The sequence below is a fragment of the Ruminococcus sp. RTP21358st1_G6_RTP21358_211008 genome (assembly GCF_040908885.1).
GTDB lineage: Bacteria > Bacillota > Clostridia > Lachnospirales > Lachnospiraceae > Blautia_A > Blautia_A faecis.
This window is the reverse complement of record NZ_JBDGDM010000023.1, coordinates 1-57,671: the sequence shown is the minus strand read 5'-3', so window position 1 is coordinate 57,671 and position 57,671 is coordinate 1. Positions and strand designations below refer to the sequence as shown.

The following is a 57,671-nucleotide window of genomic DNA, read 5'->3' as shown; positions in this document are numbered from 1 at the left end:
TCCATTCCCTCATTGTTTTCCTTTGGAATCTCACTCAGCTTATATTCCTGGATACCAAAGGTTCCCGGCGCAGTATTGTGCACAATTTTTCTTGCTTCCAGATAATCAATGCCATTATGATAGCATTCTACGGTTTTACGGATTGCTCTTGCAACAGCGCAGTCCTCCGGAATATAGGAAAGTCCGATATCAATCAGTTTCTCACGGTCACTTTCTGCAAACGCAGCACTCTGAAGCGCAGCTGTGAAAATTTCACCATACATTCCCTCGTTTGCATGATCGACAATTGCATCCTCAAATGCATATCTGGTTGCAATTTCCGGATGTCCCGGTGCCAGACACGCCCAAAGTTCAGAACGGATCCAGCAGCCATTACTGTTCTTATAAGTATTGTCCACATCACCACACATAGGCGGAACAATTCCGGCTTTCAGATTTGCTTTTCCGGTTCCGTACTCAACCCAGTTTGGGATCACATAGGAAAGCCAGTAATCGCCAAGAATGGAGGCATTCACGTTTCTTCCATAGCGCTCCACAGCTGCCAGCCATACGATCTGAAGATCCAGATCATCATTTGCAGGTGGTCCCATGGAAAGATCCTGGATATAGAAATCCACATCAGGAACCATTCTCTTACACTCAAAAGGTGCACCAAGAACACCGCCTACATTTTTTCCAGCCCAGCATCCTGCCAGCTTGTCACGGAACTCGTTTAATTTTAAAACCATAATCTTACCTCCCATATATTTTATTTTCGGAACTGCGAGGGAGTAACTCCCACAATCCCCTTAAATATTTTCGTAAAAATACGATAATCACTGAACCCCACTAATTCTGCTACAACAGTAATCGGTTCGTTGGTCTGTCTCAGATATTTTTTCGCCTTTTCCACACGAACCTGGTTCAGGTATGCATGATATCCACATCCCAGCTCTTTTTTAAACAACTGGCTGATGTAATTCGGATTCATATTCATATTTTCTGCAAGCAATGTAAGCCGCATATCTTCATCAGAAAGATTTTCATTTACATAGTCCACAATCTTTTTCAGGGTATCTGACAGAACCACCTGACGGTTAGGATTCTCCATTACCTTTTTCACAACACCCTCTATCACTTCACCAAAAACATCGAAATCAATAGGTTTCAGAAGAAAGTCCGAGACACGAAGCCTTAAAGCCTCCTGACAATAGGAAAACTCATCATATCCGGTAACCACGATCATATAAATCGGATGATCCCCCGGAGCCGTATCCTGAATAGCGCGTATTGCCTCCAGGCCATTCAGCTTGGGAAGATTGATATCCATGATCACAATATCCGGCTTCAGTTCACGCGCTTTCTCCACTGCCTCCTGACCATCCATAGCCGTCCCTGCAATCTCACACTGATATTTTTCCCAATCAAAAAGCAATTTATAGCCTTCCAGAATAGCAGCCTCGTCATCCGCTAAAAGTACTCTGCAATGATTCATGTCTTTTCACTCGCTGTCTTAATTTTTATTTTTACAGTAGTTCCTCCGGTTTTATTTCGCATATAAATGACCTCTGCATTTTCCTGATAATAAAGCTTCAGTCTGCTGATCACATTGATCACGCCCAGATGTGTGCGGTCTCCCTGACTTTGGGTCTGCACCCGGTAAAGAGCTTCACTGTCTTTTGCATTATACGCATTTAATTCTTCCATTTTGTCATCCGGAATTCCGATTCCATCATCAGAAAGCCAGATATCCAATTCGCTGTTATCCTGTTCATTTACACAGATTCTCAGCGTAACCGAGCCCTGATACCGTCTGTCCTTCAAACCATGCATCAGACTGTTTTCTAGCAATGGCTGCAAAATAAAATTAGGAATTTCCATATCCATTGCTTCCGGCATAATATCCGAGTGATACCTGATCTCAGGGTACCGATAACACATCAGACTCATATACGCATCCAGCATATCCACTTCTTTTCTGACCGTCACCATAGAATCATGCACCTTGGTGCTCAAGCGGTAAAAGCTGACCAGCTTCATCAGCATCTGTGATACTTCCGTATCCTTATTGATCGCCGCCTTCAACCGGATCATATCCAGCGTGTTGTAAAGAAAATGAGGATTGATCTGCTGTTTCAGATACAGCATAGCCATTTTCTGTTCGGAAATTTCAGCCTTCTGAAGCTGATCCCTTGCCTGATATTCCGAAATAACCAGATCATTGAGACGGCGGATCATTTTGTTAAAGGAATCCTTCAATACGCCAACCTCATCCATATACCCCACATCATACTGCCTGGTAAGATCTCCTGGCTGGAAATTCTGGATATCAAGGGAAAAATCCGTAAGTCTTTTCAGATTTTTCCTGGTAAAACCATATACACAGAACAATACAACAAGTGCACTTATCGCAGTGATTATAATACAGGTTATCACCAGAATATTTAATTCATCATAAATGGATTCATATGTTTTCAGAGTGATCAGAAGCATGTTGCTGTAATCGGAACGCTGATACGCACAGAGATATTTTTCCTGATTTAATGTCAGACTAAAAGATCCTTTTGCGCCATTCATATGATCCAGTAGCTCTGGATAGACATCCTTCAGATTTTGGCTGATGATCCTCTCATTGGAACTGCATGCAATATTGTTATTTTCGTCAGCAACAATATAGGAAATATTATCCTCCAGATAATTGCTGCATATTTTCTGCAAAGTAAGGATAGGGGTTCGCAGTGCAATATAACCGATTACCTCAAAGGGGGAAAAACTGCGGATGGGACGGACCAGATAAATATTATTCTCCTGGAAAATGTTCTTTGTATAAGTCTGTGTGTACTTAAATCCCTCAGGCAGCGTACCCACATACATATGGCATCCCGAAATATTTGTAGAAAGGTCAGAATTTATCTTTACATCCTGAAAAAAAGATTCTACATTCCAGTCAAATCCCAAAAATGGATTCCAGGTATCACTGTAAAACACCATATCCTCATTATTAAAAATATAAATTCCCCGCACATCATCCCTGATTGAAATCATAGAAGAATAGAGTTTTTTAAGATACTCTTCGTTCTCCATTTTCTCATCAAAAGAATAATCAGTACCTTTCAGAATATCCTGCACCGTCTGATCGGAAAACGCGATCAGCGAAACCCTTCCCATATCTTTCAGAGTATTATCAATCGAACTTAGAGTATTGGAAATATAGACCTTCATCATCTGTGCATCCCGGTCAATATGGTACTCCACATTCAGCTTTAAAGTTGCCACAATACTTAAGATACAGGCAATGATAAAGATTCCAATATTCGTAATGCTGATACGTTTCACAATACTAAGCGTTTTGTGCGAAGAATTTTTTTTCATAAAACAGGCCGTCCTTTAGCTTAACCCTTCACAGCTCCTGCAGTAAGTCCTGCCATCAGCTGCCGGGATGCAAAGATATAGAAAACCGCAATCGGCAAAAGACAGATAATACACGCTGCAAACAGGTTATTAATAGTAAAGCCGGAACTGGAAGTTGTCTGTGCAAACCGAAGCGGCACAACAGAAAGCGGCTGTTTCGAAGTATCATTAATGAAAATGATCGCCATCTGAAGTTCATTCCATGCAGATAAAAAGGTCTGGATCAGTACAAAAACAAGACCTGGTTTTGCAATTGGAAGCATGATCTGTATAAATGTAGTCCACTTATTTGCACCATCGATTTTCGCTGCATCGATCAGTTCATCCGGCAATGCATTGTAGTAGTTGGTCAGAACCATAAGATTAAAGCAGGCACTTGCCGTAGCATATGGAAATACCAATGACCATCCGGTATTGTTCAGATGAAGTCCCCTTACGATCTGATAAAGCGGAAAGATTAATGCAGATGTAGGGATCATCATACCTGTAAGAATCAGATAATAAACAGCCTGCTTATGTGGAAATTCCAGTTTGGAAAATGCGTATGCTGCCATGGAAACTACAATTGAGACAACAATAAGCGTTCCTCCTACCACAATAATACTTGTAATAATATTGGGAAGCAAGTTGAAATACTCAAATACTTTTGTATAGTTTCCAAGTCCATTAACTGCCAGGGACTTTTCTACCATCAAATACAGTGGAAAGACTAAGATAACCAGCAGAATCACACAGATAACCTGAGTAACTATTTTATAAGATAGTGAATTTTTCATCGGCTAGTTCATCTCCTTCCTGTCTTTTTTATAATAGATTTTCAACTGAATAACGGTCAGCACCATAGCAATCAAAAACATAAATACAACAATGGTGGAAGCCTGTCCCTGTTGAAACGTACTAAATGATTTCGTATATATATATGTAGAAAAAGTCTCAGTAGCATGTGCCGGTCCACCATCAGTCAATACATAAGAAAGATCGAAAAACTTCAGCGCACCCAGAATGTCCAGAATAATCAGGGTAATGTGAGTACCGCGAAGAAGTGGGAAAGTTATGTAAATAAACTGTTTAAAGCTGCCTGCACCATCAATAGTCGCTGACTCATAAAGATCCTGTGGAATGTTCAGCATGTTGGTGTAATACATCAACATACTATAACCGGTCCACTGCCAGATATTTACAAATAAAAGACATGCAAGTGCGGTCTTCGGTGTTGCAAGCCATTGCTGACAGAGAAAATCCAGATGAAGTGCCCGCAGGATCACATTCAGGTAACCACGGTTTGTTTCGAAAATTTTCGAAAATACAGTACCAACAATTGTGGAGGTACAGATTGCCGGAAGATAAAAAAGGATTTTATAGAACCCGGAAAACTTTATCTTTCTGATGAAAAAGGATGCCAGCATAAGTCCAAGTGCTGACTGAACAACCGTAGTGGTTATTGCAATAATGACAAAATTTCGAAATGTTTTCTGCATTACAGGATCAGCCCAGAGCTTTTTGTAGTTTGCGAAACCTACGAAAACTTTTTCTACGCTGATTCCATTCCAGTCATAGAAGCTGATGACAATGTTATAAATAATAGGATAAGCAAAAAAAACAAGAAACAATGCCAAAAGGGGAAGTACAAACAGAAAGCTGGTAAAGCAATCTTTCCTTTTTCGAGCTGAGGCCATGATTTTCCTCCTTTTTTATAAAAGGCTGCCCAAAGTGAGGGCAGCCTTTTTATACTTAATAAAATTTATCTTTCCTGTGCCTGGGAAGCTGCTTCAATCGTCTCTGCTGCCTCTTCTGGTGTAACATCTCCCAGAGCAAGTTCTGTAAGCTCATTGCTGATTGTCTCTTTCAGCTCTGCATAAGCCATTTCTCTGTATCCGCCTACATTATTTTTACCCTGCTCTACACAGTATTCAAGATTTTCAGTACCATTCTCGTTCAGACCTTCTACATTAAGCTCCATGTCGTTACGTGCCGGCATGTACTGTAACTGTCCGTTTACAAGAGTATCTGCGCCTTCATGAATCATCCAGTCAACAAATGTCCATGCAGCATCTTTAACCTTGGACTGATTGTTGATTGCCAGAGATACATCAACAGCTTCTTCCACTGGTGCAATCTTTCCATCGTTATTCCAATCCATTAAGAATATCTTATGGTTTGCACCTTCACTGTTATAAACTTCCTGGCTCTGCTCATCACTATCCATGTAAGCGCCAAGTGCCCAGGAACCATTGAGAATCATAGGAATGGAACCTTCCTTCTGGTACATATCAGTGGAATCTGTATACATTCCTACGCCAAGTGCTCCATCCTGGAAAACACTGTCTGTAAAGCAGTTCTGCCAGATCTGGAAGGACTGAACCAGGTCCTCATCTGTAAATGGAGTCTCGCCTTCAATTGCGGAATACAGCTTCTCAGTATTAATATCAGCTGCAATATTCATCCAGGTATCAATGTTGATCCAGGAATCTTTTGCTCCAATTACCAGAGGATATTCACCATTGTCACGGAATGTCTGGCATACTTCTTTCAGTTCATCATAGTTGGTCGGAAGCTCCAGATTATATTTATCAAAGTAAGACATGTTTGCCCATACATATCCGGCATAGCTGAGTCCCAGAGGAACTGCGTAATATTCGCCGTCATCACCCTGAAGAAGGGACATTGCATATTCATTGAAATTAGAGGTCCAGTCATCACCGTATTTCTCAGCCATATATGGGGTCAGATCTTCTTCGAAGTCACGGAATTCTTTATACATTGCTCCGGTCTGAACTCCATAAACATCTGCAGCATCTCCTGCTGAAAGATCAACTTTCAGCTTCTCTACATGATCTGTATACGGCATAAAAGTATAATCAATCTGAATGTCCGGATGCTCCTCTTCGAATTTCTCCAGCATTGCATGTGTATATTCCTCATCTCCAGGGTTCCAGGTCTGGAATTTTACAACTGTTTTCTCTCCGCTGTCGCCCTCTGCGAAGACCATCTGTGCCGGTACAAGTGAGGCCATAACGCCTGCCATTAAGATGCATACCATTTTCTTTTTCATGTTTTAATTCTCCTTTCATTTAAGAATCACGGTTGTTTTATTTGACTATAATTTATCATTTCCACCGTTGTTTCGATAGTCATTTTTATTATGAAAATGTGTCAAAAAATTAGTTTCCTATATATTTTGACCAGATCCATTGAGGAACCTCTGCAAAGCATACACATGGTATGATCCCGCAAAGAGCACAAATCATTTTATGAATTTACAGGAATTTCTGAATATTTCTCTTGAGAAAGCAAAAGAAAATGCACTCCCCCCGTGTACTGGCTACCTCCTTCAGAGATATCATTGAAGAATGATTTCCCCTCACTCGCCACTTAGTACTCCGCGCACTTGAAGCGGAGGAATGCTTATCTGCGTTCAATCTGTGTTCACTGTAAAAAAAAGCCGTCCAGGCTTTGTGTATATGTTCACAAAAACCTGGACGGCTTTCCTTTTATTCTATAAATCATCCCGCAGTTTTATGATTTTGTTATCTGCCAAACACTACTTCAGCGCAGTGATCATTTTGTTTCATCCAGGAGCTTCGACAGATGCATATTCATTCCTGCCAGCTTACAGTTGATAATATCTTCTGCAAAAGCATTTGCAGACATGGCAATGATCGGAACAAACTCTGCGTCTTTTCGATCCAGATTTCGGATAGCTGCTACATCCAGACCATTCATAACCGGCATCTGAATATCCATAAGAATCATCTTGTAATAATCAGCGTCTGCCTTTTCAATCATATCAACACATGCAACTCCATCATTTGCATTCTCAACAATACATCCTTCTTCCGCTAATAGTTCTGTTGCGATTCAGAAGCTAATATTCTGTCTTCGTTCCACTTCCATCAATTGCAATATACATACTCTATATTCTCCTTATTTTCCCGCAAAAAAACAACCTTCACAGGTCCGTTTGAACGTCTCCTACTTTCCATTACGGTTATGCAAAATTTGGAGAAAGGAACCTTTTTGTCTATGTTCAGCCCTTTTTTAATTTTTATCATAGCATGAATTTATTTTCAGAACAAGAAAGAGGAAAGGTTTTGCACTATTTACGCAAAAAAAGCCGCCAGCTTCTAAAGCCAACGACTTTTTCTGTAAATAATATTGAAAAAACCATGGTAGGGTAGGAAGATTCCAGCTGTGATCAGCCATGCAGCCAGTGTAAACCAGTAGTGGCCAGTCGTTTCAAGCCCCAGGACAATCTGGCTTTTTCTATTCTGTACTGCAAGCTCCAGCATTCATGCTTTAGCTGCTTCAAAGCCCTCTGCCATGTCACTGAATTCAAATGCTTTTCTGCTTAATTCCCTTCCTCGGATGTCGATTGCCCTTATATAATGAGTTTCACTGCCTGATTTTCTACATTTGCTTGCTTTTTTGTCTTATTTGCTTTAACATTCATTTAAGATACCTCTTGTACTTTAGATTTTTACTAACTGCCCGGTCAGTAATAATCTAAATTTACTTGAGGTATTCTTTTTGGTCAATTCCTTTTACTCTTTAAAGTATACAGGACGCTCCTAGAAATTTATTTTCATATAAAACAACAGAGCTGTATATTACCTGTAATCTCAGAATATACCGCTCTGCTGTTTATACATTTATTCACTTTTGACTGTCAGATCTTTCCCCCATCTATATTTCTTATAATTTAGGTACACAACCGGGATCTTTACAATTTCATCCAGACTGATGATAAAGTAAACTGCAAGCACCGGAAGTTTCAGTACAAATGCAGCAATCACCCTAAGATACAGGGAACCTCTCCAGATCAAGACCAGGTCATTTGTAAAAATTCTCATCAGCATTCCCGAAAGCAGCAGTGCAGATAAGGTAAAGATTAGTGATATCACAGTTGTAACTTTCGTCACAAAGGCGAATATCCTCTCTACTGCCAGAATATCTCCCTTGCCCCAGTACTGGACAGCTATAAGAGAAAGACCAATAGTCATAGCTTCTAGAAGCAGGCTGTGAATAAAAGTAACCTGTCCTGCCAGAGATACCGCTGACAGTGAATCCTAAGAAATTACGCCAAGCATCAGACGCACTGACAAGGGCTAGCATAAACTGTTGGAATGCTATGGGCATTACCAGACTTATAAGCTTTCTGGTAAATACCGGAGCTCTTTTATTTCTCATTTATTTTTGTCCATGCTTCCTCATCGAATTTACAGTCTTTAAAATAATATGGCCTGTCCGCATCAGTAATCTCACGAATCACGCGGCAAGGATTTCCAGCGGCACATACGTTGTCTGGAATATCCTTTGTAACCACGCTTCCCGCACCAATCACAACGTTGTTTCCAATCTTTACTCCTGGAAGGACACAGCAGCTTCCGCCAATCCACACATTATCCCCGATGGCGATAGAAATTCCATACTCAAATGCTGAATTCCGACTCTCCGGATGAATAGGATGTCCAGCTGTGTAAATACCTACATTTGGTCCAAACAATACGTTGTTTCCGATAGTAATTTTTCCCACATCCAGCATTACACAGTGAGTATTGGCATAAAAATTCTCCCCAACTTCAATATGGTTTCCGTATTCGCAGTAAAACGGCGGCTCAAAATATACATTTTCCTTATGTTTGATTCCTGCACGTTCCAGACATTCTATACCTTTTTCCAATTCAAAAGGCATTGTCTCATTATACTCCCTGATGGCTTTTTTGGTTTCTTTCTGCTGTGATGTAACTGCGTCATCGGCAATGTACGGCATTTCATGATCTCTTCTGTAAACGTTGTCCATTTTTTGATTCCCCACATATTTTATTCGAATGAAACAAGCAGCCAGTACCTTATAACTTTACAGACTTCTTACACTTCCCATGATGAAGTAAGAAAATCTATCTGCACATAATCCACTACTGCTTTTTTATACGGTGTGCGGATCCAGCACTCTGTTTGGTTTTCTTCCGGATACACGTTTGTTGTAATGCACTTTTCTCCATGATTTACATACACCTCAACACTGCTGTGATCAACCAAAATGCAAAGTTCCAGATAATTATCATGCAGCTCAAATGGACAGTTCATTCTGCCACCTTCATAGTGGTCTCCGTAGCTCTTATCCAGAGTAATAATCTTAGACAGAAAATCAATCTGAATTGCCGTATAACTGGATTCTTTTCCAAGGACACAAATCTCCAGATTTCTTGATTCAATCTTAGTAATATCTAATTTCAAAATTATACGATTACTTCTGTTTGGATCATCATATAACTTGATTGCTTTTTCACCAATTTCCATGTCTGTATAGGTAACAGTCTGCGAAATCAGAGATTCAACTTCCTTTACCGGATACATACACAAGTTGTTTTCACTATCCAATTGTACTTTACGCGGTACACTCAGACAGCCTCTCCAATTTTCCAGACTGGTTGGACCCCAGTCTATACACCAGGGCATCCACAGCCATCCATTCTGCCATGCAATCAACACTCTGTTTCCTTCTTTGTCTGTAAATGACTGTGGAGCATAATAATCAAATCCCACATCCATATTACCCATTTTTTCAATTGTGTAAATACAATTTTCAAAATCCATTGTTCCTACACAATAAAGAGATTTATTATAATCAGGATGATTCATAGGGGAACATGTAACTACCCATTTTCCATTCAGTTCAAACATATCCGGACATTCCATCATAGTTCCCAGTTTACCATTGGACTCCAGCACATTTCCCTTGTACTTCCAATTATAAAGATCATCCGATTCATACAGGCAAATACGGCCATCTCCATCAAAAGTAGCACTTCCTATGCAGCCACCAACAACCATATACCATTTTCCATTGTGTTTAAACACCTTCGGATCACGAAAATCATTGGAAAATCCCTGCGGTGGTTCTTTGATCACTGGATTATTTGGGTATTTTTCAAAAGTCATGCCGTCCTTCGACGTTGCAATGCACTGTGTCTGATGTACAACTCCGTCAATTTGCGTTGTTGCCGTGTAAAAAAGGAATAAGACACCATCTTTCTCTACAGCGCTTCCAGAGAAGCAGCCACCTTCTGGATGGCAGTCATACTCTTGATCCGGCTTTAATGCAACTGGCATATCCTTCCAGTGAATCATATCCTCACTGACAGCATGTCCCCAATGCATCGAATCCCATTTGCAGCTCTTAGGATTATACTGGTAAAAAAGATGATAAAGTCCTTTATAATATACTAGCCCATTGGGATCATTCATCCAGGAAACCGGCGGCGTAAAATGATATCTTTGCCGCCATTTCCCTTCAGTTTCTGATCTTTTAAGGGCTCTTTCAAGAGCCTGCTCCATAATTATTCTACCTTTACATCATCAATATTTCCATATAATACGGTTACTTCTTTCTTGACTTCTCCCTTATCGTCAATTGTCTGATGATAAGTTCCCCAGCCTTTTCCATTGATCCAGAATGTTGTATAATCCTTTTCATTAATTACAGGTGCAAATGACATTGTCTTATTTACCATATCACAGCTATAGCCTGCCAGTGTTGGAATCAGGGAATAACTGGACATTGGTCTGATATAATGATGACCTGCTTCTGTCTCACTCCATGGGCATCTCTTATAACCGTCATAACGATCTCTGATAGCCTTGATAATTGTAAAAGCCTCTTCAATCATACCTTCTTTAATCATAGTTACAGCAACCTGATATTCAACTCCAGTCCATACCTCATCGCAATATGCAAATGGGAATCTCGGTCTTCCACCTTTCGGCCATGAGCAGAGAACCAGTCCTGCCTCGTCATTCAACGCATATGTTCTCTGTACATTAGGAACATCATCCATGCATTCCTTGAAATTATATTTATAAATAGACTGCAAAGCCTTCTTTACATGAGCCTTTGGAAGCACATAGCCAAGTCCTGCTGCCTGAGCCATGAACTGACCAAGGAGCTGATCTGTAAGACAACCAATACCATACTGATAGCGATATGCGTCTACGTCTTCAAGTTCCTGAATATAATATTCACCGTTAAACAACTTCTCGTCAACTAATACAGAAGCCTTTTCATACAAAGCACGATATTTATCTGCAATATCCTGTTTACCAAGATGTTCTGCCATTTCTACAACACCCTTGATGGCACCCAGATAAATGGTGTTTGTCATTGTATTTGGACCATAGAACTCAATGTCATATGTGACATGCATTTTTCCATCCAGAACACCGTCTCCATCTGTGTCCCACTCTTTAATAGAGAATTCCAGCGCTTTCATCATATTGTCCCAGATGCCTTTAAGGAATTCATCATCACCAGTGTATTTCCACTCTCTGTAAATTCTGAGAATAGAACCAAATTCTCCATCGCAGGCTGGAATCATATCCCATCTGCTTTCTCCCAGACATTTTCTTGCACGGAAAGGCATGCATCCATCATCATCCAGTTCTACGTTAAACTCTACATTACGCATTGTAATTTCAAGTTCTGGGAACAGATTTGCAACAGCAGTTGCATAGTTCCATACATGGTTAACATTTCCCTGTCCGCATCCAACGTAATCGCGAATACCTTCCCATCCAAGGAAATTGCCATTTTCAATACGGAAGCAGCAATGGCTCTTCATTGACATAATATTTGAGGCAACTGCATCAATAACATATGCAGGAAGTGATGTGTTAAATAATGCATTCTCAAAATCTTTGGATTTTCCTTCAAGATAGTCTTTCTTGTCTACTACATATTTACTTACATCCCATGCATCCTTAAATAAAGTAGCATAATAGTTACGGATAATGTCATAACCACCATTTCTGTAGCGCTCTAAATCAGCATCATACTCAATCCAGCCCTTAGGACGATTCGGGAAATACCAGGAAATTAAAAATTCAAATTCTTTTTCCTCGTTTGGCTTGATTGTTTCAGAACAACAGATAGAACTGATTCTCTCCTTCAGATTTAAGAAACTGAAGTCATAATGAGCAAGAAGGTCACATCCTTTTGCTTCAATTTCCTCTTCTTCTGTTAATTTTCCATCTTCAACAAAATCATCCCAGAAATCCTGTGCGTTATCTGTCCACTGACCATGAAGCCATTTCTTTCTGCTGATTCCACTTTCATTTGTAGTTGCAATTGACATGGAACCAAATTTCATATCTTTCTCTGTAAGATTTTTTGCTTTATAATACCAGCCTTTTAATCCAGCTTCTTCACGATATTCATTTTCAACCTGATCTACCAGTTTAACATTATTGAAAACATCATATCCATCAAAGCCAACTACATTCGCCATTGTACCAACAACAGACACATCAATAGGTTTGTTTGTCGGGTTAGACACTTTATATTTTATAATTGCTGTTGGAATACCAGAATTGTCTGCATCCAGCGGAATAAAAGGTGTATACGCTTCCATACGAACCTTTACCGGAACTTTACTGTCTTCCAAATCTACATAAACAAATGGCTGCTTTCCAACCATTTTGGATTTTTCAAATCTTGGAATTCCTGCTAACTCGCCATTCAGAAATCCATGGGATTTATAAAATGGGGGTTTGATTTTTGATTCAAGAATTCTGCTTACAGGTTCTTCTCCCTCTTCCTTTGTACGAATTGCAAAGAAAGAGAATGGTACAAACTGTCCCTTTCCAGGCCAGTTAAAAATTTCCCAATCTAATAACTGTCCTCTTGCACCTACTGCAATGTTTCCTGTTCCGATTCCACCAAGAAGGAATTTTGCCACGTTTGCATCTCCCTGATAAGAAATCTCTCCGCCTGTTTCAAACAGCTCAACCTTGGAATGTAATAAATCTTTGTTCATGTCATTAGCCTCCTGTTATATTATTTATTATCCTTTCACTCCTACATGGGTCATACTCTTGACAATCCATTTCTGTCCAATCAGAAATACAATAAGAACTGGCAGAATAGCAAGAACTACTGCTGCAAATACTACATTGTCTCCTGTTGAGAACGGCTGTTTTATTGACAAAATTCCGACTGGAAGTGTAAGTTTCTCCGTATCATTGATCATAATAAATGTTGTAAAATAATCGTTCCAAGAATATGTAAACACAATAATTGCTAACGATGCCAATGTTGATTTCGCCATTGGCAGCATAATTGAAATAAATGTTCTGATTGGTCCTGCGCCATCAATTGCAGCTGCTTCATTCAATTCTTTAGGAACTCCCATAAAGAACTGTCTCATCATAAAGACTCCAAATGCACCTGCCAGACCGGGACAACTTGCACCGAAAATTGATGGAAGCGTAACTGCCCAGGATGTATTAATCACTCCTAGCATCGTCATGATCTTGTACAGTGCTACAATCGTAACCTGAACTGGAACCATCATTGCAACCATCAGCAATGCAAACATAATATTTTTTCCTGGAAAATCAAACTTTGCATATGCATATCCTGCAATAGCACCATGCAGACTCATGCCAAGTGTAATAATCACACTTATTTTTAAGCTGTTCTTCATAAATACAAAAAACGGAATAGTATTTGAAAATAATTTTTTAAAATATCCTAATCTCATTTCTGTAAAAAATGGAGGCAGCCATTTAGGTGGTAATGAAATTGCTTCACTATATGTTCTGAATGATGCTGAAAGCACCCAAAGAAATGGTGCAATCATCAAAAATGCTATACCAAACATGATAATAGTCAGCAGGATATGGCTTACTTTTATTGTTTTCCCAAATAAATGTATTTTCTTATTCATAATGCACCCACCACCTGCTTCCTACAAATTGAAATACTGTTACAATACCAATAAGAATCAGAAGCATAATTGATAGTGCCGACGCTGTTCCATAATCAAACGATGTAAATCCCTTTTCAGCAATCAACATAACCAAGCTTCTTGATGAATCTCCCGGTCCTCCGTTCGTCAATACATAAATAGATTCATATATTCTCAGTGCGCCTGTTACATTCATAACAAGAACAAAAAATATCTGTGGTGATGCTACTGGAATAATTATCTTAAAAAAGCGCTGTACTACATTCGCGCCATCAATGCTGGCAGCCTCCAAAAGTCCCTGGTCTACATTCTGTAGTCCTGCTAATATCAAAAGCATTGACATGCCAGAGTTTTTCCAGGTATCCAGAATCAAAACAGACAGTTTAGAATAAGCCTGATCATTCAACCATCCAATTTTAGCGATTCCAAGTTGTCCCAGATAATAGTTGATAACCCCTGCGTCCGTCTGAAAAAAGGCTTGCCAGATAATTGCCACAAACGTTAGTGCCACTAATGATGGAAAGAAATAAATAGATCTAAAAAATACCGTTATTTTTTTTGGCAGAATATTATCAACCAGCACAGCCAAAATAAGTCCTATTGCTGTATTTCCCAATGAACAACATATGGTGTACCATAAAGTATTTTTCAGAGCAGTTAAAGATCTGACATCTGTAAATATTTTTTTATAATTTTCCATCCCTACAAAAGTACTGGCACCTGTAAACACGTTGTATTTGTGAAACGAAATTACAATTACCCATATAATTGGAATGAGTACAAAGCACATAAAGCCAATAAATGATGGAAGTGTAAAAAGATACGCTGCTTTTAACTCTTTTTTATCCCATTTATGTCTGTTTTTCTTCTTATTCACCGATTTTTTCCTCCTTTACGGATAAAACGGTCTTACAGTATGCCAGGAGGATAAATCCCTCCTGGCCATATCTTTTACTGAATTGCGCTCTCAATCTGAGCCTGCGCTTCATCCATTGCTGCCTGAGGTTCTTTCGCTCCAGAGACCACCTCCTCCAACTCACGTAAGAAAGTCTGCTCAAGATCTCCGAAATAACTTGGAGCCGCAATTGGATCTGCAATTGTAACTGCTTTCCAGATTCCCATAATATTATCAGGGCATGTTCCCATAATATCTGTAGATGTTGCCAATGCTTCTGTTGGCGGTACCTGCTGGCCACCTGCTGCAACAGCTGTTAATGTTTCATCAGATACCATTTCTTTTAACAGCTCAATTGCAAGATCCTGATGCTCTGTTGTGGAACCAATGCACCATGCAGATCCTCCATATACAGAACCGTCTTTCTCTTTTACCGGCCACTGAACGCAATCAAAATCATCATTTGTTAATCCTGCATCCTGCCAGGTATTTAATACCCAACGACCAGCACCAACCATAGCAACCTGATTATTTGCAAACATGGAGTATCCGTCTGAGCTGATTGGTTCTGGACAAATACCATCTTTATACATACCATTTAAGAAATCTACTGCTTCCACAATACCTTCACTGTTAACAGTAGGTGTCTCGCCATCCTCACCAACTAATGCTGCATTGTTAGTTGACCACCACGGTGTAAGCTGGAAATAAGTGCATGGGAAACAAAATCCGTAAACACCATCCTTGGTAAGCTTCTCAGCAGTTTCTCTGAACTGATCCCATGTCCATCCATCCTGTGGATACTCTAAACCAGCATCATCAAACATATGCTTATTATAATAAACTACCATTGTCTGAGTTCCGTTCGGGAGACCATACAGAGAATCATTTACAGTAAAACCTTCAAGTAAAGATGGTGCATACTGATCTTTCTTAGCCGTAAGTTCTTCATCATCTGTAATAATGTCATCAAGTGGTACCAGTAAATCATTACTTACAGCCATATTAACAGCTTCCAGACCAAGGCTGATTACATCCGGAGCTTCTCCTGAAGTACACATGGTAATCCATTTCTGAATAAAGTCTGACCATGACTCAACCGGTACACAAGTCTGTTCCACCTTTACATTTGGATTTTCCTCATTAAAACGAGCAATGGCATCATTTGCAATCTTTTCCTCATCAGTATTTCCCCAGTTTAATACTCTAAGAGTCACTTCATCTTCTGCATGAACAATAGTAGCTGCTGACATAGACATTGTTGCTATAAGACTTAATGCAATCGCTTTTTTCATCATTTTTCTCATTCTAAAACCTCCATACCTTAACGTGGAAAGGTTTCCACATTTGTGTTTTAAAAAGAATTTCCTTTCAGAAATCCTTAGCTCCAATACATTATTTGATACGAGTTACCTAGATGTGCGCTCATCCTTTATGGTTACGAGTATATACTCTGCTCTTATTTTTGTCAATAGTTTTATATGGAATCCGTTCCATTTTTATATTTTTTATTTATTTTGCACAAATTCAATTAGGATAAATTGTAACACTTTCTTCCACGTTTTATTCTTTATCATCTGTCGTATCTCCCAGAAGTAACGTAGGCTCATAAAACACTTTTTTATTATGATACTTTTTCCCCTGTATCATATTAAGCAAAATATTAACTGCACGTTTTGCCAGCTCCTCAATAGGCTGCTGTACAACAGTCAGGTTCATAACTCCAACTTTCGCTACATAAGTTCCATCATAAGCTACTACCTTTACATCTCTTGGAACTTTTTTCTTGCGTTTTAATAGCTGTCTTATACATGCAATTGCTACCATATCCACTGCAAAAATCCCATCAATATCCGGATACTTATCCATAAGCATATCTGCCATTACATCATACTGTCCATAATCAAAATCATTCCAGTCCATTTCATGGGAATAAACAGTCACACCACGTTTTTTCATGTATCGCTCAAACTCATAATGCCTTTCATGTGACGGAGAATCAACTACTCGAGCGCCTTGAATCTGTAACACACAACGACAATTATTTCTAACCAATTCCTCTGCCGCCAATTTTCCGCCAATCTTATGATTTGTTGAAACAACAGGAATATTTTCACCCAAAAAACGATCCAACGCAACAATGGGTCCCTGCACACCTTGATATTCCTCAAAATCCAGCATATGGCTTCCTGCTATGATCCCATCCACAATATGTCTGTTCAACATATTAATGTATTCTTTTTCGTAGTTCTGCTCACTGTAGGTACTACAGATCATTGTCTTATATCCCTTTTTCATTAGTTCTGCTTCAGCATATAAAACTACCTCTGCAAAAAACGGATGTGATATTTTGGGAATAATAATTGCGACAATTCCACTTTTCTTACTTAACAAATTTCTTGCAAGTTCATTTGGAATATAATTTAATTCTTTCATTGCGGTCTCTACTTTAATTCGTGTCTCATCCGATACATACCCTGTAGAATTTAAAACCCTCGATACCGTACCAACACCAACTCCAGCCTTCTGTGCTACTTCTTTTATACTAGCCAAACAATCGCCTCCTTCACTTTCATACAAACTATTTTTCTTCCTGTTATTATGTTGTATTTCTTATTGTATGTAGCAACAGTATATCATTTGCCATTTTACATTACAATCTTTTTTGGATGTTTTTTACAAAATTAAAGTCTTAAAATTCATTTTATGCAATAATTTACACAGTTTATTTCAATTAATTTTTATCAAAATGAAAATTGGATAAAAAATTGAACATCGAGAAAGTCACAAACAATCGAGGCTGTCCGTTCACACTCCTGACAGCCTCGATCAATATACATTTTTATATCTTATATTTCAAAATTTATACTCTTCAATCATACATTCATGTAATTTTGTTTTCTTATTGTAATTCACTCCAACCAGAAGTGCATTTCCAGCATATTCTTCCAGACTTCTGCAATATTCTTTTCTTTTAATCTGGCTGATTGCCCCATCTGCACTCTTGTCCCATTTCAGCTCTACCACAAGTGCCGGTTTATCCTGAAATTTCTTACGTGGAATAAATACAATATCCGCAAATCCCTTTCCGCCAGCCAATTCCCTGTGCATTGTATAAAAATTCCTTGCAGCATATAAAGCAAGAGAAATCGTATAACTCAAGGCGTTTTCATCATTATACTGAATATGAGACGTTTCAAAATGAGCCAGTTGTATTCCTTCCGCAACCTGTTGTGGCCGTCTCTGCCAGATTGCATTTAACGTGTCAGCAGATTGCTTCAGCGCAATTGATACCTCGCCCCAGTCCGATGCAGCTACACTGTTAACATACTCATTTCGCACTTCATTATTCGGAATCTTCACCACCTTATTCTCCGAATCATAAGCCAGATACCCCAGATGAATCAACAATGTCAATACATCATCCTCTGTTCGGAAGGTTGTCATATCGTTGGTAAAGCTTCCCGTATTAACCGGAATCCTTTCCCCTGCAATCATGCTCAAAACATCATCCTTCAGGCCATCAAAATTCATATCAATATAAACCTGCAGGGCCTCGAATGTTTCCGTCTGATTCCAGTAATTCTCTATTTTTCCGAAGAGCATACTGTTTACAACAGAACGCGGACTATAAACAGATGCCGCCATAGAAAATGAATATCCATCATACCAGGCTTTTACTTCTTCCATATCCATCCTGTATTTATGGCACAGATATTCCACTTCCACCTCAGTAAAACCCACATACGGTGCAAGAGGGCCTGGATTTATCATGGAAAATTCATCAAACATATTTAATGCAGAATGGGTTCCATATTTCTTTATTGGCAAAATACCCGTCATATACGCTAAGTGAATACATGCCTTATCCTTCAGCAAGTCTCTCAGGAAATCCAGGTATTTCTCCTGTGCTTCCTTATTCTGCCTGAACTCCCTGAAAATACAGTCCCACTCATCTATAATAACAACAAATGGACACTTCTCAGTCTCATAAATATCCTGCATGGATTCCACCAGATCCGTATCGTCAAAATAATCCACATCCGGATATTCTCGCTTCAGATCCCGCAAAACAAGTTTTTTTACCCGGTCAACCAATGCTTCAACACTATCGCTTCTACTCAGAAACTCCTGCATATTCAAAAAAATGGTATTATACTTATTTCTGTACTTTTCAAAATCAGGACTCTCGGATATTTCAAATTTGGAAAATATTTCTCTGGAATCACAGCCTCTGCTGTAATATGCCGTAAGCATATTCGCAGCCATGGATTTTCCAAACCTCCGCGGGCGGCTGACGCAGACATATCCCTGCACTGTATTCATTACCCGATTCGTGTATCCGACCAAACCAGTTTTATCTACGTAGATTTCAGAATTTACGCTTTTTTCAAAGCTCTCCATTCCCGGATTCAGATATCTGCCCATGGTTACCTCCTGTGTCCTTATCCGTTTCCATATTCTTATAGCGTAAGTATATAACATTTTTTTGCTTTTGACTACCTTAGAGCCTGTTTGAAAAGGATTTTCGCAAGATGTGCGCCACACTTTGATCTCCATTCTCTTTTTAGAATGTGTTTGAGAAAGGATTCGTCTATAAACTTCATTTCGCAAAGTTTAATTACACCATCTTTTCTGATATCTTGTTGCCGTAAACATTAAAACAATATTACAATTATTCTTTCACACTATTCTTGCCAACCGGCGACAGCACTATTAAAGAAGCCAAAAATACAGGCGGTACTCACCTTTCCTGAATACCAGCCTGCATTTTCCGAGGTTTTTTCAAAATTTTATAGCAATTTCTATCTTCAACTTAATTTATTAACCGCTTCTGCCAGTTTCAGATACTCCTGGTAATGTTTCTTATACCAGTCTTTCTTCTCAGAATCCGGTTTGCAAATCTTAATACATTTCGCTGCCATATGCTCTGCTGCCACTTCCAATGTCTCGTAAATTCCAGCTCCCACAGCGGCATACATAGCGGCTCCCTGTGCACATGTCTGGTCACTGTCCAGAATGTGTATCTCACGTCCGCTTAAGTCAGACAACATCTGCATAACATAAGGTGATTTCTTGGAAATTCCACCTACCGCGATCACCTTTTCAATATCAATTTCCTGTTTCTCGAAACCTTCAATCAGACGGTACAGACCACATACGGCTCCAAACACAAGACTGCGGTAGAGATACGGCGCATCCATTCCCAGCGATAATCCGGAAATGGCAGATCTCTGGAAATCGTCTGTATTTGGATAACGGCGCCCATTAAACCAGTCCAGTGCAATTGGGAATGGCTCTTCCGGAAGTTCTTCCGCCTTCTTCTGCAGCATAATCAAAATCCGATCTTCGACTTTTTTGTATAGTTCATCTGAAATACCAGAATTCTCATCAGCTGCAAGTTCTGCCAGCGGCCACTCCAACAGCCTCTTAAACCATGCAAATATATCTCCAAAAGCCGCCTGTCCGGTCTCCACGCCTACGTATCCAGGCAAAATGGAATTCTCAGCCTGTCCACAGTACGCCTGAATATCTTTTCCCTTCAGGTTCTCCGGCTTCTCCACGAACATATCCACACAAGAAGTTCCCATCGTACATACAAAAGTCTTCTTCTGAATACCAGCACCCACAGCGCCTGCATGAGCATCAAAAGAGCTTCCTGAAATCACAGTACTCTCTTTTAATCCCAGTTTCTTAGCCCATTCCGGACAAAGAGTTCCAACCTTCACAGTAGACGGCTGCGGTGCATTTCCATACCGCTCGCGAACCTGTACCAGATACGGATCTAGCTGTTCCAGAACAGAAGCTGCCGGCAGACCGTTCCACTCGCTGTGCCACAAAGCCTTATGACCAGCTGCACACGCACTGTGGTAAATTTTCTCCGGTCTTGTTTCCCCGCAAAGAATACCAGTCATCCAGTCACAATGCTCCTCCCAGGTATAAGCTGCCTGGCGGATTGCTTCATCATGTCTCACTGCATAAAGGATTTTTGCCCAGTACCATTCCGCACTGTAATCTCCCTGGTATTTGGTATAGTCATTCTCACTGTTGTTTCTGAATAACTTGTTTATCTCGTCCGCCTCAGCAGCTGCAGCGTGATCCTTCCAGAGGAAAAACATGGCGTTTTCATTCTCTGCAAACTCATCAAGCAGCGCCAGCGGAGTTCCATTTTTATCTACCGGAACCGGAGTGGAACCAGTAGTGTCCACTCCAATTCCAATCACATGATCTTTCTGCTCTTCGGTAAGCTCTGCCAGTGCTGTCGTAATGCATTTTTCCAAAGATTCCAGATAATCTAATGGATGCTGGCGGAAAATGCTGTGCTCCGGATGCTGATAGAGTCCAGCTTTCCAACGTGGATAACAGGCAACACCCTGTCCAACATTTTCCCCAGTCTCTGTATTTACAATAAGCACACGAACAGAATCACTTCCGAAGTCAACTCCAATTACATAACTTTCTGCCATTTGCTTAACCGTTTCTTTCCTGTAATTATTTTCTGGAAATTGCTTTCTTTGCTTTCTCAGCAATATTCTCAGGGGTTAATCCGTAATGTTTCAGCAGTTCTGCCGGAGAAGCGGAATGTCCAAATGTATCCTGAACTCCAACAAACTCAGTCGGAATACTCTTGTTCTGAACCAGAACTTCTGCAACAGCTGCTCCAAGTCCGCCGATCACATTGTGCTCTTCTGCTGTAACAATTGCACCGGTCTCTTCTGCTGCTTTGAGAATGATATCACGGTCAATCGGTTTAATTGTATGCATATCAATAACTCTTGCACTGATTCCCTCAGCCTCCAGAAGTTTCTGTGCTTTCAGAGCTTCCTGAACCATAAGGCCACATGCAATGATTGTAACGTCTTTACCATCTTTCAGCTGTACGCCTTTGCCAATCTCGAATGAGTAATTCTCAATTGTATCAGTTACACACTCAACTGCCGGACGCCCTGTACGGAAATAGCATGGTCCCTGGAAATCAAGCATAGCCTTTGTTGCAAGACGAGTCTCATTTGCGTCACATGGAACAATTACAGTCATTCCCGGAATTGTACGCATAAGGCTGATGTCCTCAAGAGCCTGATGGGTTGCACCATCCTCACCAACTGTAAGGCCAGCGTGGCTTCCTACTACCTTTACATTTAATCCTGGATAGCAGACATTGTTTCTTACCTGGTCATAAACACGGCCTGCTGCAAAAATAGCGAATGTATGTACCAGAGCAGTTGCTCCACATGTTGCAAAACCAGCTGCAACATCTACCATGTTTGCCTCAGCAATACCGATGTTGTAAAAACGTTCCGGATATTTCTCTGAAAAATAAAGTGTCATGGTGCATTTCTTTAAGTCTGCGTCAAATACATAGATGTTCTCATCTGCACCAAATTCAGCTAATGCACGTCCATATGCTACTCTTGTTGAAATATTCTCTCCCATTTTATCAGTCCTCCAGTTCCGCAAGTCTAGCATCCAATTCAGCAAAACATGCCGGCCACTGTTCCGGTTTTGGCTGTCCGCCGTGGAAGTCAACATTATTTTCAAATAAGGAAACGCCTTTGCCTTTAATAGTATGTGCTACGATTGCAGTAGGTTTTCCGGTTACTACAGAAGCAAGCTCTACAGCGTCTGCGATCTGCTCTACATCATGTCCGTCGATTTCGATCACATTCCAGCCAAATGCTTTGAATTTGTCACCGATCGGGTATGGAGACATAACTTCTTCCAGAGAGCCATCCAGCTGAAGATTGTTATTATCTACAAATGCGATCAGATTATCAGCTTTATAGAAGCCTGCACACATAGCAGCTTCCCAAACCTGGCCTTCCTGAATTTCACCATCTCCCATGATACAGAATACACGGTTTCCAGTCTTATTTGCTTTTGCATACATAGCCATTCCAAGAGCCGTGGAAAGTCCCTGTCCAAGAGAACCCGCAGACATATCAACACCTGGCACATGAATCTCTACATGTCCGGAAAGATCACTGTCCAGTTTACGGAATGTAGAAAGATGTTCTACCGGGAAAAATCCCTTGAGAGCTAATGTTGCATACATTGCCGGTGAGCAGTGTCCTTTGGAAAGAACAAGTCTGTCACGGTCTGGCTTGTCCGGGTTTGCCGGATCTACATTCATTTTGTCGAAATACAGTACTGACATAATATCACAGATGGAGAAAGATCCTCCAATATGTCCGGAACCTGCAGTCTGGATTGTCTGCAAAGCTGTTTTACGAATTTTTGCAGCCCATAACTCCAACTCTTTTTTCTTCTTGCTGTCCATTTGTTTAGTCTCCTTTTTGAATTTATATGATTATTTTGCTGCGTTCTGTTTTTTCTGTTTCACCATATCAACATAAACTGCTGCGATGATGATAATTCCCTTTAATACAAACTGCCAATAAGAGTTGACATGCATTAAGTTTAATCCATTTGAAATAAGTCCGATGATCAGAACACCGATCAGAAGTCCACCTACAGAACCTGTACCACCGAAGAAAGAGGTTCCACCAAGTACCGCTGCTGCAATCGCATCTGTCTCATAACCTTCGCCTGTGGATGGCTGTCCGGAAGCAAGACGGGAAGCAAGAACTACACCGCAGAAGCCAGCAAGCGCACCACTGATTGTCCATACAAGAATTTTAATCTTCTTTACATTAATACCGGAGAAACGAGCGGATACTTCGTTTCCACCAACTGCATAGATATGACGTCCTGTCTGGGTTTTATTAAGGAAGAAATAGTCCAGGATCAGGAAAATGATCATATATACAACTGGAAGCGGAACTGGTCCAAGAGAACCCTGTCCGATTTTTGCGAAACCATCGTTACCATAAGCTGTTACAGGAGATCCGTTTGCTACCAGATAAGCAGTACCACGACAGAGGGACTGCATTGCCAGTGTTACAACGAATGGATGGATTCCTGTGTAAGCAACAATTACACCATTCAGTAAACCGATTACAACACCAATCAGAATACCCATAAGAACAGCAAGCTGTACCGGGAATCCCCACCACTGGAAAGCTGCAACGGTCATAACACCACTCAACGCTGCAAGTGCACCACCGGTCAGGTCAATACCAGCAAGGATGATTGCCATCTGAACACCGATTGCAAGGAAGCAGTTTGTTGCACATGTTCTTAACAGGTTAAGAATGTTTTTCTGTGTCAAAAAGTTATTTCCAAAGATGGAAAAGATTACGCAAAGAATTGCTAAGCCTAATAAGATTCCCCAGTTCTGGGAAAAATAGTTTTTTACAGCCCGGCCTACGTAGCTCTGTGATTTTTTATTATTCATTGTTGGATACCCCCATAGCGTACTTCAAAATCCGTTCCTGATCATACTCATCGTGACTTAACTCACCCATGATGTGACCTTCTCTCATGATCATCATTCGGTCACTCATGTTCATTACTTCAGGCATCTCTGAAGAAATCAGAATGATTGCCAGTCCCTGTTTCGCCAGGTTGTTGATGATGGTATAAATCTCTGCTTTTGCACCGACATCAATTCCTCGAGTCGGCTCATCCAGGATCAGAATCTTCGGATCAGTAGCCAGCCATTTCGCCAGCAGTACTTTCTGCTGATTTCCACCAGAAAGAGTAGAACAGTTTACAAGAGATGAAGGAGTCTTAATGTGAAGTTTCTCGATTCCGTCCTCTGTGATCTCATCTTCTTTTCGGGTATTTACTACCAGATTCTTAATGAAACGATCCAGTACAGCAAGTGTAGTATTGAACTTGATGGTATTGTTTAACAAAAGACCTTCTGTCTTTCTACTCTCTGGAACAAGGGCAATACCATGTTTCTGCATGTACGCCGGATCATGTTTCTTTGTTTTTTCTCCGTTCAGATAAATCTCTCCGGAATCCATAGGATCAAGTCCCATGATTGCTTTCATAAGCTCAGATCTTCCGGCCCCTACCAGTCCGTAGAAACCAAGTATCTCTCCGCTTCTTACCTGGAAGCTGCAGTCGATTGCTCTTTTTCCTGCATTAATGTTCTTAACTTCCATCATGATGTCGCCTGGTTTATTATAAGTACGAACATAGTAGTTACCCAGGTCCCGACCTACCATCAGGGAAATCAGCTCACTCTCTGAACATTCAGCTGACTGACGTTCTCCCATAAATTCTCCATCTCGCATAATGGTAACTGCATCACAAAGCTGGAATACCTCTGCCATCTTATGTGTGATGAAGATAATGCCCATTCCCTGTTTCTTAAGGTCTCGTACTGTATCAAACAACACATCTACCTCTTTTTCAGAAAGAGAAGATGTCGGTTCATCCAAAATTAAAATCTTCGCATTCAGTGAAAATGATTTTGCAATTTCCACCATCTGCTGCTGTCCAATAGAAAGTCTTCCTACAAATTCATTTGGGTCTACATCAAGACCAACTCTCTCAAGAAATGGTCTTGCGGCTTCTGCCATTTTATCTTTACTTACCATACCAAAAGAGTTCTTCATCTCTCTTCCAAGAAAGATGTTCTCTGCAATTGTAAGATATGGCTCCAGCGCAAGTTCCTGATGGATAAATGCAACTCCCAGAGCCTGAGATTCATGAATTGAATGGATTGCTACTTTTTTTCCTTCAATATAAATGTCTCCTGAATCAGCCGGAAAAACACCGCCCAGAACATTCATCAGTGTGGATTTACCGGCTCCGTTCTCACCCATAAATCCCATAACCTCTCCGGCGTGAACTGTGATTGCTGCATTATTCAACGCTTTAACACCGGGGAAAGTTTTTACTATGTTTTCCATACGTAAAAGTTCTTTTTGCATATTTGTGCTCCTCTGAAAAACTGCCAGAGATTTCACTCTCTGGCAGCCAGTTTTCATTCCTGTCTTCCGATATTTCGAGACAATAACGGATTATGGATTACTGCCAATCTGTTACATCGAAATCAGCAATATTGTCTTTGTTGATCAGAACTACGTCTACAGTCTGGTCATGCTCTACTTCTTTACCTTCCAGAGTATCGATTGCTGCGTCAAGAGCTTTCTGTCCGATTACAGATGGCTGCTGAGCTGCAGAAGCTGTAGCAGAACCGTCAGCAACATATCCCATGAAGTCCGGGTTACCATCAACACCATAGATCAGGATGTCATCTTTGCCTGCTGCCTGAGCGGCCTGTACACATCCAAGAGCGCCCATATCATTGATGCAGAAGAATGCTGCAAGGTCATCATCAGCTGTTAAAACATCTTCTGCTGCTGTCATTGTCTTAGCTGTGTCACCTTCTGTATCTGTTGTAGATACGATTTCGAAGTAATCACCAACTGTATCAAGGAAGCCCTGCTCACGCTGTACACAAGCTGTTCCGGATGGCTGATCCATAACTGCGATCTTGGAACCCTCGTCCAGTTTGCTCATCATATCTTTTGCACACTCAACACCTGCTTTGTAGTTATCGGAAGCGATAATACTAACAACTTTGTCGGATGCATCAACTGCTGTGTCTACGTTGATAACCGGGATTCCAGCATCTTCGCAAGCCTGAAGAGCCTCTGTTACTGCTGTACAATCCATAGGAGCAAGGATGATCGCATCAACTTCCTGAGCGATTAAGTCGTTTACGTAGTTGTTCATGGTTGCCTGATCGCTGTTTGCATCAACTGTTACAAGCTGGGAATCAACGTCCATTCCTTTTGCTTCCATCTCTTCTTTGATACCGCCAAGCATTGCGGTCCAGAATGGGTTGTTCATTGTGGTCGGTACATATGCGATTGTGTAGTCGTTTCCAGCTGCATCATCAGATGCATCGTCTGCAAATACAGTTGCGCTTCCCATTGTTGTCATTGCCATTGCCAGTACCATTGCTAATGCGAGATTTCTTTTTTTCATTTCGATTCTTCTCCTTTTTTTACGTTTCTGCTCATTTATTTTATCTTCTGATTATAACTTTTCGAAAAGATGTTCATGGACTCCGGATTCCATTAGCAGGTTCCCATATTTTGTTATAATCAGATGATCAGTACATGTTTCACTGCCCGATTTCAGGCTGGTTTCCACCGCGCATCCTTAGCGCTTCGGATCAGATCAAATATATTATCTCTTCTGCAGAGATTATCAAATGTATAGTAAAATCCACCCAACAGGAAAGATTCCTGACTGATTTTTGAATATCTTATAGAAGCATTTTCTTCCACAAATGCAGGTACAAAATTTCGAATAGCCTCCCGGATTTTGTTTACAAAATCTTTTGTATCCGGATAATCAGGTCCAATAATGATGCAATCTGGATTGATCAGATAGATAATATTGGCAATTCCATATCCCAGCATCCAGGCTACTTTATGTACTGCCCATGTGGCCAGCGCATCCCCTTTCCGGTATGCATCAAATACATCCAGATATGTACTTTTCTCATTTAAAATAGTGTCTGGAAATTCGAATAACCTTTCTTTCACATATCGCGCCGCGCTTTCTGAACCTGCACAATATTCAAAGGTTCCTTTATTTCCCCTTGCCTGGTTATAATTGATTCCCATGTAACCACCTTCACCGGCAAGCCCCAAATGACCATTCATAATATTCCCATTTACAACACATCCAGTACCAATACCAAATCCTCTGGATCGTACCACTACCAGACTTCCCCGCTCCTGACCTTTGATTTCCTCTGCACATCTCCATTCTGCGTAAGCGGAAAGTTTGGCGTCATGCTTGATCATAACCTTTCTGCCAAGTGCTTTTTCAAGTTCAGCTTTCACATTGATCTGGCTCAGCTCTTCGAATTCGGAAACCATGAAGATTTCTTCGTTCTTCTCCGGTCTGTTGATAAACAGTCCAGGCACTGCCAGACAAATTCCTAGGATACGGTTATTTCCATATTCATTTGCCATTTTCACCGCATCGGCTTTCAGGTTTTCAACAATTTCCCGGAAGCCATTCTCTTTTTGAAAATTGCAGCAGCTGTGTTTGATCATATTGCCGCTAAGATCAAAAATCGCCAACTGGTAATCCTTACGGGTAATTCCTATGGACATTGTATAAATGTCATCCAGTTTCAAATTAAGCTTCTCACCTCTTCGTCCAGCGGCAGTCTCACCATTTACTTCAACAATCCCCATTTCAAAAAACTCATTGATAATGTTGGTGATCGTTGCTTTCTGCAGGTTTAACTCTACGGCTAACTCTGCTCTGGTCATCATGCCTTTCTCCTGAAGAGTTTTAAAAACAAGGATCCGATTGTTCTTCTGCATCTCCATGCTATTCATTCCACGTCTCATTGCTGTCCCTACCTTTTGTGTTTTTTTATTAAACTTAAGACTGATGTGTTCGAATCATTAACACTCTGTAATGTTCATTTCTCGTCTCCTTGTATTAATTATATTAACGCAAATCCCCCTAGTAGTCAATCATTTTGTGTTAAATTAATGAACAAATTTCGTGTATTAAGTTTGTGCATGTTTTATATTTTTCCATTTTTGTCACGTAGAGTTCATTTGTTGAACATTATGCAATTATAAAGGTTCCCATTTCCGTTCATTTGGTTATAAACTTGTGTTCATAGAAAATCTTTTGTGTGTTCATCATTTGAATTCTAATCTGATTAGTTCTATTATACGGCAGAAAGAAAATATGGGCAATGAATAACAAAAATTAAAATAATCCATACCGCACAAAAGGCAATGAACCATTTCTGGTTCATTGCCTTTTATTTTACCTACACTGTAATTGCAAATAATAACAATAAAATTTATCCTCCTTCTCTTCAAAAGAAGCCATAGTGTTCCACCTCAATTTGACCTCTACAACCGTAACCCTTTAATATCCTTAATCCGTGATAAGATTGTATTGCAGCTGCAGCTGATAATACCGGGCAGTGTATCAATGACATTGTGCAGGAAGTGCTCCATTTCATCACTTGATGAAGCAACTGCATGTACATGCAATTTATCTCTTCCTGTGACACGGTAAATCTGTGTAACTGTATCATCTTTGTATAAGATATCTGTCACCTGCGACAAATGATCTGGTTTTATTTCAATTTCAAAATAACAGGATACCGCCCCACTGATTTTTTGAGGATTTATTATTGTTGTATATTCTTCAATTATCTCCTTTTTCTCCATAGCCTGAATCCGGGCTTTTACTGCCACTCTGGAAATGCCGGTTTCTTCACCGATATCCGAGTAGGAGATACGTGCATTTTCTATAAGTAACTGGATAATCTTCTGATCCAGTTCATCTAAATTATCCAGGTACATAAGTGCCCTCCTGTAAAATAATATCCGTCAGCTTAATTCGATTTCTCAATCAGCTTTACGGCACAATCTCAAGCCAGTAACCATCTGGATCTACGATGAAATAAATTCCCATTGCTTCATTTTCGAAGCAAATGCAGCCCATCTCTTTGTGCTTCTTGTGCGCAGCCTCGTAATCCTCCGCCTGGAATGCCAGATGGAATTCGCATTCACCCAGATTATATGGCTGTGGATGATCCTTAAGCCAGGTAAGTTCCAGCTCAAAATCACTTACATCGTTGCTCAGATACACGATGATAAAATCATCGGTAGTCTTTCTTCTTACCTCGTGCAGATCAAGGGCCTCATTGTAAAATTTAATAGATCGGTCCAGGTCTGACACATTGTAGTTTTCGTGAATCATCTTAAATTTCATACTTCTTCTCCTTTTGTACATTCTGTGTTTTTAATGCGTGACTTATATTGCGGATATTCAGTAATGAACCGCTTAATTACACTGGCATCATTCCAGTAATGCATTGGAAAAATGACATTGCAATCTACATTTTTAAGGAAATACAGGATCCCGTCGGCATAATGATCTCCCTGCCTCGGATCTAAGGGAACAAATGCAGCATCAAAATGCATACCCTTAATTTTCCTGATCTCTGCACGATATGCAGAAGTAAGTCTCTGGTTGTCAGCTTTCAGCTCACCATCCCAGTACCAGTCGTTTAAGTCGCCGGCATGATAAATGGTGCCTTCCTTTGTTTTGACAATGAATGCGACACCACTATCGTTAGACAGCAAGGTATCAACTTCAGTACCATTATCCAGATTATAAGTCTGATCATGATAAACATATGTGATCTTCAGATCCGATAAATGATTCCTTTTTCGTATATCATTCGCCAGGACTGCCTGATAAGTCATCCCCATATCATCAAGAATCCCAAAGATTTGTGGGTTAAAATGATCCTTGTGGAAATGACTGCAAAAGACGATTACTTCTTTTTCCTTGTCAAGGTGCGGCAATTCACCCTTGTAATAATCAAAAATATAGTAGCAGTCTCTGGTTTCAATTAAAAAACCACTGTGATTAATGTAAGTAATTTTCATGATACCTCCTTCATTTCCCGCGTTCTCTTTCAGCTATTTCTGAAGCAGCACGTCCAATGAAAAGCATTTTTCTATAGCATGTTTAAAAAAACTTTCTGCAAAATACAGCCAGATACTATAGACTTGATGATCTCCTGAGCGCCACATAGGATATTAAAAAGTTCGCAAACCAACCTGCTGGTACAGCAAGCCAGACGAATTCAATACCAAAACGCGGTGCAAAAATCAAGGCAACAAACAGGCGAATCGCCAGGTTTACCATGTTTGCAATAAGGAACGGACGCATGATTCCGAGACCACGAAGGACTCCATCGGTTGCCATTTTGATTCCCATAAAAATGAAGAAATAACCAAGCCATCTCATATAATCCCCGGATACCTGATAGGCCAGGGCGGTTCCGTCTTTACCAAGAAACAGCGAGGAAATTTGGGTATGCAGCGTTTCAATAACGATGAAAGCAAGTGCTGCAAAGCACACATCCAGCACCAATGCAGCCTGGTAGCCTTTTTTGATACGCTGAGGTTTGTTTGCGCCGAGATTCTGTGAAACATATGGTGAAACTGCATTACCGATAGATACAAAAATCAGGGAAAAAACATTCTCCACCCGCATCGTCGCCGCATATCCCGCAAGCGCCTGTGTGCCGAAAGGATTTACAACTGCCTGCACGATCATCATACCAATAGACACTGTAGACTGCTGGAGAACTGATGGAACCGCAATCTGAAGCATGGAATGCAGCTCCCGCCAGTCAAATCGTTGAAAAGAGCTCTTATATCGTCGCATCCGATATAAGAAAATCAGAAGCGAAAACACGGCGGAAATGCCTTGTGCAATCAAGGTTGCAAGCGCCGCACCAAACACGCCGAGATCAAGACCAGCCACCATCCAAAGATCCATAAAAATATTTAAGACTGACGAGAATATCAGGAGTCCCAGTGGAATTTTTGATTCGCCTATGGAAGTAAACATCGTTGAAAGAATGTTGTACATAAACAAAAACGGAAAACCCACGAAATAGACCCGCAAATACAGCACTGCGTCATCCATTATATCTGCAGGGGTTTGTAACGCGCTCATCATCCAATGGGAAAAGCTAAAGCCAAAAATACCAAGGATTATGCTTAGGATCAAAAAGCTAAGCAAAGACGTTGACACGATGGTTTTCATTTTTCCATACTCCCTGGCACCGAAATAGCGGCTCACAAGCACACCGGCACCCACACCGGCACCCAGTGCCACACAAATGAAAACATTGGTCAGCGCTGCACATGCACCGACAGCTGCAAGTGCGGAGGAGCCCACAAACTGACCGACGATAATGGAATCAGCCATATTGTATATTTGCTGAAAAAAGCTGCCGAGAATCATCGGCATTGCAAAGACCGTCAGCGCTTTAAGAGGCGCATCTGTGATTAAATACTCATCTTTTGACATTATCATATGCCTCCACAGGTTTCATAATTTCATTTATTCTTCCCTTCATAGGAATTTATTCATGTATTCGAAATGTAAGTTTTAAGTTACGTTCCGAAACAATTATATGTGGTTGCAACTAATAAGTCAAGTCGCCGTTTACTCTTAGTTACGGTTCACCCCGTGACCAGTAACACACTTCGCGATGCACAGAAATCATGCATTCGCATGATTTCGCGCTGAGATTCTCGGGTTTTCTGTGAACTTTGTTCACAAAAAACACCTCGCGGAACGTTACCAATGAACAGTAACACTGATCTTTCACCTTATATGCTTTGCTATCACCGGTAAAAGTACATTCATATCAATTGGTTTTGCCACATGATCATTCATTCCCATCGATATTGCCTTCTGCCTGTCCTCTGCAAAGGCGTTTGCTGTCATTGCAACAATGGGGATGGAGGCTTTCTTCTCATCTTTCATCCTGCGTATCCTGGCTGCAGCATTATATCCATCCATCACCGGCATCTGAATGTCCATAAGAATCATATCATAATATCCGGGAACTGCTTTCTCCAGCTTATCCAGACACTCTGCTCCATCCTTCGCACGGTATGCAATGATCTTTTGTTCTGCAAGCAGTTCTATCGCAATCTCTGCATTCAGATCATTATCCTCTGCAAGAAGAATACGTTTTCCTTTCAGCTTTTCTAATATATCTGGCTGTTCAGATATCTGATTCCTATATACATCCTCTTCTGATGCTGTATCAAAAGAAATATCTACTGTGAATTTTGTCCCGGCACCTTGCGTGCTTTCTACCCGGATACTTCCTCCCATCAACTCAATCATGGATTTTACAATAGGAAGGCCCAGTCCTGTACCAGCGACCTTGTTCTCTGTGGTTGTATGCTCTCTGGAAAATTCTTCAAAGATATGTGGAAGATATTCCTCGCTCATGCCAATGCCTGTATCTTCACAAGTAAAAATAAACCGGGCTTTCCGGGGATCCTCTGAATCTTTCTCATATATCTTTACATGGACCGCATGCCCATCGGACGTGTACTTTATTGCATTGCTGATAATATTCAGCATTATCTCCTGAAGTTTCACTCTGTCACAAAAGATAAACGTATGATATACATCCAAATCTGCCGAATACTGCAGGTTCTTCTTCCTTATATCTTCCTCAAATACTGTGTTTACCGTATGAAACACTGCGTTTATATCCTCAGCTTTCAGCTGCAGCGTTGTAGTACCGCTTTCAATACGGGCTATCTCCAGAATCTGGTTAATGATCGTCATCAGCAGATTTCCGGAAGAACAGATTTTTCCCAGATATTCCTTTGCTTTTTCCTCGTTCTGAAGATTCTTTTCCAGTAATCCGGAAAAACCTATGATCGCATTCATCGGCGTCCGTATATCATGACTCATATTAAACAGAAATCGCGTTTTTGCTTCGTTTGCACTTTTCGCCAGCTCCGCTGCATTCTTAAGATCAACTGCATATTGTTTTTCTCTGTGCTTTTTGCTGGATATCTGATAATAAATTGTAACGACCAATAACGAAAATATATAAGAAGCGGCAATAGCGAGGAGCCAGTATGAAACCGGGATCCACCCATTCGAAGGCACAATATCAAAATACCATGTGTTATTCGGGATCTCACATTCTATCGTCAGGCTGTCTTCCGGCATATCGTCCTGACTCTGGGCAAAAATAACCTTATCTCCACTGCTTCTGTCATAAGACCAGATTTTATAACTGAAATCCGCCTCACTTAAGGATTGCAGATTTATGTCACTCATAAAACGGTCCCAGTCAATCACCTGGAGTACAAATCCCCAGAAACTACTCTCTCCGGAATCATCGATTCGATAAACCGGTTTAAAAAGTAATGCTCCGGTTCCTCCCTGCTTTAACTGATAGGGGCCGCCAAGTGTATACTCCCCGGTTTCCTTAGCCAGAGCTGCATCCTTTTTCCGTTCATGTTCCCCCAGTACATCCAGTCCAAGAGCCTCTGAATTTCCTTGCATAGGATAGATTTCGGTTATGATTCCTTCCGGTGCCAGCTCAAATGCCTTTACCACACCATCCTCATTTGGGATCTTTTCTGCCAGTTCTGAAAAAGTGTTTTCATCCATATCCGATCCATCAATGATATAATTTCCCAGAAGATCAGAAATCATTATATAATTGTCCAGCTTTGCCTTGACTCTCCTTATCGTACTTTGTGCCATATAAATTCCCGCTGCTTTTTTTTCTTTTTCCTGATATCGGATCATCTGGCTACACGCAAAAAATGCAAGCAGGAAAGAGAGAAGGCCAACAATATAGCAATATTTCTTAATATGTTTAGCAGCTGTACTATTTATTTTCATTGAATTTTCCTCATTATGTTTTCTTCCAACTGTTTTCGGATATCAGTTCAAAAATATAGCCCTATTAATGCCTGAAAATAAAAGGAGAACAGCCGATACATATTCGTTCCGATTCCGGCAGTTGCCGTTATACCTGTCGCTTTCAGCACATCCTGTATCATGGTCATTGCAAGATCTCTTGGTGTCATATTATAAGTATACAGATAACCCAGAATTTCTTTTACATATTGTATGTAGAACACATTATATTTTTAAAAACTCATAATCTGCTCTTCGTCAAGTCTTTTAAGAATTTCGCATGCCAACTTAACCGCATTATCAAAATCAGCATAAGCTGAAATCCCGTAATGTGTGTGCGCATAGCGAACCGGAACACCAATAACGATGACCGGAACTGCTTTTTCAGTCAGATGTATAACTGCACCATTGGTTGAACCAGCACTGCGAACTGCATCCTGAACCGGGATGCCAAGCTTTTCTGCCAGATCAAGCGCATATCTCTGGTAACGTGGATTGGTGATCATGCGTGAATCAATGTGACGAAGCATCGGGCCACGCTTAATAGCCGTCTGAACCATATACTGCTCAACGCACGTATCATCTGCCGGGCATCCTTCAAAAACAATTGCGATATCCGGCTTAATTACCTGTGCTGTCACAGTGGCACCACGTACACCAACTTCTTCCTGTGCTGCACAAGCGCCAACAATATCCACATTCAAATCCTGACCAGCCAGAGTATGCATGGTCTTAAGAATTGCCGCACATCCCAGACGACAGTCAAAGCTCTTGCCCACCATCAGATCTGTGGTTTCTGAATATGTAAATGTCACATCCGGCACTACCGGTTCACCGATACGAATACCGAACTTTTCAACCGCCTCTTCTTTAGAAACAGCGCCAACATCTACCGTGATATCTTTCATATCCAGAGGTGCTTTACGCTCCTGCTCTGTCATGAAATGCGGAGGCTTGCTGGCAGTAATACCTGGAATATATTCTCCAAATCGGTTACGGACCAAAACTTTATGAGCCGGAATATTGTGGTTCACCCAGCCTCCGATCTGAATGATGCGGAGAGTTCCATTCGGGCATATAGCCTGCACCATAAAACCAACCTCATCACTATGTGCATCAAGCTGAACAACCGGACGTTTGCCGTTATTTTCTTTACGGCGAATATATAGGTTGCGCATGCGATCTTCTGTAATTTCTCCGAGTCCTTCTGCATAAGGACGAATCGCTGCAACCACTTCATCTTCGAAGCCTGATGTACCGTTTGCATTTGAAATTGCTGCAATCATTTCCAACGTTGTTTTTTTATCCATTCTGACACCTCTTTATGAAAGTTTTACCTTCTTGAACTCAACATCTACTTATTTTTCTGACAATACAGAATTTTCGAGCCGCGCTTGATAAACCAAGTATAGTCTAGGCCAATATGATTGTCAACAAATCCAACCCGATGTGATAAATTGCTTTAAGTCAGCGAGATGGTGCCACTTTATCAGTCGGCCATTCCTGATCCAGAATCGTGCACAACTCCGATGCATTTAACATATGTTCATCATCGGTACGTTCCAGCAGGATTTCCATCAGATATAACGTACGGAGCTTCTGATCAAAAGAAGCCATCGTGGGCACCTCCACTTTCTGTCTCAACTTTTTCTAGTGAAACATTCTTTGTATCTGTTTTTACATTTACCACTCTTCACATTTAATATCACTTATCTGCTCGATTGGAATAACCGTTTGATCCGTCATAATGATGGTATGCTCGTATTCATCTATCTTTTTTACAATACCAGAGCACGTAACATAGGAGCCGCCGGCTTTTTTTGCATCGGGAACAAAATAGGTTATCGATACATTCTGTTCTATACCGATATTATTTCTGATTATGTTGATTTTTTCATTCAGCTGAGCAATCACTTCCTCGCTCAGTTCCAATCTTTCATCGGTTAATCTTGCTGTTTCTTTTATCGCAGCATCATGCCCGGTCAGGGCTGCAAAAGGAGCAAACTGCGCTGCCCGATCCCGAAGTGGCATTTGCGGATGATTCTTAGAGACCGGATGGGGTAAATTGATGATATCGTCATAAGAATTATTTTTCATCCTCTTTCAACTCCTTTACGCCTTGTGACCGCCAATCTGTTCATTTCTGTCCCTGGCGGTTGCACCTTCCTGAAGATTCATCCCCTTCAGCACAGCGTTTTTTCCAAATTTCTTTTTAATACTGAGCATTGCTTCCTGCATACGTTTTTCGCGATCCAGCGCGGCTTCTTCCTCTTCCTTCTTTTTCCTTTGCGCCTCATAATCTGTAAAAAGATCCATCTGCTCATACACTTCTTCTTTCTTTACAGAACTCTCATCCACAAGCCTATTCGCTGTAATATTGATTCTTCGGATAAGCAAATTTCGGTCAACGATCCTGTCATATAACTCTATTACTGCATCCGTTATTATTTTGGTTGAGGAAGTCTGCCGTTTCAGATTGGTCGTTCCATGTGCGTGTTTCGGAATTCTTCTTCCATAACGGTCGATCGTAACCTCTCCATGATACTGCTTTTTCCTGTCGGCATTGTTCAGATTCTCAATATCATAACCAACCGTCAACACAATCTGATCCGTTACAAGCTTCTTATCCACCAAATCCAAAACCATCTGGTCCGTCATCTCTTTGACGACTAATTTTGCTTTTTCAAAGTCATAAGGACAATGAAGTACCTGCCCGGAACAAACACTGTTCGTTTCCGGCTTATAAGCCTTGACCATTTCCATGGTACAGGGCTCATATCCCCAGGCATGATCGATCAGCAGCTCTGCATTAACGCCAAACAGCTTATATAACAGATCTTCGTTGTATAATTTATTCTCTTTTCCGATGGAACATCTTGCAATATCGCCCATTGTATAAAGCCCGTATTCTTCCAGCTTCTTTGCATATCCCTTTCCGACTCTCCAGAAATCAGTAAGCGGTCTGTGGCTCCAGAGTTTCCTTCGGTATGACATTTCATCCAGTTCTGCAATTCGAACACCGTCTTTATCTGCTTTAATATGCTTCGCCACGATATCCATCGCAATCTTACACAGATACATATTTGTTCCGATTCCTGCAGTTGCCGTTATACCTGTCGTTTTCAGCACGTCCTGTATCATGGTCATTGCAAGTTCTCTTGCTGTCATATTATAGGTATGCAGATAATTCGTTACATCCATAAATACTTCGTCAATCGAATACGGGAAAATATCTTCCGGCGCAATATATTTCAGATAAATGCTGTAAATTCTGGTGCTGTATTCCAGATAGAGAGCCATCCGGGGAGGGGCAACAATATAATCAATCTCCAGTGCCGGATTGCTATTTAATTCTGCGCTGTCATCAGAGGCTCCGATAAAAGTTCTGTTCGGCGCTTTCCACCTGCGGGCGCTGTTGGCTTCTTTTACTTTTTGAACAACTTCAAATAAACGAGCCCTTCCAGGTATCCCATAACACTTTAAAGCTGGAGATACCGCAAGACAGATGGTTTTTTCTGTTCTGCTTTTATCCGCAACCACAAGATTGGTCGTCAAAGGATCCCGATTTCGTTCTTTACATTCCACAGACGCATAGAATGACTTAAGATCGATTGCAATATAGGTTCTTTTCTTTTCCATCATTCTACACCTCCTGGTTCTCCTGTGTTTCGTTTCTAATTCTTTATTCTGACCGGAAATCTTTCTCATCATAATAATCCGCTCAAGTATTTCCTGCCTGAATTTTTCTACGTCATTCGTACGCTTGCGCACGCCTGCTGCCGCAGCATGTCCACCTCCGCAAAATGCCTGCAAAAGTTCATTTACATTAATCCATTTTCCATCAGATCGGAAGGAACACCGCCAGCGGTTTTCTTCTTCCTCATACATGGTAAAACCTAGCTGAAAATACAGGGATTGTGACTGTTTGTCCTTTTGGCAACTGTTTTTTTACTGTTCCTGGTGGCACCCTATATATTTTACCACCCCTTAAACACTGATACTTGGTAAGCTGCCACATTTTCCGGATTCTCCAACGCTTTTCTCCGCCATGCATTTGGTGAAATTCCCGTTATTTTCTTAAAATTACGCATAAATGTAGATATCACCGGGTATCCTACAGAATTAGACACTTTTTCTATGGAACATTTTTCTTTTGCGAGCATTTCACAGGCCTTCTTAATCCGAACCAGATTTAGATATTCTGATGGTGTAATATTAGCAGACTCTATAAAGATCCTCCGCATATGTGTCTCACTCAGATTACATGCCCTTGCAAAATCCTTTCCCCCGATGTCCTCCATATAATGTAATTCTATATAACTTATAATTTTACGTGTATAATCTGAAGTTTCCCGGGAATTATTCTAAAACTTTATGTTTTCATTATCTAAACGATCAAAAAACAGCACAAGATTAAACGCAAGCGTTGAAACAGTATATCTATAATTTGCTTGTCTCAGCTGTATTTCTTCTATTATCATCTGCATAAGTGCCGCAGCCTTCGTACTTCCAGCATTCTCCAAAACACTTATTTTCTTCGATAGATTCTGTTCAACATAAATATATTTTTCTGGAACATTTACAAAACCTCTTTTAAAATTTCTTCCACATCCACAAATAAATATTCCCATTTTTTACCACTTAATGCCATAACAGGAAGATCCTGAGAAATTTCATAATAACGGTATTCTGCCTTTTGCATTCTTCTTTCATTTCCTACCTTCCCAAAGCTTCAACAAATGAACTTGCCGCTCTTATTACTTTTTTGTTCAGAGAATAATAATGCCACTTGCCTTCCTTACGGTCATTTACAATCCCACAGTTAACCAATATTTTCATGTGATGTGATAAAGTAGGCTGCGTGATATTGAATTTATCCAGAATCTTACATCCGCATTTTTCTCCGTCTGACAGCATCTGAACAATCTCCAGTCTATTTGTATCTGATAATGCTTTACATATTAGTATCATATCCTTTGCTTCCATTTTCGCCGCCTCACATAGATAATCATCTATACATCAAATTACCATACGCATAGATGCTTGTCAATGTCCTAAAAAGCACAAAATCATAATAAAACTATCTCCATGACTTCCGATTTAATTTATCTATATCCAATGTCAAAACTCTAAACTATCTGCGTCCAAAAGGAAATACTTCATTCCCATGATGACAAATCCCTCATCATTTCTCCAAGGCTTTTTGCTGCCATTTACAATAACAACCTTCTTGAAAGAGTCCGGGATATTACGCAGAGAATTGAACTCCTGAGTCTGCTTTTCTTCTGAAGTCATGTCATAAGCAACCTGGATGTAGTATCTCTGATTGCCTTGGTTAACTACAAAATCAACTTCCAACTGCTTACGTACACGCTTGCCCTCTTTATCTTTATCAAAGATCTGCACAACACCCACATCAACATTGTAGCCACGAATCAGTAGCTCGTTATAAACAATGTTCTCCATGATATGAGTAGGCTCCTGTTGCCTGAAATTCAAACGGGCATTTCTCAGACCCAGATCGGTAAAGTAGTATTTCATATTTGCACCGATATACTTTCTGCCCTTAATATCGTATCGGCTTGCTTTAGAAATCAAAAACGCATCTGCCAAATAGTCGATATGATTGGAAATCGTTTTGTTTGTATAACTCATCTGACGCTCACTGGCAAAGGTATTAGCAATCTTTGAAGGGTTGGTCAGTGCACCGATTGCAGATGCAAGCACATCAACCAGAATGCCAATTTCATCCACATTTTGGATCTTGTTTCTTTCAATTACGTCCTTCAGATAAACATTTGCAAAGATATTTTTCAGGTAATCTGCCTTCTGTCGTTCGCTCTGTAAACCTACGACCTGCGGCAATCCTCCATAGGTCATGTAGTCATCCCATGCATCGTCGTAATCACCTTTATAGACAGAATAAAACTCTGCAAAAGAGAGGGGATAGATTCTGATCTCATCACCTCTGCCACGAAACTCGGTCACAATGTCGCTGGACAAGAACTTAGAATTGCTTCCGGTGACATACACATCAATGTTGCTCATGCGGAGCAGGCTATTCAGCACTTCCTCAAATCGTGGCATGAACTGTACTTCATCCAGAAGAAGATAATACTTATCATCATCCTTCATGGCATCTTTGATGTACTTAAAGCACACCTTGGGATCTCTTAATTCCTCATTCTCAATACCATCCAAGGCAATCTCAATAATATGATCGGCAGCAACACCATTCTCCTGTAAATATCTCTTGAAAATATTAAACAGCAAAAAAGATTTGCCGCATCTACGAATACCGGTAATCACCTTTATCATTCCATTATCTTTTCGCATGGTCAACTGCTGTAGATAAGCATCTCTTTTAATTTCTATCATTATATTCCTCAATTCCGTGCTTTTACACACTTTTTAGTAATAATATTCTATCATAGAACAATCTGAGCTTCAATATCTATTCCCATCTTATGTGTATCCGCACATTTTTATGTAATATAAGATAAATATCTTTTCATTTTTTTGATTGCAGTGTCAAAATCGACTACTAAATCATTTGTTTTGTCATACCACCGTCAATACAAATGTTTTCACCTGTGATAAAGCCTGCTTTTTCAGAGCAAAGGAACAATACCATATTGGCAATATCCATAGGATTTCCGACACGATGAACCGGCTGCTGCAGTGTAACTTTCTGTTTGCGGCTGACTCATACGGTCACGGGAAGATGAAATATTAACAATGGCAGCTCCTTCAGAGAAATATGGCTGAAATAGTTTTGCCAGATAAAATGGTGCCGTAACCGATACAAATACTCTGCTGTTTCCAAATTTACATTTTCCCGTTTAAAATGCTGGACTACATCACCAATATGAAATCTACATTCTTCCATTAGCTGCCTATCCTCCGATCTCTTACTTCCACGCTTTCCAGATATCCGGCTGATATCCAAGAGTGGATTGTTTTCCATTACGAACCACCGGTGTTTTAATCACCTGCGGGTTTTCCAGTACCTTCTCAAATTTATCTTCCTCTGCAATGTATTTAATAAGCGCAAGCAGATCCTTATCCTTGCCCTCCCAGTTGATCATATTTTCCAGTCCACCATTTGCCTGGGCAACCGAATTAAATTCGCCCTTACTCATGCCCTTTTCTTTCATATCAATAAACTGAAACTTAATCCCACGTTCTTTAAAGAAACGTTCTGCTTTCTTTGTATCATTACACTTCTTTGTTCCAAAAATCTGTATATTCAAATTATTTCTCCTTGTCCATCGCCATATGTATCATTTTGTAAAGCGGACATTCCAGGTCCGCATTCAGTTATATTATCTTTCCAGACAAATGATCAATTTCATGCTGGCAGATCTGAGCCGTCCATCCGGACAGCTTCTGCCGCTGTTTTTTCCAGTTGAAATCATAATACTCTACTTCTATTTCCTGGTACCGGGTCGTCTTACGAACACCATCTAAGGATAAACAGCCTTCTTCTGTCTCATACATGTCACGTTTTGAAACAATCACCGGATTGAACATCACAACATCTATGAAGCCCATATTTACAATGATGATATTCTTCTTTACACCAATCATGTTTGCCGCCATACCCACACAACGCTCCCGGTTCGCCTGCAGCGTATCCTGCAGGTCTTTTCCAACTTGGATATCTGCTTTCGTGGCCGGTTCGGATGGTTGGCCTAAAAAGAAAACGTCTCTTACAATTTGCTTTACCATTTACTTTCTCCCTGTAGCTTTCATTCTGCTTTTTCCAATTTATTATTTACATCGAGACAAACTTTGTCTCCTTCATTGATATTACGCTCATAGAGCTTGGCATCCTCTGCTTTTACTGTCACTTCTTTTCCAGAAGAATCCACAAGAGTCACTAGTGCCATGACTGGTGCATCATCCAGTCGTTCTTCACAACCAAAATCCAGGTCTTCATCGATTCGTTTTACTGTATACATCATACTTTAATTCCTCTTGAGATAATATTAAGAATCAGTATTCTACATACCTTTTCCGACTTTCCACCACTTCATCTTCCGTTACAGCCATCCTTACATTGCCATCGTTATAAAATCCATATAAAATAGACAAGAGGTACAATTTAAACCTCTTGTTCATTATTATACCTTACATGTAATAAATTGTCATAAATAACTTTCCGTATTTTGTTGCTTTCCTTGTTTCTTCCCATCAGCCAAAGCAAATAGCCGAGACCCTAATCAGCCTCAGCTATTCTAAACTATATCATTCAGTTTCAAAAATCAAACTCATCCGGATCCAGTCCTGCATCTTCCAAAACTTCTCTTCTTTCATCCGGATCCATAAATTCCAACTCATCATAATCCAGCCCTGCATCCGCAAAAGTATCGATCTCATCGTCGTCATCAAAGATACTTTTTTCATCATCCTTCATCATTTCGTCCATGAACTGAAACTGTGCAGCACGTTCCCAACTATCCAATTTCCCGTCTCTGTTAAAATCAAACATCTTATCAAATCCAAACATGATTTTTCCTCCCTTAATCTTCCATAAACTCGAAATACTCTTGCTCACTGGCAAATAAAATGTATTTGCCTTCTACATATCCCATATATCCGTTGCTTGTGTCATAACCTTTCATTTGCCAGTCCTCCTTGGATTTTTCTTCTTTTTTGATGTTATCATCTTACAATAAATGGCTGTACAAAAATCCCGACAACCAACCGGCTAAACTTCCTTGAGCATTCTTTGATATAAACCCTAAAATGATAATTTTACAAAGTCTATTACTTGTTGTTAGTTCATAATTTATGTATAATAAAATTCATATAAGAAATACACGCTCAGCATGCAGCCTGGAACATAGATGCTCTGCATGTTTGGCGATATACGGGGAGGAAATTCTCATGGGTAAACAATCCACCAGGGAAAACAAAACAATTTACCAGCTTTACCGAGAAGCGGCAGGACTTACAAGAGCAGAGGCCAGTGAAAAAATGGATGCTGTCTCTGATTCAAAAATTGAAAAATTTGAATATGAAACACAAGAACCTACGCCTTATGATATCCTCCAAATGGCAGATGCCTATAAAAGACCAGATCTTTGCAATTATTATTGCTCTCACAAATGCGAAATCGGCCATCGTTATGTTCCAGAAGTAGAAGTGACCGATCTGTCAAATATCATTTTGGAGACAATTGCCAGTCTGAATGAAATCAATCCTCTTACCGGTCGTCTGATCCAGATTGCCCGTGACGGTAAGATCAGCGATGATGAAATGAAAGATTTTGCTTATATTAGTAAAAAACTTGATGAAATTTCTTTAGCCATAGACTCTTTGAATCTTTGGGTAGATAAGACAGCCGGAGAACAGGGGCTTAATCTTGAGCTCTTAAATGCCGAAAAAGAAAAATTAAAATAAGCCATAACTCGACGAAAGGCAATGAACCATTTCTGACTCATTGCCTTTTACATTACATACGCTGTAATTGATTGACGATACTTTCTGTTCTTCGAATAGCTTCTTCTACCTGTCTTTTTGCATTATTGATTCGATCCTGGACCACCCAGTCCACAACAAAGCCATCAAAGAAATAATCCGCAAAAGAAAGAAAATCTCCAGTATCGATATTCAAGTTACATACCATATTTACATCATTTAATTCCCTGCTGAAATTACGAAGATCATACTTTGCCTGTTCCATATTCCGTTTGGCCTGATCCATTTTAGAATGTTTTAACATCGTAGTGAAAAAGCCGCCGCCAAACATATCTACCAGGTCCCAGTTCTTTGCACTGTTTAAATTTTCTTTTGCTGCCTGAAGACTGTTCAAAGCTCTGCGCCCAGCTTCAATTGCTTCTCTCTTTTCTTTTTCAATATCATATCCCATTCGTTTTCTCCTCCTGATTCATTATGAATGTGACGTCACCAAAGCTATAATGCCACCGACAATCAATAATGGAAAAGCAATGTACATCAGTCCACCTACAACCATACCAATCAATATCACCGGGAAGAAAATAACTGTGCAAAGTAGTTTCATAATTCCCCAGGATGCTCTTAACCCAAAAACAAAAAATTTTCCGACAAACCAAATTATACAAATTGTAAATAATAACGATAACATTTTTTTCTCCTTCTGAAACTCATTTTGATATGTGTCTTTCATTTTTTCTGTTCTTTTTCTGATAAATATTCAGATGTGTTCTTTATACCAAGCTTATTACTGAATGCCGAATTTTTCTCCATTTTTTCTATTATCCGTACTAATCGAATTCTATGCACTGCTTCCATCTGATCACCCCATTTATATTCTGCTTTTTTGTTGATATTGTCACTATAACAAATTTATTTTTCACAATACACATCCCCCTTATCCAATGTCTAATATTCTTTTGTAATTTCCTCTGCTATCTCATATATCTCTTTAAATTTTTCTAAGTCCTCCGGCGATCTGATCAGCATGATTTCTTCTATTTTTCCGGTCCGTATATCTTTGAACCCTGCTACTTCTTCTCCGGTACAAATGCTTGCACGAATAACAGGTTTCATATGTTCTCGGTCATATGTTTTTTTCACGATTTTCTTTTTGAATATCCCCATGCTTCATCCTCCGAATAATTACTGTAACAAGATCAACTATTTAATTCCTAGAACATTTTTCTGCATCAATCGCAAGTACAAACATCAGCGCATCCAACGCATTTCCTGGATTCTGAACATCAATAACATATGTATCAGTCATATGAAACAGTTCTTTACTGACCCGGGCGATTGAATAACCGCTTCGATCAAGAATGCTATAGTCCCATTCCATAATGGTTCCATCAATATGCCATCCATTGTAATCAATATTATAATGTGGCGTCAGGAATGAGAATTCTTTGCTCAGGCATCCGATATAACTGCCGTTTTTATAAATCTCAAATTTAGGAAGAAAAGTAAGTACTTTCTGAACAACCATTCCTACTTCATTTCCATAGGCATCATAAATTACAAGTTTATGTCCCCAGGACAACTGACCTTTTACTACATAAACAGTGTTTCCTGCTTCATCATAGATATCATAGCTGTCAAACCATGAAAACAACCTTTGTTTAAATAATAGCTTCATAACTTTTCACCGCTCTCTCCAACAGATATAATTGGTTCTTTATAAGTACCATAATACCATGCCGGAACACCTTAAAAAATATGTAAATTGAAGAATTAACCCATCTTATTTCACAGATTATGATAAAACATATATTTCCAGCTATAAATCGCTACTTGTTCCAAAAAAGTTACAAAAAAGACCATCTACTGTTTGTTTACGGTAAATGATCTTTTCATTGCAATGTTCAGTTTATATCATATTGAACCGCTTGGATTATACTCGTTTATAGATAATTGGTTCATCATATCCAAAAGTTTTCTTTCCATTAACTTCCATGCTTTCAGATACCTCCAGACAACTATCAGAAAACTTTTCCCAAAGCTTAAATGTCATTACCGGTGAAAACTGGCTTGTACTGCCTCCTTCCCAGATTCCATCTTTTTTATGATAGAGCGCCGGAGTGAATTTTTCAGATTTTTTCAATTCAGTGTAGTCAGCATTTTTCATAGAATCATATGAAAACGTACTTTTCTCTTCTCCTTCTGGTATTTCATAAGAATATAACACAATTCCATCTTCTTTCTCTGTAATAAGGAAAAGATGCGGGGAAGCATGGCGTTTACCATTTGTCTCATAGTAGCTTTCTTCAACAACAAATTTACCATTAAAATCTTTAGGAAGGTTCGAAATTTTCTCATTACAGATTGTATTAATGTGTTCTGCATAAGGATATGTTTTCCCTTCTCTCTGCATATTATCAAACTGCTCTTTGTTATTAAAGTGTCCCGTCATCATATTAATAAAATTATCGAGCTTCATCATGCTTTTTACCTCCAAATTCCAATTGCACTTCAAATCGTTTTCTTCATTCTATCACAACATCTATTATTCCGCCATCAGTCTTTCGAACCAAGTATCCATAACAATGATGAACTGGTCGGCACCTTGCCATTCTTGCAGCAAACATTCAAAAACTATATAACAAAGGGCATGAGTGATTTTTGTTTTCTCCATCAAACTGGAATCTGGTTGTATCAAATTTTGCAGATATAGTCTTATAATTCCCATTATTGCTTTCACTGTATCACCCCACTCTTCAACATTTACATCAAATTGCCAGACATGCGGTTTTGCATCCAGCGGTTCAGCTAACTTGACGCTTTTACAAAATATGCTTCCGCAATATATACGTCTATTAGGGCTGACCCCAAGGCTCTTATAAATAAAAATCCGGTCTTCTAAGCTGTGTATACGGTTTTGCATTTCTTATTTTTAAGGATTCCTGCATATCTATGTCTACATATAAAATCTGTTCCGTATCGTCTGCTTTTGCGAGATGACAGGTAACACCAATAAAGATGGTTGACTTTATAATATATTCTTTTTATAATTATTTCATAAAAAGGGTGCAGCGTGGCACATAGACAGGAATGTCTGTGTGCTTTTTTTACTTTATTCTTGGGTTATGGAGGGAAAATATGGCAGCTTTTGGGAGAATCTGTTCGGGAATTCCGGATATGGATCAGGCACTGGATAATATCCGGCTGGGGGATAATGTGGTCTGGAGAGTTTCAAATCTCCAGGAATTCAGGTATTTCTGCGAACCTTATATAGAGCAGGCAATCAAGGACAATAGAAGAATTGTATATTTTCGATTTGCCAGTCATGAGCCGCTGGTAAAAGAATGTCCACAGGTAGAACGTATAGAAATTCCCTTATCACACAGGTTTGAGGATTTTACTGTGAAAATACATAAAATCATTGAAAAAGAAGGTTTTGATGTATTTTATGTATTTGACTGTCTTTCAGAACTTCAGACAGCCTGGGCAACAGACCTTATGATGGGAAACTTCTTTCGTGTTACGTGTCCGTTCCTTTTTACACTGGATACAGTTGCATTTTTTCCGATTATCAGGGGAAAACATTCTTTTCATGCAGTAAAGAAAATATTAAATACTACACAGTTGCTTCTGGATGTCTATTCTGACAGGAGAAACACATACGTCCGTCCTGCAAAAGTGTGGAACAGAGATTCGGAAACCATGTTTCGACCACATATTTATAACAGAGAAACAGGTGCATTCCGTCCGATCCTGGATGGAGTACAGTCCAGCCGTTTTTATCAGGTTCTTGACAAATTTCAGAGAACAGGTGAAGAGCAGTTTACAGATTCCTGGAATCGGTTTTTCAACACAGCAAAAATGTTATATGACAATCATATGAATACAGATGATGCCTGTAATACCATGTGTAATATTATGATGACCAGAGATGAAAAGATGCGTTTCATGGTGAAAAAGCACTTTACGCCACAGGATTATTTTAATGTTCGAAATCATATGATCGGAACAGGTATGATTGGTGGAAAAGCATGTGGAATGCTGCTTTCCAGAGCAATTGTCCGAAATCTGGCACCGGACATTGATGAGGTGCTTGAACCTCATGATTCCTTTTTTATTGGATCTGATGTTTATTATACTTACATTGTAGATAATGGATTCTGGGATATCCGTGTTCGTCAGAGAGAGGAAGAGGAATACTTTTCGCTGGCAGAAGAATTTGCACAGAAACTAAAAAATGGTGTCTTTTCGGAAGAAATGCAAAATCAGTTTCTGCATATTCTGGAATACTATGGACAGGATCCTTTTATAGTACGCTCCAGCAGTATTCTCGAGGATGGTTTCGGCAATGCATTTGCAGGAAAATATGAGTCAGTTTTCTGCGCCAACAGGGGAACTCTGGAAGAGCGCCTTCTGGAGTTTGAAAACGCAATAAGGACTGTATATGCCAGTTCCATGAGTCTGTCGGCACTGGATTACAGAAAGCGGAGAGGACTTGACAAACGGGATGAACAGATGGCACTTCTTGTACAGCGCGTTTCTGGCTCTTACTATGGATCTTATTATATGCCATGTGCAGCGGGAGTTGGGTACTCTTACAGCCCTTATAAGTTTTTAGAGCAGATCGATCCAAAAGCAGGAATGCTGAGGCTGGTTATGGGTCTTGGAACAGCAGCAGTGGACCGCACGGAAGGTTCTTATCCCCGGCTTGTCAGTCTGGATATGCCACAGGCAACAAGCTGTACAACCATTGCAGAGAAACATCAGTTTTCGCAGCGAAAAGTAGAAGCAGTGGATACCTCAGGACACTGCGTGAGACAAATGTATCTGGATCAGATCGAAGGATTCCTTCCGGAATACCTTGCTAATATTCTTCTGGATCATGATTTTGACGCAGAAAGATCATTCAGGGAGAGGGGAATAAACAGATCCGTTCGTTTTATTGCGTGCAGTGGTATAGTAAAGAATCAGATTCTGATGAAGCAGATACAGGATATTATGCAGCTGCTCCAGAAAGAATATGAATATCCGGTTGATATCGAATTTACGGTGAACCTTTCAGAAACAGGAGAATATTCCATAAACCTGTTGCAGTGCCGGCCACTGAAGGTGTTTAAGGATATCGGAAAAGCACAGATTCCGGAGGATATTGCAGAAGAAAAAATAATTCTGGAGAATGTGCATTCTTCGATGGGACTGTCCAGAAATGTGAAAATCGATCACATTGTTCTGGTTGATCCGATTGCATACTATAATATGCCGTATGCCCAAAAGCCAAACGTGGCGAAACTGATCGGAACAATAAACTGGAAATACAAAGGAAAAAATAAGCATATGCTTCTTATGGTTCCGGGGCGTATAGGTACATCTTCTCCGGAACTTGGTGTTCCGACAACATTTGCAGATATCAGTGAATTTGAAGCAATCTGTGAGATAGAAGAGAAAAAAGCGGGATATAATCCGGAACTTTCGTATGGAAGCCATATTTTTCAGGATCTGGTAGAAGCAGAGATATTGTACACCGCAGTATTTGCCAATGAAAAAACGTTACGGTTTGCACCGGAAAAACTGGCAGAATATCCTGATATTGTAAGCCTGTTTACGGAGGATCCTGAGTTGAAGCAGGTTGTTCATGTGTATGATATGAGCAAAGTATCATGCGAACTGTGTAATGATCTGCAGAACGAAAGACTGGTACTTTATCAGCAGTAAAATGTAAAGGGGCTGTCGCACTAAAGGAAAATTAGTGCGACAGCCCCTTTACATTTTATAAATGATGACTACCATTACCTGACATCTTACAGTAATGATTATTGGGTTTTCTTATTAGATCTACATCTATTATACCGTGCTTGCGGCCAACTGTCGATAACAAATTGACCGCAACTCTCTTAATTATAAATATATGTATTTAATAATGAAAAATTTCAATCATTTTATATTTACATAAGAGCGAATTGCGTTAGCTGGAAATTGATCATTTTGAATGGAATTTCATGTCACGAACGTGATTAGAAAACAAGAAAAGCGTTCGTTGTCAGCTAATCCAGCTAACATTTTCGAACGCTTTGAAGCCCGTCGCCAAGAGGATTTGAACCTCCGACCCCTCGCTTAGGAGCTTGAGATACCACTGAAAACATATATAATTCTTAGTAAAGTTAAGTCAAGGAAATCCTTGATTTTCCTAACTATTCTGTTACTCCTCGTCAAAATAAGAAAACCTGTTTTCATCTCTGTAAAGCACCTTTCGGTGCTCGTCCGGTGCTCGGAGCACCCGGAGGATATAACCATTCCGTTCCATCGAGTTCACTCAGTTGGCCACCATTACGATTCAGCTTCGTAACAATGATCACTTGGTTTTCTTATTAGATTAACTATATTATAACGTGCTGTAGGTCGGATGTCGATGATTTTTTGACCATATTTATTGTTTTATATGTTACTTCTCTATTAGTTCTGCAAACTTGAAGTTATCTATTTCTCCTCTTCGTTAAGACCTAGTTCATTACATATTACTTGCTATCCATCATACCTTATTCTTTCTACCAGCGTTTCCTTTTTCAGATTACTGCTTAAAACGCAGGAAAGTACAATCTGCAACAGACCGACCAAAAAAATCATAATAAAAATTGGTACGATTGGAACATGATAGATATTCATTCCAAATATTCCATTATGTTTTGCATAGGAAAAAAGTGCATAGCCGAGCGGCAGACCAATGATCAAAGCTACGCATATGGTACCAACCGTAAACATCAGTCCCTGTAACTGCAGGCATAAATTTAATTGTTTATTTGTCATACCCACAGCCTGTAATATACCATATTCCTGCTTTTTTGTCGTAATATTCATGATCATGGTATTCGCCATATTCATAAACCCGATGAGTCCTACAATAGCCATAAACAGATAACAGCCAAGCTTCATCATGCTGCTTGCAAATTCGGCAGATTGTAACTGCGCATGATAAGTATCCATTTTTATATTCGAAGTATTAGAAATCAAAGTATTCAGACTTTGTTCTACAGATGCCACATCTTTTTTATCACAGTCCACCCACAGATAGCCATAGGCTGTTCCTCTCGGATTCATGGAACGATATACACCTTCCGGAATGACAAGATAAGTGTCCGCACTTACAAAAGATCCTGCAATCTTTCCCTGATAGATATAGGTTCCACTTCCATTCTCAAAGTCAAATGCAATGGATTCACCCGGAGCATATCCATCTTGTTCCATCCACGTTGACCAGCCAAAGAAAATATCACCATTCTTTACCGCCTGATCATAGTCCATAGAGCCAATATCTCCTTCTTGGCGCATAAAATCAAAATCCTTTTTACTCACAATAGTAGCCGGAAATCTTGTTCCGTTCAGATTTACAGAGACAATCTCTCTCGTCATGACATCTGTTACTCCCGGAATGCTTTTGATTTCTTCAATCAGCGAATCATTCAATGGATCATCCGTCAGAATCGTATCCAGATTATTTTCCGGATATCTTTCATCATACTCAGCAGAATAGTCAAGCTGCAGTTCAAATTGTCCATGATTAACGGAAAGACGTGCTTCATGCTCCGTGTCAATATTTCCCACATAATTAGAGATAATCACAAACAATACGCAAGAAAAACCCATTGTGATGATAGTACCAATAGTTCTTTTGGGATTACCCGTTACATTTGCCATTGCCATAGAAAACACGGTGACATTTTTTCTGCCATTTCGTTTTCCTTTTTTTTGTGTTTCTACATCTTCTAAATACCGTGTTGCTTCGATAGGTGAAATCCGTGAAACAATTTTCATTGGTTTACGCAGTGCCAAAGCAACGGTAAGAAATGATACGAAAATACAGAGAAGCATAACAGGCAGGGAAAACAGAGGCACCTGCTGATTTTGAACTCCCATAGAGCCAGTTCCGGTTGATACAAGGTTCCCCTGTTCTACCAGCCAGTTAAAACCGCATTTTGCAATCAGAAAGCCCAAAAGCAATCCAACTGGTATTGAAAAAAATGTCAAAAAAATGCCCTCTCTGAAGATCAGTTGTTTCATCTGCTTTTTTGTCGCTCCCAGAGCCTTGATTTTTCCATACTCCTGTATCTTGTTGGCAATACCGACCTGAAAAATATTATAAATGACCACAACAGAGAAAAGTACAATTGCAAGAATCAAACCCCCGCATACCGCAATCGTTTCATAACTCGGCTGCAAGACCCATTGCAAATAGAGATCATTGACTATAACGTTTTTTTCTTCGATCCCACAAGCTGCTGCAATCTGCTTTATAACCGAATCAATATTATTCATAGATACATTTGCAGAATCATTTAAAGTAAAATAAATATTATACTGTCTGTCATTCTCTGCGACGTGCTCATCATAAAACTCCTGTGACCCGAAAGCAACATAAGATGCCTCGATGGTATACTCATCCCGATCATATAGGATTCCGCTGACAACAAATTCTTCCGGCTTATATTCTGACTGCATCCCTGCGCGGTAATCCAGTGTAACCGTATCTCCGATCTTTACATCACCATACCCCATTGCACGAAAAAATGCTCTTCCTGCGGCAATTTCCTGCGTTCCCCCCGGATACTTTCCTTCCTTTAACTCATATTCCTTATTATAGGGAAGCATTTTTCTTGCAGTCTCATCCATGCAGACAAACCCGCCTTTTTCATTGCCTTTTATGATACCTTCGGTGCACATAGTGCCTGTAGCATCTATTTCCGCACGGCGGTTTACTTCTTTTAACTGCGATCCGTCTGCGGAAACAAACAGACCATAATTGCTTCCATATGATCCTGCCGCCTGACTTTTCTGTAAATGAATTCCCCCATTTCCCACAGTACTGATGATAACAAGCAGCATCGTGGTCAGACAGATTGCCATCATGATCAGTATACTTCTTGTCCTGTTCCTTTTGTCATTGCTATATGCAATCCTGCTTATTGTCTTCATCTGAAATCCACCACCTGTCCGTCCTCAATCACCAGAATACGGTCAGCGACCTGTGCAATTTCGTCATCATGGGTAATCATTACAATTGTCTGTCCATATTTTTTTGCTGTCATCTTAAGCAGAGCGATTACTTCATCACTGGTCTTAGAATCAAGATTTCCTGTCGGCTCATCTGCAAATATAATTTCCGGACGATTCACCAGTGCTCTTGCAATCGCTACTCTCTGCTGCTGTCCTCCGGATAACTGATTTGGCAGATTATAAATCCGGTTTTCAATCCCCAGAGTTGCAATAATATCATTTACATACGCTTCATCCACTTTTCTTCCATCCAGCCCCAGTGGCAGTACAATATTTTCCCAGACATTAACAGATGAAACCAGATTAAATGCCTGAAAAACAAATCCGATTTTTCTTCTGCGGAAAACAGCAAGGGCATCTTCCTTCATCCTGTATAAATCTTTCCCTGCTAAAGTAACACTGCCTTTTGTCGGGGTATCAAGGCCTCCAAGCATATGAAGTAATGTACTTTTACCGGAACCTGACTTTCCAACAATTGCAACAAATTCTCCCTGCTCAATCTGAATGTCCACCTGATTGACCGCTTTGACCTGATTCTCACCTGCGCCATAAAACTTACAAAGCTGCTTGGTTTCTAATATCACACTCATGTGTTGCCTCCCTTTCAATTCTGTAAAGCGTACCTTTTCAGCACGCTTTCTTTGCCTGTTTATATATTTGGTCATTTTTCAACCTACATCCAAATTGTATCAGGACAATCTTTCATTTCACTTTCAAAAAACGAGCAGAAGTCTTACAGAATTGTAAGATTTCTGCCCACTTAAAATTTAACCAACATATGGTAATTGAATCACAAACGTGCTTCCTTTTTTCTTTTTGCCGGAGGTTACCATGATTGTACCTCCGTGTTTTTCGATAATTTCTCTCGATAGAAAAAGTCCGATTCCTGTACCACTCTTTTCCATGACCTCCTTGGAACTTCCTCTGTAAAATCGTTGAAAAATTTTGTGATACTCATTCTGCGGAATACCAATTCCCTGATCCTCAATTTCCATTCTTACAAGATAGTTTCTTTTTTGTAACCGAATAAATATTTTTGAACCACACGGACTGTACTTGACCGCATTATCCAGAACGTTGATCACAGCTTCACCAAGCCACCTTTTATCCTGCATAATCGTGCATGTTTCCAGCTCTTTTTCATAGTCAAAAACGAATTCAATTTCTTTCTCATCCGCTTTTGGATAAGTACAGTTCACAGCAGATATGACAGTATCCATAAGCGGAAGTTTTTTCTTATTAATCTGAATCAGTCCAGTTTCCATCTTGGATATTTCAAGAAGCGACTGCAATAATGTCTCCAGTCCATCCAGAGCACTCCGACAACGGATACGAAACTCCTCCTGTTCTGTGGCACTTAAGTCATTCTGCATCAGCACACTAAAACATGTATCCAAAGCTGCAACCGGTGTCTTTAACTGGTGAGAAATATCAGAAACCATTTCTTTCGTGTTCTCCTTTTCTGCCCTTGCTTCTTCCTTTATCAACTGAATATGATGTCCGATTGCTTCAAGCTGGTCATTCAATTTTTCCAGTTCTGCATGATTTTCCGTTTTCAGTAAATCATCAAATTTATTTTCACGGAATCTGATCAGAATTTCTTCCAACTGGTCTAAAATTTTCTGATGACACGCATCTTCTTTTTTCTTCCAATAAAGTAAAAAAGTCAAAAGAAGCACGCATATCACAGTGCTTACAGCACCGGTCACCATAACCTGATGCCGGAATTGCGAATAAAATGCATTCCCTTTATTCCCCCAGTATCCATATTGCTCCAATAATCGCCTTCCCTGTTCGTTGGTTTCAATATCCTTATCCTTAAGCAATTCCGAAACAGCATCCAGCCCGGAAAATTCTTCCTTTGCAGCAATCTCTGTCATAAGATTCATTTTATATTTATAATCTTCATAAAACACATACGTGGTAAAGCAATTTAATATTGCAAACAATAATATGACAGGTAATACCAAGGAGAGCACTACTGTAATCTTCTTGCGATATCTCTTTGTCACTGCCTTACCTCCTGATTCCATATATACCCAAGACCTCTGATATTCTTTATATAGACCGGTGCAGCCGGATTGTCTTCGATTTTCTCACGGAGTCTTCTGATATTGACAGCGATTGTATTTTCATCCACAAAATCCCCTTCCAGATCAAACACATTTTCCAATATTTGTATTTTTGAAAGAATCTGTTTCGGATTCTGAAGAAAAAAAGTCAGCATTTTCAACTCCGTTTTTGTCAGACTGATTTCACGACTCTTTATCAGGACTTTCATTTCTCCTGCGATAAATACGATATCTCCCGAAATCATCTTTCCGGCTTCCGTTTTCTCCTGTCTGCGGCGGAAATGTGCTTCTATTTTCAAAAGAAGTACCGAAAGACTAAACGGCTTTGTAATATAATCATCTGCCCCTGCTTCATATCCCATGACCTGATCCATCTCTTGATCTAGTGCTGTAAGACAAATAATGTATGTATTATAATTGCATCTCATCCACCTTACAAATTCCAGTCCATTCCCATCCGGGAGATTCACATCACAAATGGTAACATCCACATTATTATCACTTGCAATTCTTTTCGCTTTTTTCACTGATTCTGCTGAAAAAACCTCATATCCGGATTTTTTCAGTGAAAATGTAATTCCACGATTTAAATTTTCATCATCTTCAACCACGAGTATACCTGGCATAGCATATCACCTCTCTTTATTAACTATTTTTCCTCTTCGTTACATATTTGTTCTGCCTCAATATCCTCGGTAGTGACTTTCCCTGTAATATCCCTATAGGCTTCTTTTATTCCATTTTTGACCGCCCACTTAATTATAAAATATAATGCAAGTAAGACGATTAGTGCTGTGCCAAAACTAATTCCTAATTCTTCAAACATTTCATTACCTCTGTCAATTCCGATTTGCACTTCAAATCGTTTTCTTTATTCTATCATAGCTTCTATTATTCCGCCATCAGTCTTTCGAACCAGGTATCCATGACAATGATAAACTGGCCTGCTCCTGGCAATTCTTGCAGCATTTCGTCAAGAGTTTTCTGTTTCACATATTTCTGCACATACACCCAACAGGCAATGCTACTGACTTCTGATACAATGTCAGCTATGGTTTTGCGCATAAGCTCTTCAAATAGAATTGAATACTGTTTCAGCTAATTTATTTTTGCAGGTTTGGGAGAGATTGTTTCTTTTCCCGCCTTTTCTCTGATTTACATCTCCGAATAAGGGGTGACAACAGGGCGGAACCCAAATGTTAGTTGGAAATTGATCATTTTGAATGGATTTTCATGTCACGAACGTGATTAGAAAATAAATAAAGCGTTCGTTGTCAGCTAATCCAGCTAACATTTTCGAACGCTTTGAAGCCCGTCGCCAAGAGGATTTGAACCTCCGACCCCTCGCTTAGGAGCAACTTTTATGCAGGTTCAGACTAGTCCAACAGAGACAACCTATTCATTTATAAGTCTAGTAAAAAAGCGCCTTCCCAGACTATTTCTGTTCATATAAGATCATTGAAAATTATTCCGGATTTTTACATTTTCTGAGAAAATGATTGTACGCTTCTAATATAAAGCGCCAACTCCATCTATAATTTTTCAAATCATAAAATCCAACTATCCTGCCCATTTAAAAGCGGGAAATGAAATGTGTGATACACTATTTTCTTTGTCAGATTTCTTCTAAATTATACATCAGATACTGCCATTTACGCAAGATGCTTTGACCACTATTTTACCTCTTTTTTCTCACATGCTCTGATTTGATCTCATATATAAAACCAGCAGAGATTTTGCTCTCCACCGGTCTGCTTTTATCCTAATTATGTTCCCCTTGCATTGATTTTGCTAATGATGTCAGACAGGGATAGTCCACAGCTGGAAATTAGTTTTTTTCTTCTCTGTCCTGTGTTTTGCGGAGAGATGTTACCATATCAATCTCGCCATCTTCAAGCATCTGCTGCATATCATCCCAGCTCTGATCGTATCCGACATATTCGTAATCTACATCCCAATAACAGGCCATCAACCGAAGGAAATCATAGCCATAACCGCTGCGGTTCCCCTCTTCATCCATCATGTGATAACCATCCATGGCAAAGAAACCGACTTTGACAGTTTCATGCTGCGAACTGTCCTCGGCCGCATATGCAGTCAGGGGAAAAAATATCATACACACGCATACAAAAAACAGTAACACTGCCACATATTTCTTTGCTCTCGAAATCATATTAAATCTCCTGTCTGTCAAATATATTTCTCTATACATCTCCTTGTCAATCTCCTGGTTTAATAAATTTTCACCTGTCCCTACTGCTTCTCAATTCTTCGCATATAGTCTGTTTGATTGTTTTATCATCTAATGGCTTTGCAAGATGTGCGTTCATTCCTGCTTCCATACACTTTTCTGCATCTTCCCTAAATGCATTTGCAGTCATAGCAATAATAGGGATTGTTTTTGCATCCTGCCGTTCTAGGGATCTTATTGTTTTTGTGGCAGTAAGCCCATCCATCACCGGCATCATGACATCCATTAGAATAACATCGTATGTTCCTGATTCGCAGGCTTCAAAGTGCTGAACAGCTTCTAACCCATTTTTCACTGTTTCTACTTTAGCCCCATTTTCCGTCAGTATAAATTCTGCTATTTCCGCATTCAGCTCATTATCTTCAACCAATAATATCCGGACACCTGATATATCTGCATTGAAATCTTCTTTTTCTTCCGGTCGTGCATTCGTATCAATTTCAAATGGAAGTACTACAGTAAAACAGCTTCCTTCACCCAGCTTACTTTCAACTGTTATGGTTCCGCCCATCTTTTCTACAAGTTGTTTCACAATAGGCATTCCCAGACCTGTCCCATTATAATCAGAACGTGGGGAATTATCTGCCTGTACAAATGGAGTAAACAATTCATTTTTTATAAATTCTTCTGACATTCCAATTCCAATGCTAGCAATATAGTGTCAACTTAAGCCAGTTATATTGGCTCATCTGTTCCTTGAAAACTAAATAGTAAAAATA

58 protein-coding genes and 2 pseudogenes (1 of these 60 running past the window's edge) are annotated in these 57,671 nt (G+C 39.9%); 2 read left to right on the top strand and 58 right to left on the bottom strand.

Annotated elements, in window-relative coordinates:
- From AB5Z12_RS10795 to AB5Z12_RS10580, 44 genes and pseudogenes are all read right to left on the bottom strand, one after another.
- Window positions 1-728, bottom strand: partial view of an ADP-ribosylglycohydrolase family protein gene (locus tag AB5Z12_RS10795; RefSeq protein WP_368356971.1) — the start only. The gene continues 832 nt to the left of window position 1, outside the view; 728 of the gene's 1,560 nt are visible here — the first part of the coding sequence; the start codon lies at window positions 726-728; its stop codon lies off the left edge, out of view.
- A gap of 20 nt (window positions 729-748) precedes the next feature.
- Window positions 749-1,474 (bottom strand): response regulator, encoded by a 726-nt coding sequence (locus tag AB5Z12_RS10790; RefSeq protein ID WP_368356972.1) that lies wholly within the window; start codon window positions 1,472-1,474, stop codon window positions 749-751.
- Entirely contained in the window at window positions 1,471-3,315 is a 1,845-nt protein-coding gene (locus tag AB5Z12_RS10785; protein ID WP_368368641.1) for a sensor histidine kinase, read from the bottom strand. The genes AB5Z12_RS10790 and AB5Z12_RS10785 overlap by 4 nt, the downstream gene beginning before the upstream one ends.
- A 56-nt stretch (window positions 3,316-3,371) precedes the next feature.
- Window positions 3,372-4,166 (bottom strand): carbohydrate ABC transporter permease, encoded by a 795-nt coding sequence (locus tag AB5Z12_RS10780; protein WP_256144265.1) that lies wholly within the window; start codon window positions 4,164-4,166, stop codon window positions 3,372-3,374.
- 3 nt (window positions 4,167-4,169) lie between these two features.
- On the bottom strand, window positions 4,170-5,066 hold the full coding sequence (locus AB5Z12_RS10775) for a carbohydrate ABC transporter permease (RefSeq protein ID WP_173717989.1): 897 nt from the start codon (window positions 5,064-5,066) through the stop codon (window positions 4,170-4,172).
- 65 nt (window positions 5,067-5,131) lie between these two features.
- The gene (locus AB5Z12_RS10770) at window positions 5,132-6,442 is read right to left on the bottom strand and encodes an ABC transporter substrate-binding protein (protein ID WP_368356974.1); all 1,311 of its coding nucleotides are present in this window, start codon (window positions 6,440-6,442) and stop codon (window positions 5,132-5,134) included.
- A gap of 506 nt (window positions 6,443-6,948) precedes the next feature.
- A complete protein-coding gene (locus tag AB5Z12_RS10765) occupies window positions 6,949-7,248 on the bottom strand; it encodes a response regulator (RefSeq protein WP_148463094.1) in 300 nt (99 codons plus the stop codon).
- A 266-nt stretch (window positions 7,249-7,514) separates the two neighbouring features.
- Complete coding sequence (locus AB5Z12_RS10760) at window positions 7,515-7,679, bottom strand: hypothetical protein (protein WP_368356975.1); 165 nt, start codon at window positions 7,677-7,679, stop codon at window positions 7,515-7,517.
- A 360-nt stretch (window positions 7,680-8,039) separates the two neighbouring features.
- Window positions 8,040-8,450: an MATE family efflux transporter gene (locus AB5Z12_RS10755; protein WP_148463095.1), complete on the bottom strand. Its 411-nt coding sequence runs from the start codon at window positions 8,448-8,450 to the stop codon at window positions 8,040-8,042.
- A gap of 116 nt (window positions 8,451-8,566) precedes the next feature.
- The gene (locus AB5Z12_RS10750; RefSeq protein WP_148463096.1) at window positions 8,567-9,190 is read right to left on the bottom strand and encodes a sugar O-acetyltransferase; all 624 of its coding nucleotides are present in this window, start codon (window positions 9,188-9,190) and stop codon (window positions 8,567-8,569) included.
- 68 nt (window positions 9,191-9,258) lie between these two features.
- The gene (locus tag AB5Z12_RS10745; protein WP_118577864.1) at window positions 9,259-10,728 is read right to left on the bottom strand and encodes a glycoside hydrolase family 32 protein; all 1,470 of its coding nucleotides are present in this window, start codon (window positions 10,726-10,728) and stop codon (window positions 9,259-9,261) included.
- A 2-nt stretch (window positions 10,729-10,730) separates the two neighbouring features.
- On the bottom strand, window positions 10,731-13,202 hold the full coding sequence (locus AB5Z12_RS10740) for a GH116 family glycosyl-hydrolase (RefSeq protein ID WP_118577863.1): 2,472 nt from the start codon (window positions 13,200-13,202) through the stop codon (window positions 10,731-10,733).
- 27 nt (window positions 13,203-13,229) lie between these two features.
- The gene (locus tag AB5Z12_RS10735) at window positions 13,230-14,114 is read right to left on the bottom strand and encodes a carbohydrate ABC transporter permease (RefSeq protein ID WP_118577862.1); all 885 of its coding nucleotides are present in this window, start codon (window positions 14,112-14,114) and stop codon (window positions 13,230-13,232) included.
- The gene (locus tag AB5Z12_RS10730; RefSeq protein WP_148463097.1) at window positions 14,107-15,012 is read right to left on the bottom strand and encodes a carbohydrate ABC transporter permease; all 906 of its coding nucleotides are present in this window, start codon (window positions 15,010-15,012) and stop codon (window positions 14,107-14,109) included. The genes AB5Z12_RS10735 and AB5Z12_RS10730 overlap by 8 nt, the downstream gene beginning before the upstream one ends.
- Before the next feature lie 74 nt (window positions 15,013-15,086).
- Entirely contained in the window at window positions 15,087-16,337 is a 1,251-nt protein-coding gene (locus AB5Z12_RS10725; protein WP_148463098.1) for a sugar ABC transporter substrate-binding protein, read from the bottom strand.
- A 256-nt stretch (window positions 16,338-16,593) separates the two neighbouring features.
- Window positions 16,594-17,583: a LacI family DNA-binding transcriptional regulator gene (locus AB5Z12_RS10720; RefSeq protein ID WP_118577957.1), complete on the bottom strand. Its 990-nt coding sequence runs from the start codon at window positions 17,581-17,583 to the stop codon at window positions 16,594-16,596.
- A gap of 303 nt (window positions 17,584-17,886) precedes the next feature.
- Window positions 17,887-19,458 carry an AAA family ATPase gene (locus tag AB5Z12_RS10715; protein WP_148463100.1) on the bottom strand — a complete coding sequence of 524 codons (1,572 nt, stop codon included), beginning with the start codon at window positions 19,456-19,458 and terminating at the stop codon, window positions 17,887-17,889.
- Window positions 19,459-19,841: 383 nt separating this feature from the next.
- On the bottom strand, window positions 19,842-21,497 hold the full coding sequence (locus AB5Z12_RS10710; protein ID WP_148463101.1) for a ribulokinase: 1,656 nt from the start codon (window positions 21,495-21,497) through the stop codon (window positions 19,842-19,844).
- A 25-nt stretch (window positions 21,498-21,522) separates the two neighbouring features.
- Window positions 21,523-22,464: a transketolase family protein gene (locus tag AB5Z12_RS10705; protein WP_148463102.1), complete on the bottom strand. Its 942-nt coding sequence runs from the start codon at window positions 22,462-22,464 to the stop codon at window positions 21,523-21,525.
- A 4-nt stretch (window positions 22,465-22,468) separates the two neighbouring features.
- The gene (locus AB5Z12_RS10700; protein WP_148463103.1) at window positions 22,469-23,308 is read right to left on the bottom strand and encodes a transketolase; all 840 of its coding nucleotides are present in this window, start codon (window positions 23,306-23,308) and stop codon (window positions 22,469-22,471) included.
- A gap of 30 nt (window positions 23,309-23,338) precedes the next feature.
- On the bottom strand, window positions 23,339-24,325 hold the full coding sequence (locus tag AB5Z12_RS10695) for an ABC transporter permease (protein WP_148463104.1): 987 nt from the start codon (window positions 24,323-24,325) through the stop codon (window positions 23,339-23,341).
- Entirely contained in the window at window positions 24,318-25,796 is a 1,479-nt protein-coding gene (locus AB5Z12_RS10690; protein ID WP_368368640.1) for a sugar ABC transporter ATP-binding protein, read from the bottom strand. Before AB5Z12_RS10690 ends, AB5Z12_RS10695 begins: the two co-directional genes overlap by 8 nt.
- A 118-nt stretch (window positions 25,797-25,914) precedes the next feature.
- Complete coding sequence (locus AB5Z12_RS10685) at window positions 25,915-26,880, bottom strand: substrate-binding domain-containing protein (RefSeq protein WP_148463106.1); 966 nt, start codon at window positions 26,878-26,880, stop codon at window positions 25,915-25,917.
- A 152-nt stretch (window positions 26,881-27,032) separates the two neighbouring features.
- Window positions 27,033-28,268, bottom strand: a complete 1,236-nt coding sequence (locus tag AB5Z12_RS10680; protein WP_148463107.1) for an ROK family transcriptional regulator — start codon at window positions 28,266-28,268, stop codon at window positions 27,033-27,035.
- Between the two features lie 522 nt (window positions 28,269-28,790).
- On the bottom strand, window positions 28,791-29,249 hold the full coding sequence (locus AB5Z12_RS10675) for an Lrp/AsnC family transcriptional regulator (RefSeq protein ID WP_148463108.1): 459 nt from the start codon (window positions 29,247-29,249) through the stop codon (window positions 28,791-28,793).
- Between the two features lie 55 nt (window positions 29,250-29,304).
- Window positions 29,305-29,661: a VOC family protein gene (locus AB5Z12_RS10670; RefSeq protein WP_148463109.1), complete on the bottom strand. Its 357-nt coding sequence runs from the start codon at window positions 29,659-29,661 to the stop codon at window positions 29,305-29,307.
- Window positions 29,658-30,344: an MBL fold metallo-hydrolase gene (locus tag AB5Z12_RS10665; RefSeq protein ID WP_272105091.1), complete on the bottom strand. Its 687-nt coding sequence runs from the start codon at window positions 30,342-30,344 to the stop codon at window positions 29,658-29,660. The genes AB5Z12_RS10670 and AB5Z12_RS10665 overlap by 4 nt, the downstream gene beginning before the upstream one ends.
- A 115-nt stretch (window positions 30,345-30,459) precedes the next feature.
- A complete protein-coding gene (locus AB5Z12_RS10660) occupies window positions 30,460-31,782 on the bottom strand; it encodes an MATE family efflux transporter (RefSeq protein WP_368368639.1) in 1,323 nt (440 codons plus the stop codon).
- Between the two features lie 300 nt (window positions 31,783-32,082).
- On the bottom strand, window positions 32,083-34,143 hold the full coding sequence (locus AB5Z12_RS10655) for an ATP-binding protein (RefSeq protein ID WP_368368638.1): 2,061 nt from the start codon (window positions 34,141-34,143) through the stop codon (window positions 32,083-32,085).
- Window positions 34,144-34,190: 47 nt separating this feature from the next.
- Window positions 34,191-34,385, bottom strand: a complete 195-nt coding sequence (locus AB5Z12_RS10650; protein WP_368368637.1) for a hypothetical protein — start codon at window positions 34,383-34,385, stop codon at window positions 34,191-34,193.
- A gap of 9 nt (window positions 34,386-34,394) precedes the next feature.
- Window positions 34,395-35,471 (bottom strand): M42 family metallopeptidase, encoded by a 1,077-nt coding sequence (locus AB5Z12_RS10645; RefSeq protein ID WP_148463113.1) that lies wholly within the window; start codon window positions 35,469-35,471, stop codon window positions 34,395-34,397.
- A 157-nt stretch (window positions 35,472-35,628) separates the two neighbouring features.
- Window positions 35,629-35,778 carry a hypothetical protein gene (locus AB5Z12_RS10640; RefSeq protein ID WP_178090704.1) on the bottom strand — a complete coding sequence of 50 codons (150 nt, stop codon included), beginning with the start codon at window positions 35,776-35,778 and terminating at the stop codon, window positions 35,629-35,631.
- A gap of 66 nt (window positions 35,779-35,844) precedes the next feature.
- Complete coding sequence (locus tag AB5Z12_RS10635; protein WP_148463114.1) at window positions 35,845-36,258, bottom strand: YolD-like family protein; 414 nt, start codon at window positions 36,256-36,258, stop codon at window positions 35,845-35,847.
- A 15-nt stretch (window positions 36,259-36,273) separates the two neighbouring features.
- The gene (locus tag AB5Z12_RS10630; RefSeq protein WP_368368643.1) at window positions 36,274-37,800 is read right to left on the bottom strand and encodes a DNA methylase; all 1,527 of its coding nucleotides are present in this window, start codon (window positions 37,798-37,800) and stop codon (window positions 36,274-36,276) included.
- A gap of 90 nt (window positions 37,801-37,890) precedes the next feature.
- A pseudogene (locus AB5Z12_RS10625) lies at window positions 37,891-38,049 on the bottom strand (DHHA1 domain-containing protein); the annotation flags it as partial.
- A gap of 89 nt (window positions 38,050-38,138) precedes the next feature.
- The gene (locus AB5Z12_RS10620) at window positions 38,139-38,462 is read right to left on the bottom strand and encodes a helix-turn-helix domain-containing protein (protein ID WP_368368636.1); all 324 of its coding nucleotides are present in this window, start codon (window positions 38,460-38,462) and stop codon (window positions 38,139-38,141) included.
- Between the two features lie 63 nt (window positions 38,463-38,525).
- On the bottom strand, window positions 38,526-38,792 hold the full coding sequence (locus AB5Z12_RS10615; RefSeq protein ID WP_368356980.1) for a hypothetical protein: 267 nt from the start codon (window positions 38,790-38,792) through the stop codon (window positions 38,526-38,528).
- Between the two features lie 85 nt (window positions 38,793-38,877).
- On the bottom strand, window positions 38,878-39,147 hold the full coding sequence (locus AB5Z12_RS10610; protein ID WP_148463117.1) for a helix-turn-helix transcriptional regulator: 270 nt from the start codon (window positions 39,145-39,147) through the stop codon (window positions 38,878-38,880).
- Between the two features lie 135 nt (window positions 39,148-39,282).
- On the bottom strand, window positions 39,283-40,536 hold the full coding sequence (locus AB5Z12_RS10605) for an ATP-binding protein (RefSeq protein WP_148463136.1): 1,254 nt from the start codon (window positions 40,534-40,536) through the stop codon (window positions 39,283-39,285).
- Between the two features lie 169 nt (window positions 40,537-40,705).
- Window positions 40,706-40,973: pseudogene (locus AB5Z12_RS10600) on the bottom strand (SDR family oxidoreductase); the annotation flags it as partial.
- Window positions 40,974-41,072: 99 nt separating this feature from the next.
- Window positions 41,073-41,414 carry an arsenate reductase family protein gene (locus AB5Z12_RS10595; protein ID WP_148463118.1) on the bottom strand — a complete coding sequence of 114 codons (342 nt, stop codon included), beginning with the start codon at window positions 41,412-41,414 and terminating at the stop codon, window positions 41,073-41,075.
- Window positions 41,415-41,481: 67 nt separating this feature from the next.
- Complete coding sequence (locus AB5Z12_RS10590) at window positions 41,482-41,892, bottom strand: peptide deformylase (protein WP_117990283.1); 411 nt, start codon at window positions 41,890-41,892, stop codon at window positions 41,482-41,484.
- Window positions 41,893-41,912: 20 nt separating this feature from the next.
- On the bottom strand, window positions 41,913-42,128 hold the full coding sequence (locus AB5Z12_RS10585; protein ID WP_118577842.1) for a hypothetical protein: 216 nt from the start codon (window positions 42,126-42,128) through the stop codon (window positions 41,913-41,915).
- Window positions 42,129-42,421: 293 nt separating this feature from the next.
- Entirely contained in the window at window positions 42,422-42,673 is a 252-nt protein-coding gene (locus tag AB5Z12_RS10580) for a hypothetical protein (RefSeq protein ID WP_148463119.1), read from the bottom strand.
- Between the two features lie 380 nt (window positions 42,674-43,053).
- Here AB5Z12_RS10580 and AB5Z12_RS10575 point away from each other — a divergent pair, with 380 nt between their 5' ends.
- Window positions 43,054-43,569, top strand: a complete 516-nt coding sequence (locus AB5Z12_RS10575; protein WP_173717405.1) for a helix-turn-helix transcriptional regulator — start codon at window positions 43,054-43,056, stop codon at window positions 43,567-43,569.
- A gap of 52 nt (window positions 43,570-43,621) precedes the next feature.
- On the opposite strand, the gene AB5Z12_RS10570 is transcribed toward AB5Z12_RS10575, so the two are convergent.
- The 6 genes from AB5Z12_RS10570 to AB5Z12_RS10545 all read right to left on the bottom strand — a co-directional run bounded on the left by AB5Z12_RS10570 (window position 43,622) and on the right by AB5Z12_RS10545 (window position 46,507).
- On the bottom strand, window positions 43,622-44,038 hold the full coding sequence (locus AB5Z12_RS10570) for a hypothetical protein (RefSeq protein WP_368368635.1): 417 nt from the start codon (window positions 44,036-44,038) through the stop codon (window positions 43,622-43,624).
- 21 nt (window positions 44,039-44,059) lie between these two features.
- On the bottom strand, window positions 44,060-44,317 hold the full coding sequence (locus tag AB5Z12_RS10565; protein WP_226836784.1) for a hypothetical protein: 258 nt from the start codon (window positions 44,315-44,317) through the stop codon (window positions 44,060-44,062).
- A 215-nt stretch (window positions 44,318-44,532) separates the two neighbouring features.
- Window positions 44,533-44,751 carry an aspartate dehydrogenase gene (locus AB5Z12_RS10560; protein WP_148463122.1) on the bottom strand — a complete coding sequence of 73 codons (219 nt, stop codon included), beginning with the start codon at window positions 44,749-44,751 and terminating at the stop codon, window positions 44,533-44,535.
- Between the two features lie 40 nt (window positions 44,752-44,791).
- Complete coding sequence (locus AB5Z12_RS10555) at window positions 44,792-45,262, bottom strand: LURP-one-related/scramblase family protein (protein WP_148463123.1); 471 nt, start codon at window positions 45,260-45,262, stop codon at window positions 44,792-44,794.
- A 255-nt stretch (window positions 45,263-45,517) separates the two neighbouring features.
- The gene (locus AB5Z12_RS10550; protein ID WP_148463124.1) at window positions 45,518-46,066 is read right to left on the bottom strand and encodes a hypothetical protein; all 549 of its coding nucleotides are present in this window, start codon (window positions 46,064-46,066) and stop codon (window positions 45,518-45,520) included.
- Window positions 46,067-46,129: 63 nt separating this feature from the next.
- Window positions 46,130-46,507, bottom strand: coding sequence for a hypothetical protein (locus tag AB5Z12_RS10545; RefSeq protein ID WP_148463125.1), 378 nt, complete (start codon window positions 46,505-46,507; stop codon window positions 46,130-46,132).
- Window positions 46,508-46,722: 215 nt separating this feature from the next.
- On the opposite strand from AB5Z12_RS10545, the gene AB5Z12_RS10540 reads away from it, so the two are divergent.
- Window positions 46,723-49,296 carry a PEP/pyruvate-binding domain-containing protein gene (locus tag AB5Z12_RS10540; RefSeq protein WP_148463126.1) on the top strand — a complete coding sequence of 858 codons (2,574 nt, stop codon included), beginning with the start codon at window positions 46,723-46,725 and terminating at the stop codon, window positions 49,294-49,296.
- 807 nt (window positions 49,297-50,103) lie between these two features.
- Here AB5Z12_RS10540 and AB5Z12_RS10535 read toward each other — a convergent pair.
- From AB5Z12_RS10535 to AB5Z12_RS10500, 8 genes are all read right to left on the bottom strand, one after another.
- Window positions 50,104-52,548 (bottom strand): ABC transporter permease, encoded by a 2,445-nt coding sequence (locus tag AB5Z12_RS10535; RefSeq protein WP_148463127.1) that lies wholly within the window; start codon window positions 52,546-52,548, stop codon window positions 50,104-50,106.
- The gene (locus AB5Z12_RS10530; RefSeq protein WP_006426335.1) at window positions 52,545-53,219 is read right to left on the bottom strand and encodes an ABC transporter ATP-binding protein; all 675 of its coding nucleotides are present in this window, start codon (window positions 53,217-53,219) and stop codon (window positions 52,545-52,547) included. The genes AB5Z12_RS10535 and AB5Z12_RS10530 overlap by 4 nt, the downstream gene beginning before the upstream one ends.
- A 177-nt stretch (window positions 53,220-53,396) precedes the next feature.
- Window positions 53,397-54,662 carry a HAMP domain-containing sensor histidine kinase gene (locus AB5Z12_RS10525; RefSeq protein WP_148463128.1) on the bottom strand — a complete coding sequence of 422 codons (1,266 nt, stop codon included), beginning with the start codon at window positions 54,660-54,662 and terminating at the stop codon, window positions 53,397-53,399.
- Entirely contained in the window at window positions 54,638-55,327 is a 690-nt protein-coding gene (locus AB5Z12_RS10520; protein WP_148463129.1) for a response regulator transcription factor, read from the bottom strand. The genes AB5Z12_RS10525 and AB5Z12_RS10520 overlap by 25 nt, the downstream gene beginning before the upstream one ends.
- 23 nt (window positions 55,328-55,350) lie before the next feature.
- Window positions 55,351-55,527, bottom strand: coding sequence for a DUF6019 family protein (locus AB5Z12_RS10515; RefSeq protein ID WP_021939191.1), 177 nt, complete (start codon window positions 55,525-55,527; stop codon window positions 55,351-55,353).
- A 65-nt stretch (window positions 55,528-55,592) separates the two neighbouring features.
- Window positions 55,593-55,766 carry a hypothetical protein gene (locus tag AB5Z12_RS10510; RefSeq protein ID WP_347709192.1) on the bottom strand — a complete coding sequence of 58 codons (174 nt, stop codon included), beginning with the start codon at window positions 55,764-55,766 and terminating at the stop codon, window positions 55,593-55,595.
- 763 nt (window positions 55,767-56,529) lie between these two features.
- Window positions 56,530-56,874: a transporter substrate-binding domain-containing protein gene (locus AB5Z12_RS10505; RefSeq protein ID WP_243249349.1), complete on the bottom strand. Its 345-nt coding sequence runs from the start codon at window positions 56,872-56,874 to the stop codon at window positions 56,530-56,532.
- 70 nt (window positions 56,875-56,944) lie between these two features.
- Window positions 56,945-57,586, bottom strand: coding sequence for a response regulator (locus AB5Z12_RS10500; RefSeq protein WP_368368634.1), 642 nt, complete (start codon window positions 57,584-57,586; stop codon window positions 56,945-56,947).
- Window positions 57,587-57,671: the final 85 nt, after the last annotated feature.

Bases quoted from the DNA above. Each gene is read 5' to 3' on its own strand.
- AB5Z12_RS10790 (WP_368356972.1), bottom strand. From the start codon at position 1,474: ATGAATCATTGCAGAGTACTTTTAGCGGATGACGAGGCTGCTATTCTG.
- AB5Z12_RS10780 (WP_256144265.1), bottom strand. From the start codon at position 4,166: ATGAAAAATTCACTATCTTATAAAATAGTTACTCAGGTTATCTGTGTG.
- AB5Z12_RS10775 (WP_173717989.1), bottom strand. From the start codon at position 5,066: ATGGCCTCAGCTCGAAAAAGGAAAGATTGCTTTACCAGCTTTCTGTTT.
- AB5Z12_RS10770 (WP_368356974.1), bottom strand. From the start codon at position 6,442: ATGAAAAAGAAAATGGTATGCATCTTAATGGCAGGCGTTATGGCCTCA.
- AB5Z12_RS10760 (WP_368356975.1), bottom strand. From the start codon at position 7,679: ATGCTGGAGCTTGCAGTACAGAATAGAAAAAGCCAGATTGTCCTGGGG.
- AB5Z12_RS10750 (WP_148463096.1), bottom strand. From the start codon at position 9,190: ATGGACAACGTTTACAGAAGAGATCATGAAATGCCGTACATTGCCGAT.
- AB5Z12_RS10745 (WP_118577864.1), bottom strand. From the start codon at position 10,728: ATGGAGCAGGCTCTTGAAAGAGCCCTTAAAAGATCAGAAACTGAAGGG.
- AB5Z12_RS10740 (WP_118577863.1), bottom strand. From the start codon at position 13,202: ATGAACAAAGATTTATTACATTCCAAGGTTGAGCTGTTTGAAACAGGC.
- AB5Z12_RS10735 (WP_118577862.1), bottom strand. From the start codon at position 14,114: ATGAATAAGAAAATACATTTATTTGGGAAAACAATAAAAGTAAGCCAT.
- AB5Z12_RS10725 (WP_148463098.1), bottom strand. From the start codon at position 16,337: ATGAGAAAAATGATGAAAAAAGCGATTGCATTAAGTCTTATAGCAACA.
- AB5Z12_RS10715 (WP_148463100.1), bottom strand. From the start codon at position 19,458: ATGGGCAGATATCTGAATCCGGGAATGGAGAGCTTTGAAAAAAGCGTA.
- AB5Z12_RS10710 (WP_148463101.1), bottom strand. From the start codon at position 21,497: ATGGCAGAAAGTTATGTAATTGGAGTTGACTTCGGAAGTGATTCTGTT.
- AB5Z12_RS10705 (WP_148463102.1), bottom strand. From the start codon at position 22,464: ATGGGAGAGAATATTTCAACAAGAGTAGCATATGGACGTGCATTAGCT.
- AB5Z12_RS10700 (WP_148463103.1), bottom strand. From the start codon at position 23,308: ATGGACAGCAAGAAGAAAAAAGAGTTGGAGTTATGGGCTGCAAAAATT.
- AB5Z12_RS10695 (WP_148463104.1), bottom strand. From the start codon at position 24,325: ATGAATAATAAAAAATCACAGAGCTACGTAGGCCGGGCTGTAAAAAAC.
- AB5Z12_RS10690 (WP_368368640.1), bottom strand. From the start codon at position 25,796: ATGGAAAACATAGTAAAAACTTTCCCCGGTGTTAAAGCGTTGAATAAT.
- AB5Z12_RS10685 (WP_148463106.1), bottom strand. From the start codon at position 26,880: ATGAAAAAAAGAAATCTCGCATTAGCAATGGTACTGGCAATGGCAATG.
- AB5Z12_RS10680 (WP_148463107.1), bottom strand. From the start codon at position 28,268: ATGAGACGTGGAATGAATAGCATGGAGATGCAGAAGAACAATCGGATC.
- AB5Z12_RS10675 (WP_148463108.1), bottom strand. From the start codon at position 29,249: ATGTACCTGGATAATTTAGATGAACTGGATCAGAAGATTATCCAGTTA.
- AB5Z12_RS10670 (WP_148463109.1), bottom strand. From the start codon at position 29,661: ATGAAATTTAAGATGATTCACGAAAACTACAATGTGTCAGACCTGGAC.
- AB5Z12_RS10665 (WP_272105091.1), bottom strand. From the start codon at position 30,344: ATGAAAATTACTTACATTAATCACAGTGGTTTTTTAATTGAAACCAGA.
- AB5Z12_RS10660 (WP_368368639.1), bottom strand. From the start codon at position 31,782: ATGTCAAAAGATGAGTATTTAATCACAGATGCGCCTCTTAAAGCGCTG.
- AB5Z12_RS10655 (WP_368368638.1), bottom strand. From the start codon at position 34,143: ATGAAAATAAATAGTACAGCTGCTAAACATATTAAGAAATATTGCTAT.
- AB5Z12_RS10645 (WP_148463113.1), bottom strand. From the start codon at position 35,471: ATGGATAAAAAAACAACGTTGGAAATGATTGCAGCAATTTCAAATGCA.
- AB5Z12_RS10640 (WP_178090704.1), bottom strand. From the start codon at position 35,778: ATGGCTTCTTTTGATCAGAAGCTCCGTACGTTATATCTGATGGAAATC.
- AB5Z12_RS10635 (WP_148463114.1), bottom strand. From the start codon at position 36,258: ATGAAAAATAATTCTTATGACGATATCATCAATTTACCCCATCCGGTC.
- AB5Z12_RS10630 (WP_368368643.1), bottom strand. From the start codon at position 37,800: ATGGAAAAGAAAAGAACCTATATTGCAATCGATCTTAAGTCATTCTAT.
- AB5Z12_RS10620 (WP_368368636.1), bottom strand. From the start codon at position 38,462: ATGGAGGACATCGGGGGAAAGGATTTTGCAAGGGCATGTAATCTGAGT.
- AB5Z12_RS10615 (WP_368356980.1), bottom strand. From the start codon at position 38,792: ATGGGAATATTTATTTGTGGATGTGGAAGAAATTTTAAAAGAGGTTTT.
- AB5Z12_RS10610 (WP_148463117.1), bottom strand. From the start codon at position 39,147: ATGGAAGCAAAGGATATGATACTAATATGTAAAGCATTATCAGATACA.
- AB5Z12_RS10590 (WP_117990283.1), bottom strand. From the start codon at position 41,892: ATGGTAAAGCAAATTGTAAGAGACGTTTTCTTTTTAGGCCAACCATCC.
- AB5Z12_RS10585 (WP_118577842.1), bottom strand. From the start codon at position 42,128: ATGATGTATACAGTAAAACGAATCGATGAAGACCTGGATTTTGGTTGT.
- AB5Z12_RS10580 (WP_148463119.1), bottom strand. From the start codon at position 42,673: ATGTTTGGATTTGATAAGATGTTTGATTTTAACAGAGACGGGAAATTG.
- AB5Z12_RS10575 (WP_173717405.1), top strand. From the start codon at position 43,054: ATGGGTAAACAATCCACCAGGGAAAACAAAACAATTTACCAGCTTTAC.
- AB5Z12_RS10570 (WP_368368635.1), bottom strand. From the start codon at position 44,038: ATGGGATATGATATTGAAAAAGAAAAGAGAGAAGCAATTGAAGCTGGG.
- AB5Z12_RS10565 (WP_226836784.1), bottom strand. From the start codon at position 44,317: ATGAAAGACACATATCAAAATGAGTTTCAGAAGGAGAAAAAAATGTTA.
- AB5Z12_RS10560 (WP_148463122.1), bottom strand. From the start codon at position 44,751: ATGGGGATATTCAAAAAGAAAATCGTGAAAAAAACATATGACCGAGAA.
- AB5Z12_RS10555 (WP_148463123.1), bottom strand. From the start codon at position 45,262: ATGAAGCTATTATTTAAACAAAGGTTGTTTTCATGGTTTGACAGCTAT.
- AB5Z12_RS10550 (WP_148463124.1), bottom strand. From the start codon at position 46,066: ATGATGAAGCTCGATAATTTTATTAATATGATGACGGGACACTTTAAT.
- AB5Z12_RS10545 (WP_148463125.1), bottom strand. From the start codon at position 46,507: ATGCAAAACCGTATACACAGCTTAGAAGACCGGATTTTTATTTATAAG.
- AB5Z12_RS10540 (WP_148463126.1), top strand. From the start codon at position 46,723: ATGGCAGCTTTTGGGAGAATCTGTTCGGGAATTCCGGATATGGATCAG.
- AB5Z12_RS10535 (WP_148463127.1), bottom strand. From the start codon at position 52,548: ATGAAGACAATAAGCAGGATTGCATATAGCAATGACAAAAGGAACAGG.
- AB5Z12_RS10530 (WP_006426335.1), bottom strand. From the start codon at position 53,219: ATGAGTGTGATATTAGAAACCAAGCAGCTTTGTAAGTTTTATGGCGCA.
- AB5Z12_RS10525 (WP_148463128.1), bottom strand. From the start codon at position 54,662: ATGGAATCAGGAGGTAAGGCAGTGACAAAGAGATATCGCAAGAAGATT.
- AB5Z12_RS10520 (WP_148463129.1), bottom strand. From the start codon at position 55,327: ATGCCAGGTATACTCGTGGTTGAAGATGATGAAAATTTAAATCGTGGA.
- AB5Z12_RS10515 (WP_021939191.1), bottom strand. From the start codon at position 55,527: ATGTTTGAAGAATTAGGAATTAGTTTTGGCACAGCACTAATCGTCTTA.
- AB5Z12_RS10510 (WP_347709192.1), bottom strand. From the start codon at position 55,766: ATGCGCAAAACCATAGCTGACATTGTATCAGAAGTCAGTAGCATTGCC.
- AB5Z12_RS10505 (WP_243249349.1), bottom strand. From the start codon at position 56,874: ATGATTTCGAGAGCAAAGAAATATGTGGCAGTGTTACTGTTTTTTGTA.
- AB5Z12_RS10500 (WP_368368634.1), bottom strand. From the start codon at position 57,586: ATGTCAGAAGAATTTATAAAAAATGAATTGTTTACTCCATTTGTACAG.